Genomic DNA, 57,671 nt, shown 5'->3' on the forward strand with positions numbered 1-57,671 from the left:
GTGCGTCAGTTGCAAAACGTGGTGGAGCAGCTGACGGCACTCTCCACGACGCCGATCATTCCTGTGCGCAATGTCGAAAAGGCGTTGAAAGACAAGTCGGCCCTGCTGCCGGGGTTTCAGGAGGCGCGGGAGCAGTTTGAACGGGAGTATCTGGTGGAGCTGCTGCAGCGGGTGAATGGCAATGTCAGCCAGGCGGCGCGTCTCGCCAAGCGCAACCGTACGGAATTTTACAAGTTGCTCAAACGACACCATCTGGAGCCGGCCCGTTTCAAGCAGGATGCGGCCGGTGATTCGCCCGGATAATTCCGAATTATCCGGCTTAACCCTGCCACTTCACCTTATTGGTCAACCGCTGTGAAATAAGGAACGTAGGGGTAGGCCCCTGTGCCTGCCCGGGGCCAGTGCGATCCCCCAGGGCAACCACAGGGGTTGCTCCTACGAATTTCTCGTTCCCACGCTCCGCGTGGGAATGTCTACTTTCTCTCGCCAAGTACGCCAAGAAAAGCAGTCTTTGCGCTCTTGTCGAGAACAAAATAACCATGCTGAAAAAAATCGACTGCAGGGGCAGGCCCGGTGCCTGTCCAGGTTCGGTGCGATCCCCAAGGGTAACCACAGGGGGGTGACCCTACGAACTTATCCCGGATTGAATATACGAGGGGGTGGCGCGGTGTCCCAGCCGCCCCATTCGGGCGCCGGCCCCAGCTGTTGTCATTTGGCGACAGCGGGAAGGGTGGGAAATCAAGCAGTTGCAAACAGGACTACAAAAGGTTGTTGCCGGGCAGCGACAGGTATGAGGGAAAAGCACTAGTTTCGTTGTCAGGAAGAAGAGTAAATTATTGAAATTTAAAATAATATTTTATTTGGCACCCTCCTTGCTCTAGTCCGGTCAGCTGGCAAGATTCGATCGTCAGCGATATCTTAATGAGCAACTTAATGGAGTTCCCAATGACCAAGAAACTGATAACTGTGCTGTTTGCTTCAATGGCCGCTGCTGCCGTGATTGCCGCTGAAAACAAGGTTGATGTCGTACTGGATACCGACAACAACGGTACCCTGAGCCAGGAAGAGGCCAAGGCCATTCCGGGTCTGAGCGAGCAGTGGGAGCAGTTGGATGTGAACAAGGACGGCCAGCTGGATCCAGCTGAATTCGCCAAATTCGAGGTGGTCACCACCAAGGCACCGGCTAACTGAACAATCCCCTCCAGATCCCCGGGCAGTATTCCCTCCGGTGGTCCGCAGGCGATTGATCCAACCCCGACGGGTAGCTCCCGCCGGGGTTGGGTCGTTATGGGGTATCGGTTTATCGGGTCAGGGAGAGGAACAGCTCCGGCAGTTTGGCCGGCAGTTTTTCCACTCGGTCGATGACGCTGTACTGGTTTGCGAAGATATCGCTGACATAGTCATCGGCCTTGGGGTCGAGGTTGATGCAGTAGGTATAGATGTTCTCCCGGTCCAGTTCCTGCACGGCCTTGCGGGCGTCCTCGATCAGCAGCCGCTCGTCCTGCACGTCGATATCTGACGGTTCTCCGTCGGTCAGGATCAACAGCAGTTTTTTCTCCGCGGTGCGCTTCTCCAGGTAGTGGCCGGCATGGCGCATGGCCGCCCCCATGCGGGTGGAGTAGCCGGCCTCCATGGCCGCCAGTCGCGCCTTCACCTCGTCGTTCCAGTTCTCGCTATAACCTTTGATGTGCTGGTAACGCACCTCATGCCGGGTGTTGGAGGAGAAGCCGGCAATGGCAAAGGTGTCGCCGAGCCGGTCGATCGCCCAGGCCAGCAGAGCCACCGCCTCCTGGCTGAGTTGCAGAATACTCTGCTCGCACCCCTGAGGTACCTGGTGCAGGGACTGGGAGAGATCCAGCAACAGCATCACCGCGATATCGCGGCCGTCATGGCGGTGACTCATGTTGATGCGTGTGTCCGGGGTGGCGCCGCCCTTGAAATCGACCAGGGAGCGGATCGCCACGTCCAGATCCAGCTCGCTGCCCTCCTCCTGATAGCGCACCCGCACATACTGCTGTGGTTTCAACAGATCGAGCATTCGCTCCAGCTGTTTGGCCAGGGCGCTGTGCTTGGTCAGCAGGTCGTCGATCAGCTTGGCATCGCCTGGCGGGTGCAGCGATTCGTAGAGGCTGACCCAATCGGGGCGATAGGTCTGGGTTTGGTAGTCCCACTCGGGGTAGTGGCGCGGCGGCAGGGCGTTGAGCGGCTCCTGCTCGATCTTCTTGCGCTCGACCTCGAACTGCTCCTCCTCGTCCCCCTCCTCGATAAACTTCCACAGATGACGGTTGTCGTCCCGGTACTCCACCACGGTGTTGGTGAAATAGACATTGGGTGCCTGGTCGTTCTGGATCCGGGTGCGGGCGATAAAGCCAATGGCCAGCGGTACGATACCCTGGGTGCTGGTGTCACCGGTCCGCATCAGGTCGCAAAACTGCTCGACCGCTTTAAGAATATCCGGGTTACGGTAGCCGTGTTGTGGATTGAGGATGGCGTAGGAGAGCATCGCCAGCCGGTGGCGGATGCAGGACTCCTTCTCGGGATCGCATTCCCCCTCGATCGGTACCGGATGCAGGGCCAGCCACAGCCGGCGCAGGCCGGGATACTGCTGCATGGCCAGGTACTCCACCCGGGAATCCTCCAGCAGTTCGATGGCGATGCGCTGGAACGGACTGAAGTTGTCGGCAAAGATAAAGTGGCTCCAGCGCCGGTGTGCGGCGATGTGGGCCAACACCGCCCGGTAACGGTCGATGCCGCTGACACCGTTTTCCGTGTCGTCGAATACATCGGGCAGGCGGATGCCGAGCGAGTCGTAATAGGGGATTGGTTTGCGCAGCCCATCGAAGGCGGTGGAGTAGGGGACCAGGTGGTCCTGATCCTGCCACAGGGCGCGCAGGTAGAGATCGAGCTGGCGCTCGTAATCGGCAAACAGGGTGCCGTGGCGTTCCCGTTGCAGCATGGCGCGGCTGTCGGCGGACTGCAGGCTGAAAAAGTCGATCTGCCGTTCGGGGTGGTTGGCGTAGTTGCGGATGCCGTAGTCGGTCCAGTTGCGTATCCCCTCCAGCGATAGCTGGTTGAGCAGGTAGGGCATCTGTTCCAGATACGCCTTGGCGCCGGGGCTGGGAATGGTGGCCTGGCGGCCGTGAATGGAGCCGCTGGTACGCTCCAGCATATCCAGCAGCAGATCGATGTAGCGGATCAGCTGCTCTTCGCTGCCCAGGCGCCGTGCCGCCTCCGGCAATGTCTGCAGAAACGGCAGGATGATGGCGCCATTCGGGGTACGGGAGAGCTTCCAGACGCTCTGGGAGACCAAGCTGAGCACCGATTCGCCCAGACGGGCGGCGACTTGCGGCATCTCTTCCAGGTAGACCAGCACCGGTTCAAAACCGCGGCCGATCATGCAGACCAGTGAGGCGCCCTCCAGGTAGGTCTTGATCCCCGCCTCGCTGAGACTGGCGGCGGCCTCCTCCATGCAGTCGGCAAACAACAGGTCGAGCTGCTGGAAATTGCAGGTGAGCTGCTCCCGATAGGCTTGGAGGGCGGACTCCTCAATACTCACGATGCGCCTCCGGATGGACGGTTCCGATCACGGACAGGATCAGGCAAACAGGGTGTCGATGGCGTGATCCAGGGTGGCCCGGATATCGGCATCGTCGGTGATCGGGCGCACCAGGGCCATGCGGCAGGCGGCGGTCGGTTCGATACCCTGCTTGATCAGTTCGGCACCGTACACCAGCAGGCGGGTGGAGATCCCCTCGTCCAGTCCATGCCCCTTCAGGTTGCGTGCGGTGTGACCGATCTTCACCAGCTTGGCGGCGGTGGCGCTGTCGATACCGGTCTCCTGGCAGATGATCTGGCTTTCCACCGCTTCGGCGGCGTAGTCAAAGTCGAGGGCGGCAAAGCGCTGCTTGGTGGACTGTTTGAGGTCCTTCATCAGGCTCTGATAACCGGGGTTGTAAGAGATGACCAGTTGAAAATCGGGGTGGGCGGCGACCACTTCCCCCTTCTTGTCCAGGGGCAGGGTGCGACGGTGATCGGTCAGCGGGTGGATGACCACGGTGGTGTCCTGGCGCGCCTCGACCACCTCATCCAGATAGCAGATGGCGCCGATGCGTGCCGCCACGGTGAGGGGACCATCCAGCCAACGGGTTCCATCCGCATCCAGCAGGTAGCGGCCCACCAGATCGGAAGCGGTCATATCTTCATTACAGGCCACGGTGATCAACGGTCGTTCCAGCCGCCACGCCATGTGCTCGATAAAACGCGACTTGCCACAACCGGTCGGTCCCTTGATCATCACCGGCATGCGTGCCTGATAGGCGGCTTGGTAAAGGGCCACTTCATCGGCCTGTGGTTGGTAATATGGCTCTTGTTGAATACGGTACTGCTGGCTGTTTTCTGTCATGATGACCCCATCACGCGATGTCCAAGATTACCTGGCAGGGTAGTAGGTATTGGTGCAGAGTAAAAATAGTTTTTGCTGATCAGATTCATATAATAAAACTTATGTATTTTGTTAAACCTATTATTTTTAATGATGAATAACGGGGTTAAATCAAGGTGGCGAATAATGAGAACGATAGGGATGTTAGGCGGGATGAGTTGGGAGTCGACGGTCAGCTATTACCAGGCACTCAATCAGGGTGTGAAGGGAGCATTGGGTGGGCTGCACTCGGCCAAGGTCGTGCTCTACAGCGTCGACTTCCAGGTCATTGAGTCGTTACAGCAAAGCGGCGACTGGGAGACGGCAGGACAAATACTGGCGCAGGCCGCTGCGGCTGTGGAGCGAGCGGGTGCGGAGTGCCTGATTCTCTGTACCAACACCATGCACAAGGTGGCTGAGCGGATCGAACAGGCCGTTTCAATCCCGTTGCTGCATATTGCCGATGCCACCGCCCGGCAACTGGTGGCCGACGGTGTCGGTCGCGTCGGTCTGCTGGGCACCCGCTTTACCATGGAGCAGCCGTTCTACCGTGACCGACTGCAGGCGCGTTATGGGATCGAGGTGCTGGTGCCTGAAAGCGCGGAGCGGGAGCAGGTGCACCGGATCATCTACGATGAACTTTGCCAGGGCCAGATTAAAGCCGCTTCCCGTGAATGCTATCTGCAGATTATCCAAGAGCTGCAGCGTGCCGGTGCCGAGGCGGTGATCCTCGGTTGTACCGAGATTGCCCTGTTGGTTCAGCAGGCGCACACGCCGGTGCCACTCTATGACACCACGGCGATCCATGCCGCCCGTGCGGTGGAGTTTGCGATCGGTGACTGAGCGATGACGACGAGCCGTTTAGTGACAGGTCGACGGTGGCGGATTCTTCTTTGGCTGGGAGTCGGGTGGCTGCTGTTTATCCAACCGTCCGCCGCGGAGATTTACAAATGGGTGGACGCCGAAGGTAAAGTCCATTTTTCCGATGCCAAACCGGACAACAAACGGGCGGAATCCGTTGAGTTGAAGATCAACAGTTACCACGGTGTCGATCCGGAGCCAGCGGCCTCTTCCTTGACCAAGCCGGCCAAGAGAAAGCGGGTGGTCCTTTACAGCACCGATTGGTGCAGCTATTGCAAACAGGCCCGGCGCTATTTTCGCGCCAAAGGCATCGCTTTCAAAGAGTACGACATCGAAAAGTCAGCGTCCGCCAAAAAGGCGTATGACAAGTTGGGTGGCCACGGGGTGCCGCTGATCCTGGTCGGCAGCGCGCGCATGAGCGGGTTTTCCGAGGCTCGCTTCAACAAGCTATACGAGCAGTAGCCCGTTTATCCGCTATCCGGACTTACTCCACCACGCGATAGAGGGTGCGGCAGTAGCGGCAACTGGCCTCGTCACCTATCTGTTTCAGCGGGATGAACACGCGCGGATGCAGGCCGGTGGTTGTATCACCCGCCCGGGGGCAGCAGAGTGGCAACTCCTTTTTTGTCACTTTGACAACGGGTGTCGAGAGCGCATCAATTTGCGGTTCCTGCTGTGTCATTGTATCTCCGTGAGTCGCTGAAGTGCTGACAAGGTCGATGGCGGCAGCGTGCACCGACATCCCGATAACCGCGGGATTCTACCGCAAAAAGCGGCCTGACATGAAGGTCCGGATTTCATGGTGGCTTCGGTTTACCTTGGGTGAATGCCTCTCTATCCACCCTGTTAACAGGTGTTGGCTCGGTCTTAAAAGGGAATTTAGTTGATGCATATCATGAAATAAAATCGCATTACGTGACTTTTGACACGGTGACTCTCCCGTAAACTCGGCACACTACTCCCGCTATTTACCCGTTTGCCCCACTATCACGGATGCCGTGGGCTTTTCCCGCTGTCTGCGATCAGAAGGAGCGGCATTGATCGCTGGCACCCACACCCCTTTCGCCAGCGTAGAGACGGCAGCAGGTCTGTTTTCCAGGCGTTTGTCAGCAGTAAAAACATCACATCCGAGATGACCGGAGGGTGGCCTGTCTCCCGCGGTGCCTGAATCGCAGCGGCATTTTCTCCATGAGGAAATGACCATGAAAGTTTTAACCAGCAATAGTGTCACCGTTCTCGATTCCCGGCATCGTGGAAATGTACTGGTGGCGGGCTCCCACGGCGGTCTCATCGCCGGTGCCTTGGCCGCGCAAGCCGGTGTGCACGCGGTGATATTGAATGATGCCGGTGTGGGATTGGACCGTGCCGGTATCGCCTCTCTCGATCTGTTGGCGTCCATCGGCATGGCCGCAGCCACGGTGAGTCGCCGATCGGCCGCCATAGGACAGGGCGAGCAAGCCCTGGACCAGGGGGTGATCTCCTATGCGAACCGTCACGCTGTCGCCTCCGGGGTACGGCCGGGTGATCCTTGTCGCCTGGCGGCGGAGAAGCTTTGCCGGGCCAAGGCGCCCGACGGAGAGCTGCCGCCTTTTGTAGAACGACGACTGCGACTCGGTGCAGCTGATGCCCGGCCGGCGGTCATCGGCTGTGACTCGGTCTGCCTGGTCCGGCAAGAGGATGCAGGGGCGATTCTGGTTGTCGGTTCTCATGCGGCGATGCATGCCGCAGAGCCCTGGACTGCCTTGGGCACTGCGGCCCGTGCCGCGTTTTTCCATGATGCGGGTTGCCAGGGGGAGGCCGAAGGGATCAGTCGCCTGCCGGTGCTGGATCGTTTTGCTATCCCGGCCGCGGCGGTGGATCACCGCACCGCCCGAATTGGCGATGCGGCGTCACTCTGGGAAAGCGGCAGGCTCTCCTATCTGAACCAGCACGCCCGCCAGGCGGGTTGGTGTGTGGGGATGACAGTGCAGGATGTGGTGGCGTTGATCCAGTTTGGTGAGCGTCTGTCTCAGCCGCTGTTTGCTACGGCAGGGGGGCGGTCATGATCGGTCAAGTCCTGTTAACCGTGCTGCCGGTACTGGTTGTGGTGATGGTGGGCTACCTCTATGCGCACAAGGTCGGTACCGACGTCGACGCTATCAATCGGGTGAATATGGCGATCTTCCTGCCGGCCCTGGTCTTCTCGGCGCTGGCTACCCGACGGTTTGACGCTCAATTGGATGGTTGGCTGATCCTGGCGACGGTAGTCATCGTTGTCGGATCGGGACTGCTGGCGTTGCCGATTGCGCGTTGGCTGGTGGTGGATGCCAAGACCTTTTGCCCGCCGATGATGTTCAGCAACAGCGGCACCCTGGGCTTGCCGCTGGCGCTGTTGGCGTTTGGCGAAGCGGCGTTTTCCAATGCGATGCTGCTGTTCGTGACGACCAATCTGCTGTTCTTTACCCTGGGGGCTTATCTGATCGGCCGGAACGTGCCGTGGCGTCAGATTCTGCTGTCGCCGGTGGTGCTGGCTACCTTCCTCGGCATGGGGTGCGGGATGTTGGCGCTGCCGATGCCCGAGGTGGTGATGGTGCCGGCGAAAATGATGGGTAATGTAGCCCTGCCGTTGATGCTGTTTGCCTTGGGGGTACGTATGACCGCGGTGCGGCGTAGCGATCTGCGGGTCGGCTTTGCCGGCGCTCTGATCTGTCCTCTCTCCGGTCTGGTGGTGGCGGGCCTGCTGATCCCTTGGATACCCCTGTCTGCGGAGTACCATCCGCTTTTACTGCTGTTCGCCGTACTGCCCCCGGCGGTGGTGAACCATCTGTTGGCGGAGACCTACCGACGCGACCCGGAACAGGTGGCGGCGATTGTGGTGGTGGGGCATCTGTTGAGCGTGCTGTTTGTGCCGCTAGGGCTCTCTCTCGGACTGGCGAGTTTCTCCGGTTAACCGCACTCGAAAAGGCGGACGCCTCCGGTTATCGAAGGCGTCCGCTTAGACGGTGCGCTGAACTCAGTGGTGCTTGGTCTTGTTATCCAATAGCCCCATAGCCACCGCCGAGGCAACAAAGGTCAGGTGCAGGACTACGTACCAAAGAAGTTTGTTGTCGTCGATGTTGACCGCGTTCATAAAGACCTTCAGCAGGTGGATGGACGAGATCGCCACAATGGATGCGGCTACCTTGTTTTTTAGACTGCTGGTATCCAGTTTGCCGAGCCAGGAGAGCTTCTCGGTGTTTTCCGAGACGTCCAGTTGTGACACAAAGTTTTCGTAACCGGAAAACATCACCATCACGATCAGACCGCCCACCAGCGCCATATCAATCAGGGATAGCACCACCAGAACCATATCGGTTTCAGTGACTGAGAATAACTGCGGGATCAGGTGGAATACTTCCTGGAAGAATTTGATGCCGAGGGCGGCCAGGGCCAGGCTCAGTCCCAAATAGATAGGTGCCAGCACCCAGCGCATCGCATACATAGCCCGCTCAAGGCTTTTTTCAATCATGGAAAATCCTTCCGAATAATTTAGGTGAATAGAAGTGATTGTGAGACCTAACCCACAGTGGGGGTGGCGGGTGTTTTTTTAAAGGTGGTACCGCATGATTAGCATACTCAACAATCCCAGCCACATGATCAGGGTCAGGGGTATACCGACCCGCAGGAAGTCGCTGAATTTGTATCCGCCGGCGCTGAAGATGAGTAGATTGGTTTGATAACCCATGGGTGTGGCGTAACTCATGTTGGCGCCGAACAGCACGGCCAGGACGAAGGGTTCCGTCGGCAATCCCAGTTTGTTGGCGATACTGATGGCGATCGGGGTGCCGATGACCGCCGCCGCGTTGTTCGAGACTACGTTGGTCAGGATGGCGATCATGAGCATCAATCCGCCGAGTGCGGCGCTGGTCGGCAATCCGGTGGAGACGGCGACATAGAGGCTGGCGATATAGTCCGCGCCACCGGTCTGCATCAAGGCCAGGCCGAGCGCCAAGCTCACTACAACGATCAATATCACCCGGGTGCTGAGCGCGGAGGCGGCGTCTTCCCAGTCCAGGCAGCGGGTCAACAGCATCAGGCCGACGCCGCACAGGGCGCTGGTGGCGATCTGCAGTATGCCGGTGGCGGCGAAGGTGACCACGGTGGCCATGATTAGCAGTGCCAGGCGTGCCCGTTTGGTCTCCGGCAGATAGACCGAGGCATCCAGCACCAGCAGTTTGCCGCTGCTCTTCAGCTCTTTGATACGCTCGGCCGCCCCCTGCATCAACAGCACATCGCCACTCTCCAGGCGGACGTCGCCCATGCCGCTCTTGATAGTTTGATCTCCCGGTGCCTGCGAGCGATGGATCGCCAGGATCACCACATTGTTGTACTCGGCGAAGCGCAATTCTTTAAGGGTACGCCGATACAGAGGCGACCCTTCCGTCACCACCACTTCGGCCAGCAGTTGGCCTTCGGAAGAGAGCGGGTGGGTTTCATCGATGGGGTTTTCGATATCCGTGGCGTTATACAGCGTGGCGCCTAGCAGTTGCTCGTACTCTTTCAACAGTTCCGGTGTGTCGCGTACCAGCAGCCGGTCCCCTTCACGCAGCTCGGCGGTCGGCAGACGGGTGACGTTGAGGCCGACGCCGCGTTGGATTTTGTCCACCTTCATCCGCCGGTCGGTCTTCTCCAGGATTTCGGCCAGGGTTTTGCCATTGGCGAAGCTGTCCTGGTTGATATAGAGCAGGGCGTCGAAGATCCTCGGTGAAGTGTCGGAGAGCAGCGCTTGGCGCGGCGGCAGCAGGTGCGGGGCCAGCAACCACAGATAAACCAATCCGAAGCTGCCGGCGACCAGCACCGGCAAGGCGAAATCGAACATGCCGAAGTTATGCATACCGAGATCGGCCGCGATCCCCACCACCAGCAGATTGGTGGAGGTACCGATGGTGGTGGACATGCCACCGAGCAGCGTGGCCAATCCCATCGGCATCAATATGCCGGAGGCGGATTGCTTGCTGCGGATGGAGACGCCGATCAGTATCGGCAGCAGCATCACCACAATAGGGGTGTTATTCAGGAAGGCGCTGAGAACGGCTGCCGACAGCAGAGTGGCAAGCAGCGACAGCAGTGGCCGGGTGGCCCAGAGCTTCGACAGCAGGGCCGCCAGGGGGCGGAGAGCGCCGGTGGTTTCCAGCCCCTTACCGACAATCATCAGGGCACAGATTGCCACCAGTGCCTCGTTGCCGAAGCCCCTGAAGAAATCCACCGGCTGCAGGGTGACGCCGTCGCGGCTGTAAGGGAAGGCTTCAAAGCCGACGATCAGGGTGACCAGAATCAATAGCGACGATGTTTCCAGCGGCAAGGTGTCGCGGGTGAACAGGTAGAGAGCAATAACGATCAGCAACAGAACGGCGAGGGCGTGTACGTCAGGCAGCGGTGGCAGCATAGGGTCTGGAGTTGTGGTGTTGTCGATAAAAAGGCGCCGATGCGGCTGGCATACAGCTAACAGTATAACGGCATTCGTGCTCACTGCTTATAGCAAGAAAGCCTTAGATGCCTGCGGAATATTTTTATATAGTACAGGGTGCCGGTTTTGTTGCGCCGGTAGTCGCTGAGGGTGATGTGCGATGGAACAGCGGATTTCCGGTTATTGCGCGCTCTGCATATCGCGCTGTGGTTGCATCTCGACGGTGCGTGATGGCGAATTGGTCGCTGTCGAGCCGGATCCCTCCCACCCCACCGGTGCACACCTCTGTATCAAGGGACGCACGGCGCCAGAGTGGGTGAACAGCGCCGACCGGTTGCTGACGCCGCTTAAACGCACCCGTGAAAAGGGAGCGGCCGATCCCGGTTGGCAGCCCATCAGTTGGGACGAGGCGCTCGAAACCGTCGCTGTGCGGCTGCAACAGTTGGCGGCCAGTGATGGACCCGAGAGCGTAGCGTTCTCGGTCACCACGCCCAGTGGCACCGGGATTGCCGACAGCTTCCAGTGGATCAATCGATTGGCCCACGCCTACGGCTCGCCCAATACCGTGTTTGCCACTGAAAACTGTAACTGGCACAAGGATTTCACGCCGATGCAAACCTGGGGGGGCGGCATCGGCATGCCCGACTATGAACAGACCGGCTGTATCCTGCTATGGGGCTTCAACCCCACCACCTCCTGGCTGGCCCAGGCCCATCTGGTAAACAAAGCGAAGCGGCGCGGCGCCAAGCTGGTCGTAATCGATTGCCGCCAGGCGGGGCTGGCCTCAATGGCCGACCAGTGGCTGCGGGTAAAGCCAGGCGCCGACGGTCCTCTGGCCATGTCGTTGGCCCATGTCTTGATCGAGAAAGGGTGGTTTGACCAGGCGTTTATCCGTCATTGGAGTAATGCCCCCTTTCTGCTGCGCGAGGAGACCGGTCAACTGCTGACCATGGCCGATATCAAAGCCGACGGTTCCGATCGGCAGTATCTGGTATGGGATCCGGTGGCGGCTTGTCCGTTGGCGGTGGCCGATGCCCAGGCGGCAGGGCGATCCGATTCGCCGGCTCTGTTTGGCCGTTATCCGGTTAACACACTTCAGGGAGAGGTGACCTGTGTGCCGGTGTTCCAGCGCTATGCGGAGCGGTGCCGGGAATATGCGCCGGGAGTGCAGGAGGCGTTGACCGGGATCGATGCCGAACAGGTATACCAGGTTGCCCGGTTGCTGCATGAGAACGGCCCGGTCAGTTACTTTACCTGGACCGGCACCGCGCAGCAGCCCGATGCGAGCCAGACATCCCGTGCCATCTCCTTGCTCTACGCGCTCACCGGCGACCTGGATGCACCCGGCGGCAATGTGTTTTTTACCAAGCCGGCGCTGGCCAATTTTTTCGGACTGGATCTGCTGGACCCGGCGCAGCGGCAAAAGAGCCTGGGTTTTCGTGAACGGCCGCTGGGCCCGGGCCGAATGGGGTGGATTACCTCCACCGATCTGTACCGTGCGGTGGTTGAGCGGGAGCCCTATCCGGTCAAGGCATTGGTCAGTTTCGGGGGTAATCCGCAGTTGACCAAGCCGCCTACGGTGCACACCGAAGCGGCGCTGAAACAGTTGGATTTTTATGTCCATGCCGATCTGTTTATGAACCCCACGGCCGCCTACGCCGATATTGTTTTACCGGTGGCTTCCCCCTGGGAGCGGAGCGGACTCTACCCCGGATTCCAGGTATCGCAGCAAGCGGAGTCGCGTCTGCAGTTACGTCCGGCCGTGATAGCGCCAAGAGGGGAATCGCGCAGCGATAGCTGGATTGTCTTCCAGTTGGCTGATCGGTTAGGACTTGGGGCGCACTTCTTCGATGGAGATCAGCGGCAAGCGTTGCAACAGTTGCTGGAGCCTTCCGGCGTGGCGCTGGATGCACTGGAATCACAGCCCAGCGGTATCGACTTGGAACTCAAAACCGTCTTCCACAAATACCGGCAGCAGGGATTCGCCACCTCCTGCGGGCGGTTGGAACTCTTTTCCGCGTCCCTGCAGGCCGCGGGATACGATCCCCTACCCGGATTTATGCCGGCCTCGGTTCCGGATGCCGATTTTCCACTGCAACTGACCTCGGCCAAGTGGGTGCAATACTGTCACAGCCAACAGCGCCAAGTGCCATCACTGCGCAAACGCATGCCCGACCCGCTGGTCGAACTGCACCCCGACACCGCCCGTACGCAACAGATTGCGGAAGGCGACTGGGTCATGATTCATACCCGCCAGGGGGCGATTCGGGCACGCGCCAAGTTCAATCGGTCGCTGGCACTTGATGTGGTCTGCGCCCAGTACGGTTGGTGGCAGCCGGATGACGAAGGAACAGGGCGGCACTACAACGGTTTGATCGATGCGGCAGCGATCGATCCGCTGAGCGGCTCTAATAGCTTGCGGAAAAGCCAGTGCCGTATTCAGCGTTTGACGGGTGAAATCCGCTAAAGAGGACTGTTCCAGATTGCGCCAGTCAGGCGATCCACTCCCTCAACTGATGTGGCTGAACGGCTGTTCCAATAAAAACGGCTAATACATGGATAAGCTTCTTTTAGTCAAATGATCAGGAAATTGTATTTTTCTTCGCACAGCGCTTCATCTAAGCTGTGGCCGTTTGTCGTCATAACCTAACCGATCACCGGCCCTAACCTCAGGGTCAAAGTGGACGCAACGATCCACCGCGTGATTCGGCACCGAGGCATGCTGTTCATATTTTTTTAATCTCTTCATTGAGAGAGGGTCTTATGAACGCGATTTTTACCCCGGCAGCCCGGCTGCTCTCCTATGTCAATTACCCGACTAAATTCGCCATACTCGGCTTTTTTGGGGCGCTACCCGTGATACTGCTGAGTATCCTGGTATTGAGCAATATCCAGACGGAAGTCGATGCCTTGAAGCAAGAGCAGAAGGGGGTACGCTTCATCGCGACACTGCGCCAGCTACTGGAATCGTTGCCGCAACACCGCGGTATGACCCATGGCTATTTGCATGGAGCGGTAGACTTTAAGCCGCAAATCGAGCAGCGCCGGATAGATATCAAGCGCAGCTTCGACCGGTTACAGCAGTTGGAAGAGGAGCTGGGTGACGTCTTGCAACTGGGTGACAGGTTACGCGTGTTGCGACAAGCCTGGCAGAGGCTGGTGCAGCCAGGTATTGATTTGCAAGCTGAAGCGTCTTTTACAGAGCATACGGCGCTTATTGCCGGGGTGATCGAAATGATGACCCAAGTGGCGGACAGTACCCACATGAGCAATGACCGCCACCTGGACAGCCGCTATGTGGTGGATCTGTTGATTGGTAGTGTGCCTAACCTGGTGGAATTGCTGGGTCAGGCACGCGGGCAGGGGGCCGGCATAGTCGGTTCCGGGAGCTCCAGCCCCGCAGCGGATGCCGCACTGGCGGTCAAGATCAGTCGTATCCAGTCCGCCGTTACGTCGGTTCGACACGCACTGTCGGTGATACAGCGTGAAAATCCGCCACTGGGAGAACCACTAACACCGCTCATCGCGGCGCTGACATCTCAGCTCGATCGCTTTATTGGCGTACTGCAGGATAAGGTGATCGGCAAATCCGCCATCACGCTGGCCTCCGGTGAACTCTTTAATCAAGGCACGGTCGCTATTAGCGCCGGCTTTAAGTTGTTCGATACCAGCCTGCCTGAGCTGCAGCAACTGATTGATCAGCGTGTAGCCGAATTGCAGGAACAACGCCTGTTGGCGGTGGGCGTGGTAGGCGTGGTGTCATTGTTGATCGGTTGGTTGATCGGCGGTAACTATCTACTGGTCTTGGGCAGTATCCGACGCTTGCAGCATGCCACCGCCAAGATTGCCGAGGGTGATTTGACCGCGCGTCTGGATATCGGTACCAAAGATGAGATGTTGGAGATCGAGCACAGCATCAACCGGATGGCCGAGAGTTTCCAATCCCTGACTCGAAATGTGAAGGAGGCTTCCGCTTCTCTGGTTGTTTCGTCGGAATCCATGAGCGCTGTTGCTGAAGAGACCCACACAGGGGTCAATCGACAACTGGATCAGGTGACTCAGGTGGCAACGGCGGTTAATGAGATGGCTGCTACCGTGCGTGAAATTGCACAAAATGCCGGCCATACAGCGGAATCGACCCAGCATGCGGCGCGTGAAGTGGGCGTGGGCAAGCAGGTGATTTCCGATAGCGTGCAATCGACCAACAACTTGGCGGCGGAGATCGGGCGGGCGGCGGAGGTCATTCGGCACCTGGCGGATGAAGGCACGCGGATTGGTACTGTGCTGGCGGTGATACAGGGTATTGCCGAGCAGACCAATCTACTTGCGTTGAACGCGGCTATTGAGGCGGCGCGTGCCGGTGAGCAAGGTCGAGGGTTCGCGGTGGTGGCGGATGAAGTGCGCACGCTGGCCGCCAGAACTCAGGGTTCCACGCAGGAGATCCAGGGCATTATCGAATCACTTCAGCACGGTACCCGGGAAGCGGTCAGTGTGATGCGGTCCAGCCAATCCCATACTCAGCGCACCGTGGAGTTTGCTGCTTCTGTGCACGACTCATTTGATGCCATCGCCAATAGGATCCAGGCCATTGACGAAATGAGCGCGCAGATTGCCACGGCGGGTGAAGAGCAGTCGGTGGTGACCGAAGAGATCAATCAAACTATCACCCATATCAAGGCAGCCGCTGAGCAAACGGCTCGGGGGTCGGGGGAGATGAGCGGTGCCGCGGGCGAGGTTAGCCGAATGGCGATTCAGTTGCGCGACATTACCGCCTCATCCCGGGTGTCGTGACGGGTCTCTTTGTACGGCATCAGTGCCGTCGCCGCCTAACCCAGTACTCGCATTCCCCTTCTCCTGCAGTAAGTGGTAGTGTGACCTTTCCAGTCTCTGAGTGGCATTGTGCGGGGATGGGACTGGGTGTCGCTGAGTCGTGCAACAGAGGTAGGTGGAAGTGGGTATATTGGCGTGGATTGTTTTGGGTTTGATCGCCGGGGCGCTGGCCAAGTGGATCATGCCGGGGCCGGACAGGGGCGGCTTGATTGCCACCATCCTGTTGGGGATAGCGGGCGCCTTTCTCGGCGGTTGGATCGGTTCCCTGCTGGGATTCAATACGATGGGTGGATTCAAGCCGGGCGGGTTGGTCAGTGCGACGCTGGGTGCGTTGCTGCTGCTCTATCTGTTCCGTACCTTCAAGCGCTGAACGACCGGGTCCGCATAAGACTGTCCAGGGTCGGCGGTTCCCAAACGAACGTCACTGACGGCCGCTACAGACCGGACTGCACCCTGTTACTCTCACCGATAGCGGATTCCGCTATCTGGCACGGTTCAGTCGATGCTGCGAATAGCGTCTGTTTCGCCGGGGAGCGGAGCCGGTACCAGGGATAGTGTCACGCGCTGTTTTTTCGGTTCGTCCGGCATGAGGTAGGGACATTCGTCCATGGGGCGCCAGTCACAGGCTACGCCGGTCACTAATTCATGCGGGCAGCTGTTGCAGATATGTGTGTCCAGTTTCTTCAGCATCGTGAAGTCTCCTTTATCGTTCATAAATAAAAGTAACGCAATATCATGTAATTGCAAGATACTTTTAATATTTAATTTAGATAATGGAGCTAATTTTGTGTGGTGGGTCTCAGCGCGGGACGGTATGGCTATTCAGTATAGAAAATAAATTCCTTTTTGGCGGATGATCCGTTGCCGGGTGGCGTTAGTGACAGGCACCGATACGCTTTCCACTCCAACGGTTGTGCATGGTGAGTGCTTGCCCATGCATGTTCATCACCATGTCCATCGTGCCGTTAACCACATCACCGCTTGAGCTGAAGCTGCCGGTGCCGTTCATTTTGCCGCCGTGGCTATCGCAGGTCATTTTCCAGTTGAGCTGTTTGCCGTTGGACTGCACATCGGAGAGCTGACAGCCGGGTGCGTTTTTCATCAATGCCCGCGGGGATATCTCCTTATTGGTGAGGCACTCGGTCAGGGTCTTGTTGATCGGTTTTGCCATCAGCGGGGTGCTGGCGCTGATCTGGAACTGCCACTGTCCCGGCGTGATGAGGATGCCTGTTGCCTGAACGCCGCTTGCAATGAAAATCATCAGAGTCGCTGTAAGACGGGTCAGGTAACGGGACATGGCATACTCCTTGAGAATGGGTCGGTCTGATGGTCACAGTGTGACAGAGACGGCTGGTGGCGTCGATTTGGATTGGCTATAGCGTCTGTCCGCTATGGGAAGCGCGTGGAGTTAGCGGTATCATCCACCCTCTATGGTTGATTTTTGGTTATTGATGTTACAGGTCTGTTTATGAATCGCTTCTGGAGTTCGGTCGTCCACACACTCACCCCTTATGTCCCCGGTGAGCAGCCCAAGCAGACTGACCTGATCAAGCTGAATACCAATGAAAATCCCTACCCGCCGTCCCCCCGGGCACTGCAGGCGATGGTTGCGGAGGCCGCTGACACGTTACGCCTCTACCCCGATCCCAATGCGGAGCGGCTCAAGCAGGCGATTGCCGATTTTTACCGGGTAATGCCGGCGCAGGTATTCGTCGGTAACGGCTCCGATGAAGTGCTGGCCCACACCTTCATGGCGCTGCTGAAGCACGAACGGCCGCTGCTGTTTCCGGATATCTCCTACAGCTTCTACCCGGTCTATTGCGGGCTCTACGGGATCGATTTCACCCGGGTGCCGCTGACTGACCAGTTTGAGATCGATCCGGCCGATTACCGGATCGCCAACGGCGGCATCATCTTCCCCAATCCGAATGCACCGACCGGTCGGCTGCTGCCCCTGGCGGCGGTCCGGGCGATCCTTGACGCCAATCCCGATTCGGTGGTGGTCGTCGATGAAGCCTATGTGGATTTTGGCGGTGAGTCAGCGATCGGTCTGGTGAATGATTATCCCAATCTGCTGGTGATCCAGACACTCTCCAAATCACGCTCCCTGGCCGGTTTGCGCGTCGGTTTTGCGGTCGGCGATACGTCGTTGATTGAGGCTCTGGAGCGGGTCAAAAACAGCTTCAACTCTTACCCCCTGGACCGTATCGCCCAATGTGGCGCCGTGGCGGCGATTGAAGACAAGGCTTACTTCGAGCGTACCTGTCAGCAGGTAATGGATACCCGTGGCCGATTGACCGAGCGTCTCACCGAACTGGGTTTCCAGGTGCTCCCCTCGGCGGCCAATTTCCTGTTCGTAAGCCATCCTGCCTGGGATGCTGAAAAGCTGGCGGCCCGCTTGCGGGAGCGTTCCATCATTGTGCGACACTTCAGGCAGCCGCGAATCGTCCAGTTTCTGCGCATCAGTATCGGCACCGATGGCGAGATGGATGCACTCTGTCAGGCGCTGTTGGAGATATTGGCCTAACAGCCTACAGCGCGCGGAACACCCTGAATTAACCCTAATTCCTGTGGTGATAAGCACCGGGACGGTGCATGGCTGCACCAGGGTGGTCGTGACGGCTGCTCAATGCTGTGTCTGGGGCGTTGATTTTGCCGCTTTTCATCGCTGGCATACTCCTTGCTGATAGCCCTCCATCAGCAGGAGGTTTGTATTATGTCACTGGTTGTTCGGTTCAATCCTGAATCCCTATCGCTATCCATCCAGGGGGTGCTGTGTCGCCCTGCCCTCGGGAGGCGGCGCTAGATGTCTCTGCAAGTCAGGACGACCTGTCCCTACTGCGGCGTCGGCTGCGGTGTCATCGCCAGCCGGGGCCCTGGCGGCGAGGTGAGCGTGGTGGGCGATCCGCAACACCCGTCGAATTTTGGCCGTCTCTGCTCCAAGGGGAGCGCCCTGGCCGAGACCCTGGTCGAATCGGGTCGCTTGCTGAAGCCGCGGATTAACGGACAGGCGTGTGACTGGGACAGCGCCCTGAACCAGGTGGCCGAGGGGCTGCAGCGGGCGATCCGCGAGCATGGCCGGGATGCGGTGGCATTCTATGTCTCCGGACAGCTGCTGACGGAAGATTACTATGTGGCCAACAAGCTGATGAAGGGCTTTATCGGCTCGGCCAATATCGATACCAACTCCCGGCTCTGCATGTCGTCGGCGGTGGCGGCGCATAAGCGCGCCTTTGGTGCGGATGTCATGCCGTGCAGTTATGAAGACCTGGAACGGGCCAAGTTGATTGTGCTGGCCGGCTCCAATACCGCCTGGTGTCATCCGGTGCTGTACCAGCGCATCATGGCCAGCAAGCAAGAGAATCCGGACCTGCAGATTGTCTCTATTGATCCCCGGACCACGCCCACCACCGAGACTTCGGATCTGCATCTGGCCATCTGTCCCGGCACGGATGCCTTGCTGTTCAACGGCCTGCTGGTCTATCTGGATCAGCAGGGGGAACGCAATAACCTCTTCGTCAAACAGGCGACCCGGGAGAGCGAGGTGGCGCTGGCCGTGGCGGCGGCGGATGCCCCGGATATCCAGCGGGTTGCCGACGGCTGCGGCCTCACGGTCGAATCGGTGGAGCGCTTTTACCGGCTCTTCGCCCGTACCGAGCGGGTGGTGACGGTCTATTCCCAGGGTATCAACCAGTCCAGCAGCGGCGTCGACAAGATCAACGCCATTATCAATTGTCATCTGTTGACCGGCCGTATCGGTCGCCCCGGCATGGGGCCCTTTTCCCTGACCGGACAGCCCAACGCCATGGGAGGACGCGAAGTGGGTGGCTTGGCCAATCAGTTGGCGGCCCATATGGAGTTGGAGTCGGCAGAGGATCGGGAACGGGTCAGGGATTTTTGGGATGCCCCGGAGATCCCCCGCCAGGCCGGTCTGAAGGCGGTGGACCTGTTCAGTGCCATCGAGGCGGGCAAGGTGCGGGTGTTGTGGGTGATGGCCACCAACCCGGCGGTCAGCCTGCCGGATTCGGAACGGGTTCGGCGCGCCATGGAAAAGTGCGACCTGGTCATCGTCTCGGACTGTGTGGCCGCTACCGACACCATGGAGTTTGCGCATATCCAGCTACCCGCCACCACCTGGGGCGAGCGTAGCGGTACCGTCACCAGTTCCGAGCGACGTATTTCACGCCAGCGTGCCTTCCTGGATGCGCCGGGCGAGGCCCGGCCGGACTGGTGGATTATCAGTCAGGTGGCAAGCCGTATGGGTTACGCGCAGCAGTTCAATTACCAGCATCCCCGGGAGATATTTTGTGAGCACGCCGCCCTGTCGGGTCTGGAAAACGGCGGCCGCCGCGCCTTCGATATCAGTCTTTATGCCGAGTTGGGTGAGGCCGCCTACGAGGCGCTGAGCCCGCGTCAATGGCCCCTGACCGGAGGTGAATCGACCGGTACCCCGCGTCTGTTTGGTGAAGGTGAGTTTTTCACCGAAGATGGCCGGGCGCGCTTCGTGCCGGTGACGCCGGCGATGCCGCGTAATCGTCCAGACCAGGAGTATCCGTTGGTATTGAACAGCGGACGGGTCCGGGATCATTGGCACACCATGACCCGGACAGGGTTGTCGCCGCGCCTTGCCAGTCACACTATTGAGCCTTATGCAGAGATCCATCCCGCCGATGCCTCTCGCTACGGTGTGGAAGAGGGGGCGTTGGTCTGTGTTGAAAGCCCCGCCGGCGATGCTACGGTAAGAGCCAGAGTGACGTCCGGCCAACAGCCGGGGAGTCTGTTCCTACCGATGCACTGGAGCGGCCAGTTTGCCGTCACCGGACGGGTAAATGCCCTGCTACCGGGGGTTACCGATCCTTTGTCTGGCCAACCGGAATTCAAACAGGGCAAGGCGCGGATTCGTGAACGGCGCTTTGCCTGGTACGGTTTCCTGTTTTCACGACGCCAATTGCAGCCGGGCGCTGCCGATTACTGGGCCCGATCCCGCGGGGAGGGGTTTTGGCGTTATGAAATGGCCGGTGATTTGACCCCGGAGGATTGGGCGGGTATGGCCCGTTCCTACCTCTGCAGCGAAGGGCGTGAAGTGGGCTGGATGGAGTATTCCGACCGTGCCGCCAACCGTTATCGTGCCGCCCGTTTTGTGGAAAACAAGCTGGAGAGTTGTCTGTTTATCGGTCCGGATCTGCTACTGCCGCCGCGTGACTGGATTGAGGCGCTGTTTGGCAAGGCTTCCCTGGATGCGGCCGAGCGTGCCAGTCTGCTTTCGGGCCGGGCACCGGACAAGAGTGCGGACGTGGGTAAAATCGTCTGCGCCTGTCACGGCGTCGGGGAGAAACGCATTCAAGAGGGGATTCGGGTGCAGGGATTGAACAGTGTGGAATCGATAGCGGATGTGTTGAAGGCCGGCAGTGGTTGTGGTTCCTGTGTGCCGGAGATCCGTGCCATGCTGGCAGCGGGATAGGGCTATGCTTTCCCACGTGGGCTCACGCAGGTTGGTAGGATGCGGTTCGCAAGCTCACCGGCACCCTACAATCTGATCCGCCTCCCGTACAAACAAAAAACCCCGCACCAATGTGCGGGGTTTTCCATTTTACACAGCTATTTGACGGCTTACTTGTGTACGCCCAGACGATCCCGCCAGCCGGGGAAGATCTGATCCGCATCGTGCGGGAACGACTCGAAGGCGCGGGCGAACTCCTTGTGCTCCTTGGCGTACTCGACCGGGTCGGCACCCGCCTTCCAGCACTCGTAGGCCTGGCGCAGGGAGATGGCGCCGGCCGCCGGGCTGTCGATGTGGCCGTAGGAACCGCCGCCGGAGGTGTTGATCACGTTGCCGTGGCCCAGGTTCTCGAAGAAACCGGGCAGGCGCAGGGCGTTCATGCCGCCAGAGATGATCGGGGTGGTGGGCTTCATGCCATACCACTCCTGGTGATAGAACGGGCCGTCGCAGCTGTCGCGCTCGATCATGTAGGCGATGATCTTGTCGTCCCGCGAGCCTTCCATCTTGCCGTAGCCCATGGTACCGACGTGGATACCGGAGGCACCCTGCAGACGGGCCATCTTGGCCAGCACAAAGGCTGTGTAGCCGCGCCTGGAGGAGGGTGAGGTAACCATGCCGTGACCGGCACGGTGGTAATGCAGGTACTGGTTCGGGTACTGACGACGGGCGGTGGTGATCATGCCCGGACCGCCGACAAAGCCGTCCACCAGGAAGGCGACGTGGGAGGCGTTCTCACCGAAGGTCTCCAGGATGTAATCGGCGCGAGCCATCATCTCGTAGTGATCGTCGGCGGTGATGTTGGCGGAGAATAGCTTGGCCTGCCCGGTCTCGTCCTGGGCGCGCTTCATGGCGTCGGCCACCAGTGGCATGACCTTCTTCAGCGGGCAGAAAACCTGGTTGCCTTGGGGCTCGTCGTTCTTGATAAAATCACCACCGAGCCAGAACTGATAGGCGGCCGAGGCGAACGGTTCGGGGCGCAGGCCCAGCTTCGGCTTGATGATGGTGCCGGCGATGTAGCCGCCGTCCTTGACCGGGCGGCCGAGGATGCGCCACAGGTCGCTGATATCCTTGGCCGGACCATCGAACAGTTGCAGCATCTTGGGCGGGATGTAGAAGTCCTGCATCTGGGCGTTCTTCACGTCGCCCATGCCCTGGTTGTTGCCGATACAGAGGGTTAGGAAGGAGACCAGCATGATCCGGCCGTCGGTGACGTTGCGGTCGAACAGTTCGTTCGGGTAGGCGATCTTCATGATCCCCTTGGCTTCGTCGATCTCGTAGACCAGCGCGTCCACACCCTTGGTGAAGTCGTCGGTGGTGGAGACCTCCACGTTGGTGCCGGTGGACGATTCGGCCGCAAAATGGGCTGCGGTAGCAAGATAGCCGTGGCCTGCGGCAGGCTCCATGGTGTAAGCGACCAGGATATGGTTGCCGTCAGCAATCAGCTTGTCTTCGTTCAGACTCAGGTCGGCATAGCGACTGGTTTGGTCAAGGGCCATCTGTTGTTACCTCACTACTCTCTATTATGATTGGCGGGTTTGCATTCAGTGCGATGAGTTGAATCGGCTTCTCCCTCAGGAGTTGAGGTGACTATAGCTATCGATCACTATAAATAAAACTAAAAGTTTTTGATTGTTGTGATAAGGTAGCGCTTATGTATAGGTATGGGGTGATGCGTTATGAATTTCACAATTCGTCAATTGAAGGTGTTCGAGGCCGTAGCCACTCATCTGAGTTTTACCAGAGCTGCTGATGAGTTATATCTTAGTCAGCCTGCGGTTTCTATGCAAATCAAACAGTTAGAAGAGAGCGTGGGATTGCCGCTGTTCGAGAAGTTGGGCAAGAAGATCCATTTGACCGCTGCCGGTCGCGAACTCCATACCTACGGTAAGGCCATTTTCCGTCAACTGGATGAGATGGAAGAGGTGATGGAGGCGCAAAAAGGGCTTAGCCGCGGACGACTCGATATCGCCGTCGCCAGTACCGTCAACTATTTTGCCCCGCGCGCCCTGGGCGCATTTTCCCGACGTTATCCCGGTGTCCGGCTCAGTCTCTCGGTGAATAACCGCAAGGAGTTGATGCGGATGTTGGAACAGAACGAGAAGGACCTGGTGCTGATGGGACAGCCGCCGGATGCCCTCGATCTGGAGTATGAAGAGTTCATGGACAATCCACTGGTGGTCATTGCGCCTCCCAAACATCCCCTGGTGGGCGAAAAACATATCTCGCTACAAAAGCTGGCGGAGGAGACCTTCCTGATGCGCGAGGCCGGCTCGGGGACCCGTTTGGCGCTGGAGCGTTTTTTCCAGGAAAAAGGGCTCGATCTGGTCTGCGGTATGGAGCTCAACGGCGGCGAAGCGATCAAACAGGCGGTCAGAGCCGGGTTGGGCCTGGCAGTGGTGTCGGCCCACACCATTGAGCTGGAACTGGAGACCGGACGGCTGGTGATCCTGGATGTGGAGGATTTCCCGCTGCTGAGAAAATGGTTCATGGTGCATCGTCGTGGCAAGCGCCTGTCACCCTCGGCGCAAGCATTCCATGATTTCCTGCTGGGCGATGGACTGAGCGAGATACAAAAAATTAGGTAGGGACTTGATGCGGCCTGTTGGGCTAAAATGCTCGGTTTCGCTTATTGCGAGAGCATTTTTAACCCGACGAAGGGCGAGCTTCCACCATTATGTGGGTGGGTATTCCCCGGTGGCTATACTTTACAATGGTCGCTGGAGCCGCCAGCGGAACTTACAGGTAAACGCATGTCAGAGCGCCAACAGAGCAGCGAATCAGGATCGTCCGGGACATTCAAACTGCTCAACAGTATTGAATCTCCCAGGGATCTGCGGTTGCTGCCGTCGGAGCGGTTACCCATGTTGGCCGATGAGTTGCGGCGCTTTCTCATCGATACGGTATCCCGTACAGGCGGACATCTGGCGGCCGGACTCGGGGTAGTGGAGCTGACCATTGCCCTGCACTACGTCCTCAATACACCGGAAGACCGGTTACTGTGGGACGTGGGCCACCAAGCCTATCCCCACAAGATCCTCACCGGCCGGCGTGACCGCATGGGAACACTACGCCAGCGTGACGGCATTTCCGGTTTCCCCCGCCGCGAAGAGAGCGAATACGACACCTTCGGTACCGGCCACTCCAGTACCTCTATCGGCGCCGCCCTGGGTATGGCGGCGGCGGCCAAACGGTTGGGCGTTAAACGCGATGTCGTGGCGGTGATCGGCGACGCGGCCATGGGCGCCGGGATGGCGTTCGAGGCGCTGAATCACGCCGGTGCGCTGGATCTGGATCTATTGGTGGTGCTGAACGACAACGACATGTCCATTTCGGATCCGGTCGGGGCCTTCAGAAATCACCTGGCCCGCCTGCTCTCAAGCAAGTTCTATACCCGCGTGCGGGAGGGTGGTAAATCGGCTTTGAGCAGCTTGCCGCACATCTCCGAACTGGTGGGACGCTGGGAAGAGCATATGAAAGGCATGGTGATGCCCGGTACCCTGTTCGAAGAGTTGGGCTTCAACTATATCGGTCCGATCGATGGGCACGACCTGGAGACCCTGACGGCCACCCTGCAAAACATGAAGGCGATGCACGGTCCGCGCCTGCTGCATGTGGTGACCCAAAAGGGAAGGGGCTATAAGCCGGCCGAGGGGGATCCGCTGGTCTACCACGGGGTTACCCCGTTCGATCCGGCTACCGGCAAGATGGATAAGAAGAGCGCTACCGGCCCCAGCTATACCGAAATATTCGGTAACTGGCTGTGTGATGCGGCAGCCTCCGATAAACGGTTGGTGGCGATTACCCCGGCCATGTGTTCCGGTTCCGGCATGGTGCAGTATGCGGAACGTTTTGCCGACCGCTATTACGATGTGGGCATCGCCGAACAGCATGCCGTTACCTTTGCCGCCGGGTTGGCCTGTGACGGAGTGAAACCGGTGGTTGCGATCTACTCCACCTTCCTGCAGCGCGCCTACGATCAACTGATTCACGACGTCGCCTTACAGAACCTGGATGTCACCTTTGCGGTGGACCGGGCCGGCCAAGTGGGCGCTGACGGCGCCACCCATGCAGGCAGTTTTGATTTGAGCTATGCCCGTTGCATTCCCAATATGGTCGTCATGGCACCGTCCGACGAGAACGAGTGCCGCAAGTTGTTGCAGACGGCTTATCAATATCCGGGACCGGCCCTGGTGCGTTATCCGCGAGGGGCGGGTTGCGGGGCGCCGGTCACCGCCGAGTTGGAGACGCTACCGTTGGGTAAGGGTGAAATTCGCCGGCAGGGACAGGGGGTCGCGATCCTGGCGTTTGGCAGCTTGCTGGATACAGCGCTGGAAGTGGCGGAAGCGGTGGATGCCACGGTGGCCAATATGCGTTTTGTAAAACCGCTGGATGAATCGCTGGTACAGCAGTTGGCGAACGGCCACAGTCTGCTGGTTACATTGGAAGAGAATGTGATTCATGGCGGCGCCGGGTCGGCGGTCAATGAGTATCTGGCGGCGATACAGCACAGTGTTCGGGCAATCAATCTCGGGTTGCCGGACCACTTTATCGAGCACGCCTCACCGGCGGAACAGTTGCAGGAAGCGGGTCTCGATCGGGAATCTATCCTGTCGGTCATCAAACAGGCGCAGCAAGCGGCAGGTGACCGCGCCGTTGGTTGATGTTTCCTGCCTGGATCATACAAAAATAAAGCGAGGATGTTTATGAAGCGATTTATCGCCCTGTTTGTCGTGCTGGGTGCGGCGCTGATGACGGCGCCCGGTATTATCGGCTATCAGGTGGAGAGTTATTATCAGGGATTGATGCGGCAATTTGTCAAAGGCGGCGTCGAAGTGGTTTCGCAGGATTATCAGCGACACTGGTTCGGTGCCGAGGGCCATACCGATTTTCTGGTTAAGGTCCCGGTTGGATCGGATCGTAAAAAGATCGAGTCGGTCCGTTTTTCCCTGACCAGCCATATTGTCCACGGTCCGCTAACCGGAGAGGGGCTGAAGTTGGCGGATATCCGTAGTGAAGTTCGGGTGCAAGGCGAAGCGTTACCACCGGACTACGCGGCACTGATCCGGACGCTTGTTGCGATCGACGGACAGGGGGAGACGGAGGTCGATTTCCCCGCCACTGAACTGCCGGCCAGCGGTAATCATCCGGCAGTCAGTTTTGGCGGTGTGAGCGGCAAAGTCCGATTTGATTCTACCTTTGAACAGGTGGACGCGCAGTTTGCTTTGCCGACCCTGCGCTTCGTCCAGGACGGGAAAACTTTGCTGGAGGTCGGGTCGATGCGTCTCGATTCCCACTCCACCAAGGATGTCTCCGGACTGACGCTGGGGGGTGGGCAATTTGCCATCGACCGTATTGCCCTGCAGGATAGCAAAAGGGATACCCGGATTGAGATAGACCAGTTGGGTATTGAGGCAGAGAGTCGTGCCCAAGCGTCGAAAGCGAGTGCTTCGGTTCGCTACCGTCTACAGCAACTGGCACTGAATGACACCGTTTACGGTCCGGCCGATATCCAGATGGGTGTGGCTAACCTGCCGTCCAAAACCTTGCTACAGATTCAGCGGTCTATTGAGGAAATCAATGCCCAGCAACTCTCTGAGGAGAAGAAGGGGATGGCGTTGTTGAGCGTGCTGATGGGCAATGCGCCGGCGTTGATCAAGGGCGATCCGTTGGTGACCATCGATAAGCTGAGCATTCAGACGCCCGACGGCTTGATCGATGGGAAACTGTCGGTGCAGTCGGTGGGGCTGGAGTGGGGTGAGATCGGTAACGCACCGGCCGTGCTACAAAAGCTGTTGGCCGATGCGTCGTTACAGATGCCGAAAAAGTTGTTCCTGTTACTTTTGCGGCAGAAAACAGCGGCCGATCTGCAACGACAGTTTGCCCAGCGCAAGCTGGCCCAGCCGGACAGTGATATGCCGAGTGCAGAACAGTTGGATGAGATGGCCGGTACTCTGGCCGAGCGGCAGCTCGGCTTGTTACTCGAACAGGAGATCCTGGTGGTGGATGGCCAAAATATCGCTACCCAGGCGATACTCAAGGATGGACTATTGAGCGTTAACGGCAAGACCATTCCGTTGCCGACACCGACACAATAGCCGTCTTAGAGGGGACATAAAAAAGCCGCCATTACGGCGGCTTTTTTATTCAACGGTAATGGCTGTCAGGCTTTCCGCTCATCCATCATCTGTTCGATGATGGGGGTCAGGATAATCTCCATAGCCAGTCCCATCTTGCCGCCCGGTACCACGATACAGTTGCGGCGAGACATAAAGGAGTCATGCAGCATGGAGAGCAGGTAGGGGAAGTCGATATTGAACTTCTTCGGGTCACGGAAGCGGATTACCACGAAACTTTCATCGGGACTGGGAATGTCACGAGCAATGAACGGGTTGGAGGTGTCCACCGTTGAGACGCGTTGGAAGTTGATATCGGTGCGCGAGAATTGCGGCGTGATGTAGTGGATGTAGTCCGGCATACGTCGCAGGATTGTGTCGACAATGGCTTCGGCCGAGTATCCGCGTTCCGCGTTGTCACGGTGAATCTTCTGGATCCACTCCAGGTTGACGATGGGTACCACGCCGATCAACAGGTCGACATACTGGGCGACATTGGCGTCATCGGTCACCACACCGCCGTGCAGGCCTTCATAGAACAACAGATCGGTTGCGCTCGGAAGATCTTCCCAGGGAGTGAACTGGCCTGGTTCAAGCTGGGTGCTCAGTCTCTCATTGTGCTCCGCTGCTTCTTCCTCGCTATGCAGGTAGTAACGTTTCTTGCCGTTGCCGTGTTCGCCGTAGGATTTGAACAGGTTCTCCAGCTCATTGAACAGATTGGAGGCGGGACCGAAGTGACTCAGATTTTCGCCACGTTTTGATGCCTCGGCCACGGCTTCGCGCATCGCTGCCCGGTCATACCGGTGGAAACTGTCACCCTCAATGATCGCCGGGGTAACCCCGTCACGATAAAAAATATGTTCAAAGGCACGTTTTACCGTGGAAGTCCCTGCGCCGGATGAGCCGGTGACGGCAACGATCGGATGTTGTTTGGACATGTTAAACCCCTGAGTCTATTAACTTAATACTGCTTAGAGCCCGGTTGGTATAAAACGGTCAGGCTTGGGCGTCAGGTCAGGTTTGATCCCCTCTTTAAAAGGGCGTGCGTGCTAGGAAAGCACGGTTAGATCAAACCTGCCGGCCCCTGGATTGTGAACAATTCTGACAGTGGCGTGGCGCGAGGAGAAGTAACAATATATTTCCTTATCCATAAGTCATTATTATGTTAATGGCTTTTTTTATCAGTCTTGCTATTTGATTCTCCAGTTTTTTCAGTATGCAGCGTTGCCCGGAATACCACAACCTGGGTGGGTCAACCGGCTGTGATAGCCAACTCCCTGGCGGCGTGCTGCAGTGCGGAGAGGCGCCGATCATGTTTGTGTCCCGATTGAAGTCGACCCAGGACGCCCTGTTTTTGCAGCATGTCATAGACCTGGGGACGCCCTCCCACCAGGAATACCTGCCTGCCCGTACTCTGGGCATCGAATATCATGTCGTCCAGGGCGCGGCTCGAGGTGAAGTCGACTTTGGCGACGTCGCTCAGGTCGAGCACCAGGGCACGGTATTGATCGAACTGGGCCAGGCGCCGGGACATCTCTTTGGCAGCGCCGAAGCTCATCGGTCCAGCCAAGTGGTAGAGCAGAATGTCACCACGGGCCGCTTTCATGATCGCCTTCTCTTCGTCTGAGAGCGGGGTCTCGGCTTGATCCGGATCGGTGATGGTATTGATGCTCTTTAGCTGCAGATCCACCATCTCCTTCATGAACAGCAGGCTGGCCATCACCATGCCGGTCGCTACGGCGATCATCAGATCTACAAACACCGTCAGTAACAGGACTGCCAGCATCTTCACAACGCCAGACAGGGGTACTTGATGCAGGCGTTTGAAGTAGTCCCAATCGATGATGTCGGTACCGACCTTGATCAGGATTCCTGCCAGCACCGCATTCGGGATATGGCTGGCCAGACCGCCGGCCCCGAGGACACAGGTCAATAGGATTAGCGAATGCAGGGCACCGGAGATAGGTGTTTTACCTCCTGCCTTAATATTGACCACGGTTCGCATGGTCGCCCCTGCTCCCGGCAAACCTCCAAAAAAGCCGGCGACAGTATTGCCGATGCCTTGGCCAATCAGTTCCCGGTCCGATTTATGGTAGGTACGGGTAATATTGTCTGCCACCAGTGAGGTCAGCAGGGAGTCGATTGCACCGAGGGCGGCCAGCGTCAGGGCGGACTTGATCATGCCGGGAAGCAGCAGTAGGTCGAATGACGGCACCTGCAATACCGGTACCCCGGAGGGGATATCGCCCAATACCGGGACTTGACTGTCCGGAAACAGCAGCATTACACCGGTGGTGCCCAGCACCAGGGCGAGCAGCGGTGCAGGTATCAACTTGTTGAGCTTAGGCAGCAGTGCCGGTACGGCATAGACAATGACCAGGGTTAACAGGCCGATGGTGGCGGCATCAGGGTGGAGGTTGCGCAAAAACTCAGGGATCGCCTGCATGGCCAGGAGTGGGCGGGCCGGGCTGTCGAACCCCACCAATGGACCGATCTGCAGCAGGATGATGATGACGCCGATACCGCTCATGAAACCGGAGATCACCGGGTGTGGCACCAGTTCAATGAACTTGCCCACCCGCAGCATTCCAAACAGGATCTGGAACAGTCCTCCCAGTACTACGACGCCGAAGGCGACGGCGGCGCCATGTGCCGGATTGTCCGGGAACATGCCGGTGTATTGGGTAAATATCATGGCCATGACTACGGTCATTGGGCCGGTTGGCCCGGAGACCTGGGCCGGGGTGCCACCGAACAGGGCCGCAAAAAAACCGACAAAGATGGCGCCGTATATGCCGGCAATGGGCCCGGCTCCCGAGGAGACACCCATTGCCAGTGCCAGGGGCAATGCCACAACCGCAGCCGTCAGGCCGCCATAAATATCACCTTGCAAATTACGCAGATGAAAGCCATTAATCAGAGACATGTAAAGAGCCACAGATGAATTACCAAGAATCCAAGATTAACACATCTCACCCTGGTTGAGAGAGGTGTACGACAACGGAACTTTTCAGGGGTAAAAAATGATCTCTTCAGTCTGACGAACGGGGTAGGGGCGGAATCGTATGGGTGGATTGGGTCGTCGATCGATTTTTTGCGCTCCCGGTGCGGAGTGGCTAGTCGCCGGGTCAGTGATCTTATATGGTATGCACAGGGTGCCGTTAAGCTGGGCTCATACAATAAAGCGGTTGTGGTTTCCGCTATCCTGGTTTGGCTGATGACTTGCGGTTCCGGTACCCGGATAGCCAATAATCAAAATATAGAATCAGAGGTATAACGGTCGATGGAGTCTGCTGTCTCATTGGAGAAGAAAGAAGCGGTGACGCCGGACAGAAAAAAGGCTTTAGCGGCGTTGATTTTTATCCTGCTGGCTATCGGTGTCTCAATCCAGGTTCCAACACTTCAGATCGCCTGGGTCAGTGCGCTCTTGTTACTCACTATCTACCTGTTCGCTTTCGAGGTGGTGGGAGTGGACGTGGCTGCCTTGACGGTGATGGTACTGTTGGGGCTCTCTAGTCTGTTTGCCCCGTTGATGGGCCTGTCCGAAGGTCTGGTCTCCACCGTCCATCTATTTGATGGTTTTTCCAGTAATGCGGTTATTTCGATCATTGCCGTTATGGTTATCGGTGCCGGCCTGGACAAGACCGGCTTGATGAGCAAGGTGGCGGGCATCATTCTCGATGCCGGGGGCAGTACCGAAAAACGCATTATCCCGATTATCTCAGGTACCGTGGCCTTCATCTCCTCGTTTATGCAAAACGTGGGGGCGGCCGCCCTGTTTTTACCGGTCGTCAGCCGTATTTCCGCTCGCTCCGGACTGCCGATGTCGCGGTTGCTGATGCCAATGGGGTTTTGCGCCATTCTCGGCGGTACCGTAACCATGGTCGGTTCTTCGCCGCTGATTTTGCTCAACGATTTGATTCTGACTTCAAACAAAGCGCTGCCGGTCGATCATCAGATGCAGGTCTGGTCACTGTTTTCGGTCACGCCGGTTGGTGTTGCACTGGTGGTTACCGGCATTGTCTATTTTGTCCTGGCGGGGCATTTAGTCCTACCCAGCGGCGGTAGCGAGAGCGGCACGACGGCGACCAACTCGATGGAGTATTTTCAGCGTATCTATGACATCGACTACGCCTTGTTTGAAGCGGTGGTGCCATCTGAGAGCGAACTGGTCGGCAAGATGTTGGACGATGTGGAGACCGATTATCGGATTCGCGTGATCGCCACCAAAGGGTCGAATGGGCGGATTCGTATCGGGCGTGGCGACCTGGGCCGGGATTTTGCCATTGAGGGCGGCATGGTACTGGGTGTGCTCGCTTCGCCAAAATGTCTGGCCGGGTTTGTGGAAAAGTTTGAGCTGCGCTTGCGCAACGGGCTCAAGTCGTTTGCCGAGTCACTGGCTTCGACTAAGGCCGGTATCGCCGAATTGGTTATTCCGCCCGGTTCTCAATTGATCGGCAAGAGTGCCCGGGATGTCTGGTTACGCAAGATCTACGGTGTTGCCATGGTGGCACTGCATCGCAATGGTGAGACACTGCGCGAAGGCGACCATATTCGCGATCTGCCCCTCAAGGCCGGCGATACGCTGGTGGTGCACACTACCTGGGAATCGCTGGCGCGGTTGGAGTCGGATCGTAACTTTGTCGTGGTCACGACAGAATATCCCCATGAAGAGACGCGCCCACAGAAAGTAGGTTGGGCCGGGCTGTTTTTCGCGATTGCCCTTTGTCTGGTTTTGTTTACTGATATTCGGCTCTCCATCGCCTTGCTGACCGGAGCGATCGGTATGGTACTTTCCGGGGTTCTGAAGATCGAGGAAGCGTACTCCGCTGTCTCCTGGAAGACGGTATTTCTGTTAGCCAGTTTGATTCCGCTCGGTCTGGCCGTGGAGACCAGCGGTACGGCAAAGTGGATTGCCGAACAGACAATATCTGTGGTGGGTGAGATGCCGATCTGGGTGATCCAGAGTGCCGTGGCGGCGTTGGCGACCTTCTTCACCCTGGTGATGTCCAATGTGGGCGCAACCGTACTGTTGGTCCCTCTGGCGGTTAATATTGCGATTGGAGTGGATGCCGATCCGGCGGTATTCGCGTTAACGGTGGCGATTGCCACGTCCAACTCTTTCCTTATTCCCACCCATCAAGTCAACGCCTTGATCATGGGTCCGGCCGGTTATCGTGTGGCGGATTTCATGCGTGCCGGCGGTGTCATGACGTTACTGTTTCTGCTGGTGATGATCGTCATGATGAATCTGTTGTATTGAACTTTCCTGGTTACCTTGCTGTATTCGTGCCTCCTCAAATAAGGGCGGCCACAGGGGGGCGCCCCTACAGGTATTCTGTGCCAGATGAAGATACCTGCAGGTGATGTACATTGATGTCTGAAAACGTTCAGAACAGGTGTGCGTTCAACCACAGGTGGACGAAGATGCTGACGAAGTAAGCCATTAGAATGACCGGGGTCCATTTCAGGTGGCTGAAAAAGGTGTACTGCCCGTTGGATTGCCCCATCAGGGCCACACCCGCCGCCGAGCCGATCGCTAGTAGCGAACCGCCGGTGCCGATACTGAAGGTCGCCAATAACCATTCTCCCTGAGACATGTCCGGCATCATCCCCAAGACGCTATACATGGTTGGGATATTCTCCAATACTGCCGATGATAACCCGAGGGTGACATTGGTGGCAGTAGCTCCCCACTGGCTGTACATAATATCGGATGCGCTGGCCAGATAGCCGATGTAGCCGAGCCCTCCGACCGAGAGTGCTACACCATAGATGAATAACAGGGTGTCCCATTCCACCCGCGCTACGCGGACAAAGATATCGAACGGGTTCTTGCTGTCGATGGGGACCGGTGAGGCGAGTTGTTCGGCATCTTCAACACCCTCTTCCTGCGGTTGGTGAGTCTTTTTCAGGTAGTAGCCAAAGATCTGCAGATAGGAGAGGCCGGTGAGCATGCCAATAACGGCGGGTAGGTGTAGCACTCCACGAAAAAAAACCGCCGTGGCGATGGCGCAAAAAAATAACAGGATAATGCGTCTTGCCCCACGCAGCATGCGCGTTGGCGTGCAAGTTGGGTTGATCTGTCCCTTGGGCAACACCAGGTGCATGGCGCAGGCGGGTATCAGGAAGTTGATAAGTGACGGGACGAACAGGTTGAAAAAGTTCCAAAACTCCAGGGAGCCAGAGCTGGTCTGTATATTTTGCTGCCACACCATCAAGGTGGTGATATCGCCAAACGGACTGAAGGCGCCGCCTGCGTTTGCGGCAATGACCACATTGAGGCAACCCAGGCTGATAAAGCGTCGATTATCCGGCTCGATGACCAGGATTAGGGCGCCCACCAGTAGCGCGCTGGCCAAATTATCCAAAAAAGGCGATAGCAGGAAGGTGACGATACCGCTGCTCCAGAATAGCCGGCGATAGGTGAGTCCATGATTGCACAGCCAGCCGCGTAACGCCTTGAAAACACGTCGTTCACCAAGGGCGTTGATGTAGGTCATCACGACCAGCATTAGCAGCATTAGCTCGGTATATTGCAACAGGCTGCGTCTTATCTCTAGTTCCGCCAAATGGCTGGTGCCGTTGTGGGTAGAAAACCAGCCGATCAAGATCCAGATGATGCCAGCGGAGAGCATAACCGGCTTCGATTTGCTGATCTCGGTGTACTCTTCGAGACTGACCAGGATGATCGCCAGGGCAAATATCGCCAAGGCCAGATAGCCGCTCCAGTGGCTTGCCATTTGTAGGGTAACTTGGCCCGACTCCATCGCCAGCGTGCTACTACTAACTGGCAATAAGGCCGTCAGGGTCAGCAATCGGAAGGTCCGTGTGATTCGCATAGTATCGAGAGTCGTCGCCTAAGCAGCCGACATGATAACGGATATTGCTGTGTCGGAACCACCGGCAGTGTCTACTGCCGGTGGCGAAGAGCAGGTATTAGAAAAGGGAGGCGTTGATCCACATATGGGCAAAGATGCTAGCGGCATATCCCAAGGCAATGGCTGGCATCCACTTCAGGTGTCCGAAGAAGGTGTAGAGTCCCCGAGCCTGTCCCATCAGGGCGACTCCGGCGGCCGAACCGATGGAGAGCAGTGACCCACCGACGCCAGCGGTAAGCGTGACCAGGAGCCATTGGCCCATGGACATGTCCGGTTGCATGGTGAGTACCGCGAACATCACCGGGATGTTATCGACGATGGCCGAGAGGATGCCTACGATGACGTTGGCGGTGGTGGGGCCTAGCTGTACATACATCAGTTCCGAGGTGAGCGTGAGATAGCCGATAAAGCCCAAACCGCCCACGCACAGCACCACCCCATAGAAGAACAGCAGGGTGTCCCACTCGGCGCGCGCCACCTTGCTGAATACATCGAAGGCGATGGGGTCGCCCATCTGGCCGTCATGCTCCAGTTCGGTGGCAACTTCGCCATTGCTTATGCCCTGCTCACGGTGGTAGGTCTTCTTCAGGTAGAAGCCGAACAGTTGCAGGTAGGCCAAACCGGTCAACATGCCGATCACCGGCGGCATATGCAGGAAGTTGTGGAAACTGACGGCGGTAATGATGGTCAGCAGGAACAGCACGATAATACGCCGCGCCCCACGCTTCATTGCTACCGCCTGGCCGCCGCCACTGGGCTGCTCACTGGGTACTGCGAAATGCATGATGGCGGCCGGCACCAGCCAATTGACCAGTGAGGGAATGAACAGGGAGAAGAAGCTGCCGAAGGCGACCACGCCCTGGGAGGTATGAATCCCTTTCTGCCATACCATCAGGGTGGTGATATCGCCGAACGGGCTGAAGGCACCGCCGGCATTGGCGGCCACCACAATGTTGATGCAGGCCAGCAGGACGAACTTGCTATTGCTACCGCCCACCGCCAGCACGACGGCACACATTAACAGCGCGGTGGTCAGGTTGTCGGCGACCGGTGAAATGAAGAAGGCCAATACACCGGTGATCCAGAACAGTTGTCGGAAACCGAAACCCTTGGCGACCAACCAGGAGCGCAGTGCCTCGAACACATTGCGTTCATCCATGGCGTTGATATAGGTCATCGCCACCAGCAGGAACAGCATCAGCTCGGCGTATTCCAGCAGATTGTGGCGTACCGCCGTTTCCGCCTCGTGGGTGAAGCCGTGGGCGGCATAATACCAGGCGATGATCGCCCAGATCAGGCCCGCCGCCAGGATCACAGGCTTGGATTTACGCAGATGGGTAAACTCTTCCGCCATCACCAGCAGGTAAGCCACGACAAACAGGGCGATTGAGGTGTAACCCACCCAGTGACCGGTCAGATCAACGCTGTGTTCGCCGGTGGCGGCGGCCAAGGCTGTGCCGGGAAGGGCCACCAGAAGGAAAAGTACGGATTTCAGGGCGTTACTCACAGCATTGCTCCTTAATCAAATGCCTAGCATAGGTTCAGGGATTGGGGCCGAATCGGTTAACGGAAGAGGCCACTCGACGTATCGGAGCGACGTTATACCATTTTAGGCCCGGGGTGTGGAGGCTGAAGCGTGAATATGTTTTGGGAAATCTCAGGGTTTGTCTTGGCGCCGCTATCTGGAAAAGAACAGATCGCCATAATAGGCATGGGCTTGCTGGCCTGAATTATCCGTGTCGGTCATGATAGCAATGACATCGATATAGTGTACCGTCGCACCGAAATAGCGCAGGAAATCGGCTTTGATATCGCGCCGTTCGCTGACCAGCACGTTGGGTTTGTCCATGGGAGATCTTAATGCAATCATCCTCGACTGCCCGCTGAAGGCGTTGGGCCAGGACGAACCGGTTGGCTGGCTACTTGACCAGACATAATTCAGCGCTTTGGTCCGCCACGGCATTAGGCCGCCCTCCAGTATCACATAGACGCGGGCGCTGTAGTCGTCACCGGCCTTGCTTTGTTCATTCATGACTGGCAGCGGCTTTTCAATCTGCCACTGCCAGTTGAGGTAGGGGGTGGCATCCAGGTCTATACGGATCTTTTTATACAGCCCCGATGCCGTGCCGTGGCTGCGTGCGCTGATCAACGGGATACCGTTCAGCGTGACCACCCGGTATTGGGTCTGGCCTTTGAACCGGTGTTCATTCCAGCCTGTCAGACCCTCTTTGGCTATATCGGATAGGTTGATCGGCGCGGCTGGCACCCGGGATGGGAGCGCGCCGATCAATAGCAGCGCGATGCAATAGACGCCTCGTTTCACTGCTCGCCGGCCGGCAGCATTTTACCGGGATTGAGGATGCCTTTCGGGTCGAATTGATGGCGGATGGCGTGCATCAACCGCAGGGTGGCGGGTTCGATCTCCCGGTCGACGAAATCACGCTTTTCCAATCCCACACCGTGTTCTCCCGACAAGGTGCCGCCCAGCTCCAGGACCAGGTCGAAGGTTTCGCTCAAACACTGGTGGGCACGCGCCATCCTCTCCGGATCATCCGGATCGGTGAGCAGATTGACATGGATATTGCCGTTACCGGCGTGACCGAAATTGACGATCTGAATGTGGTGGGTCTGCGACAACTGCTCCAATCCGCTAATCAGGTCGGGAATGCGTGAAACCGGCACTACCACATCCTCATTGATCTTTTTCGGAGCGATATTGCGCAGTGCCGGGGAGAGGGCTTTGCGGGTGCGCCACAGCCGCTCCACCTCTTCTTCGCTGTTTGCGATATCGATGTCGATGACCCCATCGACCCGGGCGGCCTCAATCACTGCCTGCATCGACTCATTGAGCCCGTGGGCCGGACCATCCACCTCAATCATCAGCAGTGCACCGACAGAGGCCGGCAGGTGGAGGTCCGAGTAATTGCGCACCATCTCTATCGAAGCGCCATCCATGAACTCCAGCGCACAAGGGGTGATCGGTTGGGCCATGATGGCGGAAACCGCCCTGGCCGCGGCATGCATGTCCCGATAGGTGGCCTGGAAAGTGGCTTTTGCCTCGGCCAGGGGGGTGAGCTTGAGAACAGCCTCGGTGATGATGGCCAGGGTCCCCTCCGAACCGATCAGCAGTCGCGTCAGGTCGTAACCCACAACACCCTTGGTGGTGTTGACGCCGGTGCGGATCTCTTCGCCGGCGCCGGTCACGGCGCGTAGTCCCAGGGTATTCTCCCGCGGGGTGTTGTATTTGACCGCGCGCGGTCCCGCCGAGTTATAAGCCAGGTTGCCGCCGACCGTGCAGACGGCCGCGCTGGTTGGATCGGGCGGCCAGAAGAAGCCGTTCGGTTTCAATGCCTGTTGCAGCGCTTGATTGGTTAATCCCGGTTGGACTCGGGCGATGCGGTTGGCGGGGTCGATCTCCAGGATCCGGTCCATCCTTTCCAGGGAGAGGACGATCCCGCCATGGTCTGGCACCGTGGCGCCGGTGGTGCCGGTGCCCTTGCCCCGGGCGATCAGCGGGATCCGGTGTTGATAGCAGAGTTTGACGATATCCCGCACCTGTTCATGGGTGGTGGCGAACAGCACCGCTTGCGGCAGGGCGTGGCGACGACTGTTGTCATAGCCGTAAGGCCAGCAATCCCCAGGATCGGTCAGCACCGAATCCGTGCCGACAATCGCGCTCAGCGCTTGGCACAAGTCGGCGCTGAGCGGGGAGGCTATTGCTTTAGAGGTATTCAAAGACCTTGACCACCTTTTTGACACCGCTCAGGTAACGGATTTTCTCCACCACGGCGGCTGCTTCTTCGGGTGTCACCATGCCCATCAGGTAGACAACGCCTTTTTCGGTGATCACTTTCACCCGCGTCGGATCAAACTGCGGCAGCTCGACATTAAATAACTCAATCTTTGCCTTGGAGGTGATCCAGCTATCCTGGCTCTGCTCGGTAAGGGTGGCGTTAGGACCGATCTGTATTTCGTTTACCGTGCGCTTGACCATCGGCGTTGCTGCTGCGATCTGCTCAAATTGGGCACTATAGGCGGCGTTTTCAGCTTGACCGGTAAGCAGTACCAGATGGTTATAACTGGTGGCGCTGAGGCTGCTATGTTCCCGCAGTTCCTTCTGGTGCAGCAGTTCGTTCATGATTTTAATGGTGATGGTTTTGTCATCCAGAACGGTGCCGGCCGAGCGGCGGTCGTGGACCACCGATGCGCCGGTGGCAGCGCCGCCGACGACAGCGGTGGCGCAACCCTGCAGCAGTGGCAGGGCGAGTGTTGAAACGACTATCAGGGTGAATATTCTTTTCATGGGGTTCTCCATTCTTCCTTTAGTTACCAAGGAGTTGTTTATCTATCAGATCACACAGGCAGTGGATGATCAGCAGGTGCGTTTCCAGGATGCGGGCGGTCGAATCGGCCGGTATGCAGATCTCTTCATCCCCTTCCTTTAGCAGGCTTGAGAGGCGGCCGCCATCCCTGCCATTGAGTGCAATTACCAGCATTTTTCTCTCGTGCGCCGCTTCAATGGCGGCGTTGATATTCTCCGAATTGCCACTGGTGGTGATGGCCAGTAACAGATCACCCGGGTGTCCCAGGGTGCGGATCTGTTTGGCGAAGACTTCATCATAATCGTAGTCATTGGCGATGGCGGTCAGCGTCGATGAATCTGTGGTCAGGGCCACGGCCGGTAAACCGGGTCGCTCCCTTTCAAAACGATTCAGCATAACCGATGAAAAGTGTTGGGCATTGCCGGCACTGCCGGCGTTGCCGCAAGTTAATATCTTACCTCCTTCGAGCAGCCTCCCGACAATCAGTTCGGCGCTCCTGGCAACGGGTTCGGCGACCACGGCCAGGGCTTCCATCTGCAGTTGCATACTCTGGTGGAAGGTGGCGTTGATTTGTTCGATCAGGTTCATCTACACAAGTTCCAGTTGAAAGGCATCACTTATCCACTCTATCTGCTCGACCTGCGCACCTGTCAGCGTCACCACGTCGAAACGGCAGGGTGTATCGTGGCGTTTTTCCCGGTTCAGATAGTGGTTGGCGGCGCGAATAATCTTTTTCTGTTTAGTAGTCGTGATGCTCTCGGCGGCTGAGCCAAAACGAGACTGCTTCCGGTAGCGCACCTCCACGAACACCAGTGTATCCCGATGTTGCATGATGATATCGATCTCCCCGGCGCGGCAGAGATAGTTGCGCTGCAGGGTGCGCAATCCCTGCTGTTCCAGGTATTGCTGGGCGCGTGTCTCGGCATCTTCGCCACTTTTCCTTCCTTGGAAAAAACGCCGCATTGTCTACTCGGCCGGCTTGAGCGTCGCCGCTCCCGCTGTCGGGATCACGCCTTTGCCTGATTCAGCCGCTTCGGGTGGCGGCGGTGAGGCAGTCTCAGTGGAGAGACTCTCCATCTCGTCCGTCACGCTGATCATACGGGGTGCATAGCCTATCGCCTTGGGGATACCTTTGTTCATCTCTGCCCACACCAGTTGGCGGTGGATTTGACGGATGTTATCCAGATACAGATTGCCGGTTTTTCCATCGATGGATTCCCGGGTTGAGGATTGCAGTCGTCCAAGGTGGGGCAGCAGGCGGAAGCTGTCGATGCCCATGGCGTAGAGGCGGCGATAGCTGCCTTGGCTATCAGGTAGAATGCGGGCCAGATTATCTCGGGATAGGGGGGTATCGCCTTCATTGGTCAGCAGCCAGGGGATATCGGGGAACTTGATCCCCTCCAGGTCCTGATCGTCATCCGGTGTGGGTGTGCCGTTGTAGATGCTGGAGGTGGCGTAGATCGGGATATCCGCGGCGTGATGGAATTGGAACTGGGGGCGGATCTGTCTCGCCTTGAGGGGATTGGCCGCCAGGAATATGAAGTCCGCATCCTCCCGGCGCCGCGGTTCAAACTCCAGCTTTTGGCCGAGCAGTTTTTGCAGACGGTTCCGGCGGATGCGGCTCTCGTCCAGATTCAGCAGCGCCTGGATAGCCCCGGAGAAGTCATTTTCTTTGGCATCATAGCGCTGCTGTTCACTCAACGTACCGCCCAAACGCTCCCAGCGATTGCGGAAGGCATTGAATACCCGGTCCCCCCAATCGCCCTTCGGGGTGAAAGCGATAGCCCGTGTGTGGCCGTCAAGCCAGGCGCGTTCAGCCGCTTGTCGCGCTTCATCTTCCGGAGCCAGCCCGAATTGGTAGAGTGTGACCGGCGGGGTGGTTTCCGGCGGTACCTGATTGAGGGCGAGTACCGGAATATCCAGTTCTCCGGCCCTGGCGAGTTGAGCCACTCCCTCTTTGTTCAGCGGGCCGATCACCATATCCGCGCCGGCGTCGACGGCCTGACGGTAGAGCGGCCAGGTATCGGCACTGTCGCTGCTGTCGTAAAACCGCAACTGCGGACGGGTTTCAACCGGCTGCTGGTAATAGGCGGCCATAAAACCATTCCGTAGCGCCTTGGCGGCCTTGGCATAGGGGCCCGATTCGGGCAACAGAATGGCCAAGTGATGCGGGCGCTGGTATTGGGCTTCCAGTTTCTGAAAGTAACCGTCCAGCAGTCCGGGAATGGCCGGGTGACTGGGGAAACGTTCTCTCCAGCCCTTCAGCTGCGCTTGAATGCGGTTGCTATCGCCCGTGTGTCCCTTGATGATTCTGGCCAGGGCCATCCAGCCCCCTTGGATACCGGGCGGGTTGGGTTGCAACAGATCGAGGGCTGTATCGGTCAGGGCAGTCAGGGTCTTGATGATCAACAGCTGGTTTTCCAGTCGCTTGTCTATGTCTTCGATCAGCAGATCCAGTTCGCCCAGTTCCCGGGCGCTTTCCAGCAGGTTGCCGGCCAGACGGAAGCCTTCAGCCCGATCACGATGGAAGCGTTGCTGCAGGGGCAGGCTGGTCTCCTCCGGAACGTCCTGGCTCAATAGCGCCATGGCTTCGTCGGGGCGATTTCTGCTCAGGGCCAATTCTGCCACCAACAGGCGTTTCTGGAAGTCCAGCCCGGGCAGCGTCTGCGTGTTGATCCGGTTTAACAGCACAGTGGCACGTTCGTTGTCCTCTGCCTGGAAATAGTTTTCCGCTGCTCTCAACAACAGCGCCTGATCACCGGGCGGCACGGTTTGCTGCGCTATCTGCTCGAGCAACGCCGCGGCAGCGGCATATTCACCGGCTTGCTCAAGGGCGGCGGCCTGCTCAAGTCGGGGATCGGTTTGGGTGTCGGTACCACGGATGCCTGGTCCGGGAACGCAACCGATAACCGTCAACAGAATAAGCAGTGAGAGGAGAAATTTAGTATGTCTTTGTTGCATGGTCGCTTTCAGGCAGGCAGGATTGAGCAAGACAGTATCTTTTTTTGGGGTGTGCCGTGTCAATGGATAAGGGTTGCTTGTATGTCGTCGCCATGCCTATAGGCAATCGTGACGATATAACGGAACGGGCAAAACAGATACTCGCCTCGGTGGATGTCATCGCAGCTGAAGATACCCGTCACAGCCGTCCGCTGTTGCAGTTTCTGGGGATCGATACGCCTTTGCTGGCGCTGCACGAACACAATGAACAGAAACGGATGGGGAGCTTGATCGAGCAACTGACCGCCGGCGGGACCATTGCCCTGATCTCAGATGCCGGTACCCCGCTGATCAGCGATCCCGGCTTCCCTCTGGTACGGGCGTGTCAGCAGGCGGATATACGCGTTGTCCCCATACCGGGCCCCAGCGCGTTGGTCTGCGCCTTGTCGGCGGCGGGTCTGCCAACAGACCGCTTTCTGTTTGAGGGGTTTCCTGCAAGAACCGGGGCGGCCAGGCGTGAACAGTTTACCCGGCTTAAGGATGCGGAAATGACGCTGATCTTTTATGAATCCAGCCATCGAATCAGCGATTGCCTGACCGATATGGCACAGGTATTTGGAGAGGAGCGTCCGGCGGTTGTGGCGCGTGAATTGACCAAGTTGCATGAAACGATTCTTTCATACCCATTGGGCCAGTTAGTCGAGGTTTTATCCAAAGACCCGCACCAGCAGAAGGGTGAGTTTGTGGTGCTGGTCGCCGGTGCGGTGCGCAATGAGGACGCTATCGAGCCTGAGACGCAACGTATATTGAGCCTGTTGCTCGAAGAGTTGCCGACCAAGCAGGCAGCCGTTTTGGCTTCCCGCATTACCGGGGCAAAAAAGAACCGGCTCTATCAAGTGGCGTTGGAATTGGCGGAGAAAGAGTAGCCGCCCTGATCGGGAGGGCGGCCTGAAAATCAGCTACCGCGCTTTGGGTGGATCTCGATCTTTTTGGCGCGTTTTGCCTCGACCTTTGGAATGATCACTTCCAGTACGCCATCCTTGCCACTGGCTTTGATCAGTTCGGGGTCGGTGTTGTCCGGCAGGCTAAAACGCCGGTAAAAACTGCCATAAGAACGTTCAACCCGCTTGAATCCCTCTTTGTTTTCAGTTACCTCGTGATGCTTTTCGCCTTTGATGGTCAACATGCCGTCTTCCATGGTGAGCTCGATCTTGTCCGGCTCGACGCCCGGTATATCGGCGTGTAATACATAGCGGTCGTCTTCTTCCTTGATGTCAATGGCGGGGGTCCAATCGCCACCCACCATACTGGAATCGTCACCTTTGGCGAGCGGGTTGCGGTTGAGTTCATCCTGCCACAGCTTCATCAGCTGCCAGGGGTCGGATGTTAAGCGTGCCATTTCATACCTCCTTTAATTCAGCTATCCCTACTGGAAATATAGGGTGGGTTTTGCCGGAATCAAGGGGAGTATCGAGTGGTTGGCTTGAGATAGGACAAGAAAAAGCGCCTCCCCGGGGGGTGGGGAGGCGCCGGACTTCATCGGGGGAGTTGTTAGCCGGCAAGATTCGCCGAGACATATTCCCAGTTGACAATGCCCCAAATCGATTCCAGATACTTGGGACGGGCATTGCGGTAATCGATGTAGTAGGCGTGTTCCCAGACATCAATCGTTAGCAGCGGGGTTTTTCCGTCGGTCATCGGATTGGCCGCATTGGAGGTGTTGACGATGGCCAGGCTGCCGTCGCTGTTTTTTACCAGCCAGGTCCACCCGGAGCCGAAATTGCCGGCAGCGGAGGCGGAAAACTGCTTCTTGAACTCATCCATGGAACCAAAAGCGCTGTCTATAGCGGCGGACAGTTCGCTGCTGGGTGCGGTGCCGCCGGGGCAGAGGCAGTTCCAGTAAAAAGTGTGGTTCCAGATCTGGGCAGCGTTGTTGAACAGGCCACCGGAGGCTTTGAGCACGATATCCTCTAGGGAAGCACCTTCAAACTCCGTACCCTTTACCAGATTGTTCAGGTTAGTCACATAGGTTTGATGGTGCTTGCCGTAGTGATATTCCAGGGTCTCTTTGGAGAGAACCGGTTCCAGGGCATCCTGGGCGTAAGGCAATGGGGGCAGTTCGTATGTCATGGTGTATCTTCCTTAACATGTAGAGTGAATGAAAATTAAAATTGTAATAACATAGTATTTTACTTGGTATTATAATACCAGTTCTAAATTTTGATTCAATACCCTCTCTTGAGTAAGCCTACCTATAGTGTGTGGATGCCGGCAGGGCAAGGTTATAATGGCTTAGATCAATAACGGTTCGGGTACTTCGTGCCGATGAACAGAAGTGTAAGGCAGGAAACGGTTAATGTGCGGAATATGTGGTGAACTACGTCTCGATGACGGTCGGCCGGATCTGGCTGCAATAGCCAGAATGACGGGTAGACTGGAAAGTCGGGGGCCCGATCATGAGGGTACCTACAGCGATGGGCCGCTCGCCTTCGGGCATCGGCGTCTCGCCATAATCGATCTCTCGGAACGGGCCAATCAGCCCATGGTCGATCAAGAGTTGGGATTGGTGTTGGTGTTCAACGGCACTATCTATAACTACCCATCTCTGCGGGAAACGTTGAAGCAGAAGGGCTATCACTTCTATTCGGACGGAGACAGTGAAGTCATCCTTAAGGCATGGCACGCCTGGGGTGAGCGATGTGTCGATCAGTTGCAGGGGATGTTTGCCTTTGCCATTTGGGACCAAGCCAAAAAGCAGCTGTTCATGGCCAGGGACCGGATGGGCATCAAGCCGTTGTACTACAGCCACAACGAAAACCGGCTCCGCTTTGCCTCCAATATGCAAGCGCTGTTGGCGGCCGGCGATGTCGATACTTCGTTGGACCCCGCTGCCTTGCACCACCAATTTACGCTGCATGCGGTCGTGCCGGCGCCGCGTACCATCTTGCAGGGCGTACGCAAATTGACGCCGGGCCATTCGCGGCTTGTCGATGTGGATGGAAAGGTGACGGAAAGACGCTACTGGCAGCTTACCGCTACCCGTCCGGCCGAGCCGCGTAGCGATGCTGAGTGGCTGGAAGCGATCCATGATTCGCTGCGTCAGGCGGTGCATAAACGTAATCAGATTTCTGATGTGCCAGTGGGGGTTTTACTGTCAGGTGGACTCGATTCCAGTTTACTAGTGGCGCTGCTGGCGGAGGCCGGCGTCTCGGATCTGCGTACTTTTTCGGTCGGTTTTGAAGATCATCCGGATGAAAAAGGCAGCGAGTTCGAATACTCCGACCAGGTGGTGGAACGTTATGCCACGCGTCACCACAAGTACCTGGTTCCCAACGCGGAGGTGTTACAGCGTTTACCGGGGGCGGTGGATGCCATGGCCGAACCGATGTTTGGTCAGGATGCGGTGGCCTTCTACCTGTTGTCCGAACAGGTCTCCAAGCAGATCAAGGTGGTTCAGTCAGGCCAGGGGGCGGATGAAGTGTTTGGTGGATACTTTTGGTATCCACGGATGATGGCGGAACAACAGGGCACGCCGGTAGAGCGTTTTGCCCGGCACTATTTCGACCGCGATCATGAAGAGTATTTGCGTATGGTGGCACCTGCGTTCAGATGTGAGGATTACACCAGCCAGCGTGTGGCCGAATTGCTTGACGAGCCGGGCACGGACAGCTTCATGGATGCGGTACTGCGCATGGATGTGACGACCTTGATTGTGGATGACCCGGTGAAGCGGGTCGACAATATGACCATGGCCTGGGGTTTGGAAGCGAGGGTGCCGTTCCTCGATCAGCAACTGGTGGAATTGGCGGCGCAATGCCCCCCCGAGCTGAAATTGCGGGAGGGTGGCAAGTATCCGCTGAAGGCGATGGCCAGAGGGCTGCTGCCCGATGCGGTGATCGATCGGCCCAAGGGTTATTTTCCGATGCCGGCGCTCAAATATGTCCGGGGTGATTTTCTGCACTTTATGCGGGATATCCTGGAGTCGACCGCCTGCCGCCAGCGCGGTCTCTATTCGCGAGCCTATATCGATTTGCTGCTCTCCGCTCCGGAGATGCACCACACCCGGCTGCTCGGCAGTAAGCTCTGGCATCTCGCTTTGTTGGAATACTGGTTACAGCGTAACGTAGATGGGGTTTGAACCGGGGCTCCTGTTGGGAAACCTAATAATGAAGTAAGGACTTAAGGGGTAACTTTATGTTTTCTATGATTATTACGCTTCATCTGCTCGGTGTGATTGTTTGGGTTGGCGGTATGTTTTTTGCCCATATGGCATTGCGTCCCGCTGCGATTGAGGTACTGGAGCCCCCCCAGCGCCTGCCGCTGATGAAACGTACACTGGATCGCTTTTTTCCCTGGGTCTGGGTATCTATTGGATTGATTCTGGCCAGTGGTTATGGGATTTTGATCGGTATTTTGGGTGCCAACGCCGGTATTCATGTCCATATTATGCACAGCATCGCCCTGATTATGGTGGCCCTGTTCTGCTACATCTATTTTCTTCCCTACCGTCAGATGGGGCAGGCGCTACAGGCCGGGGATCTGCCTCAGGCCGGTGTGCAGCTGATGGCTATCCGCCGGATAATCGGTATCAATCTGATTCTTGGTTTGGTGACAACCATTATTGGTGCAGCCAAGCCCTTTTAGGGATTGAACCAACGGCGTAGAGTGGAATCCAAGCTTGGGTCCGGGCGGCGACCTTGAAATCGTGTATAGGTGGCCCAATATGCGCCCAGAGTCAGTATTAACTTAGAGGTGAATGATGGACGTTTTGGAGCGAATCAAAGAGCAGGTAGAGAATAACCCGATCGTGCTTTACATGAAGGGGACTCCACAGTTTCCTCAGTGTGGCTTCTCTTCCCGCGCAGCTGCGGCACTACAGGACTGCGGCGTAGAATTCGCTTATGTCAACGTACTGTCAGATCCGGAGATTTTTGAGAATCTGCCCCGTTATGCCGATTGGCCGACTTTCCCGCAACTCTATATCAATGGCGAATTGGTAGGTGGATGTGACATCACCCTGGAGCTGCATCAGACCGGCGAGCTACAGAAGATGACCGCCGAGGCGGCCGGCAAATAACCGGTCTCGTTTAGTTAAAGCCGGTACGCAGCAGTGCGTACCGGCTTTTTTGTTCCAGGATAGGGTGGGTGAAATAAAGCAGGAACCGGAGGCGTAACTGTTTCCCGTTCTCCTGTATGGCCGCTGGATGCTAGGATTGCCAGGGGTGTTCAGGCGCTTGTTGCTGCCACTGATTCACTATCCTGCAGAACAGTTCTGCGGTCTTTTCAGTGTCATAGATGGCCGAATGGGCTTCGCTGTTATCCCACTCCAATCCTGCTGCCATTGCGGCTTTGGCGAGAACGGTTTGGCCAAATGCCAGACCCGACAGGGAAACTGTATCAAAGGTGCTGAACGGGTGAAACGGATTGCGTTTTATACCCGCGCGCGCTACGGCCGCGTTGAGAAAACCGAGATCAAAGAACGCGTTGTGACCAACCAGTATCGCGCGGTTGCAGCCGCTTTCTTTCACGGCTTTGCGAATCGGCGTGAAGATTTCATTCAGCGCCTGCTTTTCCGGTAGCGCGTTGCGAAAAGGGTGATTGGGATCGATGCCGTTGAATTCCAGCGCTTTGGGTTCCAGGTTGGCGCCGGGAAAAGGTACGACATGGCGAGCGTGGCAGGGAGTGGTGTGCAGCATCCCGTTTTCATCCATTACCAGGATGACCGCTGCTATCTCAAGTAGTGCGTCGGTTTCGGCATTGAAGCCGGCGGTCTCTACGTCAACCACGACGGGGAGAAATCCACGGAAGCGTTGGGCGATAGCTGGATTGATGGGGTAGTCAGTCATAGCGGCACAGGATAATGGAATCGACCGCGGTTTTCGATCAGAACATCCGCTTCACGTGAAAATTGTCCGCGTATCTTGTCAGGGTGTTATCCGGTTCGAGATACCGTACCCTATGACATGCCATCAACCTGTACGGGCGGTCGCGCACCGGTATAAACAGCCGAGATGGGAAACGGATTTTAGAATTAAGAGTAAGTGTCTATGAGAGGGAGCCGATTACCACAACGACTGGGTCGCCTGTTAATACTCTGTGTATTGGTTGCTGCCTGGACGCTAAACCTGAATGCAGCGGAACTCCCCTTCGCGCAGGGATTGCTGTTCCAGATCGAGCGCGGGGGTGACCCGGTGGGCTATCTGTTTGGCACCATCCATTCGGAGGATAAGCGGGTGCTGGTTTTGCCTGAACCGGTGGAGCAAGCTTTTATCCATTCATCCAGGCTGTATGTCGAAGTGGATATGGCCGCCACCAATCTGCTCTCCTCAATGGCCGGGATGTTGCTTGATGATGGTCGGGTTATTGCCGATATCCTTGAGCCGGAGCTGTATCGGGAGACCGTGGTGGCGGCGGCAAAGTTGGGTCTTCCCGAGGTGGCGCTGCAACACTACAAGCCCTGGGCGCTGGCCATGCTACTGAGTCTGCCTCCGTCTGAAACCGGTCAGTTTCTTGATTTGGTACTGTATCAGCGGGCGCAGTCGCTGAGCATGGAGGTGGCCGGCCTGGAGACGGTGCGGGAGCAGTTGGATCTGTTCGATAGCTTGCCGGAATCGGATCAGGTGACTTTATTGCGAGATGCGCTAAATAATCTGGAGCAACTGCCGACAATCTACCAAGCGTTGCTTGACCACTACCTCAAGCGGGACTTGCAGGGACTGGTTGAGATCAATGAACGGTTAACCGAGGGGAGTGTCGCTGAACTGGCTGAGCGCTTTCAGATCAAGGCGATTGACGAGCGCAATCAGCGCATGGTCAACAGGCTTGAGGCGGCATTGGTAAAAGGCGGCGTTTTTGTGGCAGTGGGTGCCCTACACCTGCCGGGTGAGCAGGGCATGCTCCGTTTGCTGGAGAGGCGCGGCTATCGAATCATCAGAAAATACTGATAATTCAGTTTTATAGGTGTGCCATAAAGTCAAATATGATAAATTTCGCCTCTGTTTGGGGCACGATTTCGCACCACGTTTTAAACGTCAAACATCTAGATCTGTTAAGGATAAGAAAAAATGAAGGGTGAGCGTCTTTTCAAGCGGTTGAGGATCACACTGCTTACGCTAATGGCGGCTGTTTTGTCCGGCTGCGCCACGACGGGTGATTATCAGGATCCGCGTGACCCTATTGAAGGGTTCAACCGCGCGATGTACTCATTTAACGAGGGCCTGGACGACATCCTGATGAAGCCGCTGGCCAAGGGCTATAAGGCGATTACTCCGGCCCCTGTCGATACCGGCATCAGCAACTTCTTTGGCAATCTTGCCGACGTCGGCTCGGCTATCAATAATCTGCTGCAGTTTAAGTTGGAGCGTGCCGCCACGGATGTGGGACGGGTGCTGGTTAACTCCACCATCGGCCTGCTCGGCTTTATCGATGTGGCCAGCAACATGAACATGCAGAAGTATGGTGAAGACTTTGGTCAGACGATGGGTGCCTGGGGTATGGATCCGGGGCCCTATATCGTGTTGCCGTTTTTCGGTCCAAGTAGCGGCCGCGATACCGTGGGCTTGGTGGTCGACTGGTATACCGACCCGGTTCGCTACGTTAAACCCAATCACTGGCGCAATAGTCTGATTGGTCTTCGGGCTATTGATACCCGCGCTGATCTGTTGAGCGCCAGTCGAGTGCTGGAAGAGGCGGCGCTTGATCCCTATGAGTTTCAACGTGACGCCTATCTGCAGAAGCGCCGCAATGACGTATATGATGGGGCGCCACCGCCGGAACCGATGGAATAAAACAGGTAAAACCCACCCCTTCCAGGCGAAGGGGTTTTTTTTGTCCAGGGATGGACTTATGCCGCGGAGCACAGGGATGTGCAGGAGCGGCTTTGTCCAGGAGGGCTGGCACAGGGACCTGCCCCTTCGGGTTGCTGTGGTGGTTATTTCGAGTCCGGCATAGGGGCAACCCCCCGTGGTTGCCCGCTCTCACCCGATATCCGGGAATCGTCTAGGCATCTGGTCCTATCCCTCCGGTTTCTGCGGCGGTTGTTCCCGATCCTATCAGGGCCGGCTTTTGCCTCATATGCAGCAAAGGCCGCGACTCCAGGGGTGGGGTAATATTCCGAAGCAGACGTTGTTGTGCGTGGCTTTAGAGAGCATATTCTCCGGCGCAATGCAGACGGTTCCGCGAATGCAAACCGATAAATAATACAAATAGACATATAAATATCATCCATTATACAAATTAAGTAAATACTAATATTCTGTAATGCAAGAAAGCAACGTAGTATCAAGGCTTTCCCATTGGAGATAGAAACGATTTCAATTTAATGGAGAGATACGATGAACAAATTTGTTAAAGCTGCTGCAATCGCTGCCTTGTTGGCTTCTTCCGCTTCTGCTTCTGCCTGGTGGGGCGGTCCTTGGGGCGGTGGTCCGTGGAACGGTCTGGGCGATGGATTTGGTGACGGATCCGGTGACTTCAATATGAATTTCAGCGGTCGTAGCAACGTCTACGGCAACGGTCGCGGTTACGGTTACAACAACCCGTACTACGGTTATGGCCCCTATGGCTATGGTGCACCTTACGGTTATGCCCCCTATGGCGCACCGTACGGTTATGCCCCTTACGGTTATCCGGTAGCCCCCGTAGCCCCTCAGGCTGCTCCGGCCCCTGCTCCTGCGAAGTAAGTCAGGCTCGGCAGAGTGATAACCCTCCAGGGAAGGGTGAGGTACAAGGACGTACCCGAATTACTGTAAACGGTCCCGGTTTCGCGCGGCCTGGTTGTGTGGGCTACAGCCTCACGACACGCAGCGATGAAGGGGTTGGGTAACAACAACGGAAGGATTTTGATGATGAAAAAGATTGCAACTCTGGTCGCGGCGGCGGCCCTTTCAACAGCGTCCATGACGGTCAGTGCTTGGTGGGGTGGCCCCTGGGACGGTCTGGGTGACGGCTTCGGAAATGGCGTGGGTGACGGTTCATTCAGCATGAACTTCAGTGGAAGCAGTCGTTTTTCAGGCTATGGTGACGGCTATGGTTATAACCAGCCCTACTACGGCTATCCCTACTATGGTGCCTATGCGCCGGTTGCTCCGCTGACCGAAGAGCAGCAAAAGGCGATGCAGCAACAGCAGCAAGCGTTTGCCGAGCAACAAGCGAAAGCCATGCAGGAGGCAGTAGAGGCGCAGCGTAAGTTCGCCGAACAGTTTGCTGCTCAGCCGCAGCCTTTTGCGGCACCTGCCAGCCCGCGTTTTGAACTGCCGGCCGATATTCAGGCGCGCAGGGACGAAATGCAGAAACAGATGGAAGCCCGGCGAGCTGAGGTGATGAAGCGTGTCGAAGCGCAACGCGCCTCCGCCAAAGAGCAACACGACGCCCTGCGTAAAGAGATGGACGCGCGTCAAACCCGTCGCGATATCTGATTGTTGATATACCTTACAGGGGGCAACCCCTGTCATGGCTAAAAAAGCACCTGAGCGAATCGCTGCAGGTGCTTTTTTTTTGTCCAGGGATTTGCGGGAGCGGCTTTGGAAAGGGATGGACTTATGCCGCGGACAACTCCAGGGATGGAGGAGGTAGAGCGAAGCACGCAGCCAGAGCCGAGCACAGGAAGTGTCGCTGCGAGGGCGGCATCATCCGATGCCGCGCGGTGATGTTCCTCTCTTGAGTGCTCGTCTATTACCCATCTACTCCTGATGTTAGGTGCCCGCCGGCTGTTTGGTTGATCGATTTTGTGCGCATCCTGTATATTGTTTTCTACAATATAAAGAATTGAATAAATCAATAGTAATGCCTGATTTAATAGTTTCCTTCGTAACTGTGCCAGGCATTTGATGACGACAGAATCTATGCACAAAGACAGAGAGCGAACGCTATGAAACCGGATGTAGATCCTCAAGAGACCCGGGAGTGGCTTGAGGCCCTGGAGGCCGTCTTGGAAAACGAAGGGGTAGAGCGGGCCCATTTCCTGATAGAGCGGCTGATCGATAAGGCGCGCCGCTCAGGGGCTTATCTTCCTCACAGTGCCAATACGGCCTACGTCAACAGCATACCCTTGACCAAGCAGCAGCGATTCCCGGGCGACGCAGCGATGGAACGGCGGATCCGCTCCTTTATACGCTGGAATGCCATGGCCATGGTGGTGCAGGCCAACCGCCTGAGTCCGGAGTTGGGTGGACACATCTCCAGTTTTGCTTCGGCAGCCACGCTCTATGATGTGGCCTTTAACCATTTCTTCCACGCCCGTAGTGAGTCGCGGGATGGGGATCTGGTCTTTTTCCAAGGACACTCTGCTCCGGGTATCTACGCCCGGGCTTTTCTGGAAGGGCGGTTGAGCGAAGAGGATCTGTATAGTTTTCGCCAGGAATCGGAGGGTGAAGGGCTCTCCTCCTATCCTCACCCCTGGTTAATGCCCGGATTTTGGCAATTTCCCACCGTTTCCATGGGGCTGGGACCGTTGATGGCCATTTATCAGGCGCGTTTTATGCGTTACTTGAGCGACCGGGATATCGTCAATACCGAGCCGCGCAAGGTCTGGGCGTTCATGGGGGATGGTGAGAGTGATGAGCCCGAGTCCCTGGGGGCTATTTCGCTGGCCGGCCGGGAGGGGTTGGATAATCTTATCTTTGTGGTGAACTGCAACCTGCAGCGGCTGGATGGGCCGGTGCGCGGAAACGGAAAGATTATCCAGGAACTGGAGGCGGTATTCCGTGGCGCCGGCTGGAATGTGATCAAGGTGATCTGGGGTGGCTACTGGGATCCGTTACTGGCCAGGGATAAGCAGGGGCTGTTGCAGAAACGGATGGAAGAGGCGGTCGACGGTGATTACCAGGCGTACAAGGCGAAGGGCGGCGCCTACACCCGTGAACACTTCTTCGGAAAATATCCTGAATTGGCCGATATGGTGGCCAATATGACCGATGAGGATATCTGGCGCCTGAATCGGGGTGGCCATGATCCGCACAAGATCTATGCCGCCTATGCGGCGGCGATGGAGCATAAGGGGCAGCCGACCGTGATCTTGGCCAAGACAGTTAAGGGCTACGGCATGGGGATTGCGGGTGAGGGGCAGAATATCACCCACTCGCAAAAGAAGATGGGCGAGGTGGCGCTGAAGGGATTCCGTGACCGGTTCAATATCCCGATCCCGGATGAAAAGATCAATGAAATGCCATTCTATAAGCCAGCGTCCGACAGTCCTGAACTGAAATATATGCAGGAGCGGCGGGAGGCACTGGGCGGCTATCTGCCGGCACGCTTTGCGGATACGCCGAAACTGGATGTTCCGGCGCTGGATTTTTTCAGCGTGATGCTGGAAGACAGCGGTGAACGGGCGATGTCCACCACCATGGCGTTTGTCCGTATCCTGTCAATACTGATACGGGATAAGCAGGTGGGCAAGCGGGTGGTGCCGATCATTCCTGATGAAGCGCGCACCTTCGGTATGGAGGGTATGTTTCGGCAGTTGGGTATCTACTCTTCAGTCGGGCAACTCTACACCCCGGTGGATTCGGACCAGGTGATGTATTACCGCGAGGACAAGCGGGGACAGATTCTGCAAGAGGGGATCAACGAAGCTGGCGCCATGTCTTCCTGGATTGCCGCGGCTACTGCTTATGCCAATCACGGTGTCAGTATGATTCCGTTTTACGCTTATTACTCCATGTTCGGTTTCCAGCGGATCGGCGATCTGGCCTGGGCGGCCGGTGACATGCAGGCGCGTGGTTTTTTGATCGGCGGCACTGCGGGCCGTACCACCCTGGCCGGTGAGGGGTTACAGCATCAGGATGGCCACAGTCATCTGCAGGCGGCGACCATCCCCAATTGTGTCTCCTATGATCCCACCTTCGCCTACGAATTGGCGGTCATCATTCAGGATGGCTTGCGGCGCATGTATCAGGAGCAGGAGAACCTCTTTTATTACATCACCGTGATGAATGAAAACTATCACCAGCCGGCAATGCCGAAGGGGGCGGAGGAAGGTATCGTTAAGGGAATGTATCGGTTCGCCTCGCACGGGCGCAAAAAATGCCGGGTGCAGTTGCTGGGAAGCGGCGCCATCCTGCGTGAAGTGATCGAAGCGGCTGAATTGCTGAAACAGGATTTTGCTATCTCATCGGATATCTGGAGTGTCACCAGTTTTAATGAACTGCGGCGCGAGGGTCTGGCTGTAGAACGCTGGAACATGTTGCATCCGGAGCAGCAGCCGAAAATCAGTTTTGTGGAACAGCAGTTGCGTCAATGCCCCGGTCCGGTGGTGGCGGCCACCGATTACATTCGTAGCTATGCCGACCAGATCCGTCCCTTTGTACCGGCCTCCTATCGTGTATTGGGAACGGATGGCTACGGGAGAAGCGATCAACGCAGTCAGTTGCGGAAGTTCTTTGAGGTCAATCGCTACTACGTGGTGGTGGCTGCCCTCAAGGCACTGGCTGACGAAGGGAGTGTGGAGCGGTCGGCAGTGACCAAGGCGATCAAGAAATATCGGATCGATCCGGAGAAGCCCAACCCGGTAACTGTGTGATGGTTAGGGAGGCGTCGATTTGACAGTACAGGATAAGGCATAAAAAGAGTTGGAGGCCCACTGTGGCGAAAGAAATAGATGAACGGGTGCCGGATATAGGTGACTTTGCCGGTGTGGAGGTGATAGAGGTGTTGGTCTCAGAAGGAGACCGCATTGCCGTAGAGGATTCGCTGGTCACCCTGGAGAGTGATAAGGCCACAATGGAGATACCGGCCGCCCATGCCGGACGGGTTAAGTCAGTCAAGGTCAAGGTGGGGGACACCATTAGTCAGGGTGATCTGCTGCTGATACTTGAGATGGAGGAGGCGAGAGATGAAGCGCCGGTCTCTGACGAGGTGCTGCCGGATGACGGCTCGGCCGCTGCGACGCAGGAAGCCAGGGAGGCTGAACCGGATAGTGATGGTGGTGAATCTCCCGATAGGGCGCAGGTAATTGAACGGATGCCGGGGGATAAGGCGACGCAACCGCCACCGGTGTTGCCTCACCCACTGGACGACCCCCGCGGGGTTGCCCATGCCAGTCCCTCCATCCGCAGTTTTGCCCGGGAGCTGGGTGTGGATCTGAGTCTGATTCGGGGGTCCGGCCGCAAGGGACGTATTACCAAGGAGGACGTCCAGGGATATATCAAACGGGCACTCCAGTCAGGAGAACATGGTCGGGCCTCCCCGTCCGGTGCCTTAAGCCTGCCGACGGTACCGGAGGTCGATTTCACCCGTTTTGGTGAGGTAGAGATAAAACCGCTCAACCGCATCAAGAAGATCAGTGGTGCCCATCTGGCCGCCTGCTGGCTCAATATTCCGCATGTTACCCAATTTGATGAGGCCGATATCACCGGGCTGGACGTGTTTCGGGCCGAACAGAAAGCGTGTGCTGCCGAACAGTCTATTAAATTGACCTTCATGCCGTTTTTGATGAAAGCCTGTGTCGGTGCACTCAAAGCGATGCCGGAGTTCAACAGTTCCCTCAGCCCGGACCGGGAGAGCCTGATCTACAAGCGGTACTTTAATATAGGTGTCGCGGTGGATACGCCGAGCGGTCTGGTGGTTCCGGTGTTGCGGGAAGTGGATGGAAAATCGATCTTCGAACTGGCGGCGGAACTGGGTGAGCTGAGTGACCGTGCCCGGCAGGGGAAGCTGACGCCGACTGACCTGCAAGGTGGTTGTTTCTCGGTCTCCAGTTTGGGCGGTATCGGCGGCACGGCCTTTACTCCTATCGTGAATGCCCCGGAGGTAGCGATACTGGGTGTGTCGCGGTCATTCATGAAACCGGTCTGGAATGGCAAGGAGTTCAAACCCCGTCTGATGCTGCCGCTTTCACTCTCCTATGACCACCGGGTCATCGATGGCGCGCAAGCGGCACGGTTTGCCGCGCTCTTGTCGTCGCTGCTGTCTGATATACGCCGGTTGCTGTTATAGGTGGGTGGACTGAGGGCTGTTTTTCTCCATTTAGGGGTGTTTTATGAAAATTTATAATTTCAATTTATTGGTAGATAGGCTACTCTTTGCATGATTTCGGGGTGAGATCAGAAAATAGTACGATTATCCAACTATTTTTTAATTTATTTTTGGCTTTTTTGTTTTTTTCGGGGTTTTTATAAAAAACAGTCGGGCCAGATCAGCAGCGGATAGCCTGAACATCAATAAATGGGTCTGTTCTTCCGGTTTGGATTAGGAGTGGGCAGTGTAATGAAGGTCTATCCAGAATTATGGAATTTTGCATAGGGTGAAGCAGAAGAGATGAATAACGATTCCGGCTCCAACAGCGCCCAGGGCGCAGTAGACATCCAGGCTGAAGTAGTAGTTCTTGGCGCAGGCCCAGGGGGCTATACCGCCGCCTTCCGTGCCGCCGATCTGGGTAAAAAAGTGGTCATGATCGAGAAGCACGCCAGCCTGGGCGGAGTCTGCCTGAACGTGGGCTGTATCCCTTCCAAGGCGTTGCTGCATTCGGCGGCGATCATCAATGAAGCAGTTGAGATCGAACACATGGGGATCAGCTTCGGCAAGCCGAAGATCGACCTGGACAAGATGCGTGCCGGTAAGGATAAGGTGGTGGGACGCCTGACCCAGGGCCTGGCGGCGCTGGCCAAGCAGCGTAAGGTTGAGGTGGTTAACGGTTGGGGACAATTTGAAAGTCCGAACCGGATCAGCGTCGATACCGATAAAGGTAAGGTGGTTATCGGTTTCGAAAACGCCATTATCGCCTGCGGATCCCGTCCGGTGGCGATCCCCGGCTTCCCCAATGACGACCCCCGTCTGATCAACTCTACCGGCGCCTTGGCGCTGGAGGATATTCCGAAAAAGATGCTGGTGGTGGGTGGCGGTATTATCGGCCTGGAGATGGGTACGGTGTATGCCACCCTCGGAAGTCAGATCGACGTGGTCGAGCTGCAGTCGAGCTTGATTCCCGGCTGCGATACCGACCTGGTCCGGCCGCTGCAGAAGCGCCTCAAGGATCAGTTCAACAGCATCATGCTGGACACCAAGGTTACCGAGATCAAGGCACAAAAGGGTGGTCTCAAAGTCAGCTTCGAAGGTAAGAACGCACCGGATAAGGCAGTGGTTTACGATAAGGTGCTGGTAGCGGTCGGGCGCGTCCCCAACGGCAAGCTGATCGGCGCCGATCTGGCCGGGGTCAAGGTGGATGAACGTGGTTTCATCGCGGTGGACCAGCACATGCGCACCAATGTGCCGAATATCTTCGCCATCGGTGACGTGGTGGGCAATCCCATGCTGGCGCACAAGGCGACCCATGAGGCAAAGGTTGCTGCAGAGATAATAGCTGGCCATCACGCCCTGTTCGATCCACTGACCATCCCGTCAGTGGCCTACACCAATCCGGAAGTGGCGTGGATGGGATTGACCGAAACCCAAGCCAAGGCAGAGGGTATCGCCTATGAAAAGGCCGCTTTCCCCTGGGCCGCCTCGGGACGCGCGTTGGGTATCGGTCGCGAAGAGGGGATGACCAAACTCCTCTTCGACCCTGAAACCAAACGTATCCTCGGTGCCGGTATTGTCGGTGTGAATGCCGGTGAGCTGATCGGTGAGACGGTTCTGGCCCTGGAGATGGGTGCCGATGCCGAAGATATCGGTCTGACCATTCATCCGCATCCGACGCTCAACGAAACCATCTGTTTTGCCGCCGAAATGGCCGAAGGTTCCATTACCGACCTGATGCCGCCGAAAAAGAGATAAACCGGGTTAACCCTCTCGGCGCAGCGTGTTGCGGGATTCACTCACCCGCAATCCTGCGCCGAACCTTATTATGGGAGCGGGATAAGCGATGCGACTCCACTACCGGGAATACGGCCGCTACAGCGAACAGCACCCGACGCTGATCTTTTTGCACGGCCTGCTGGGTTCTTCCTCGAATTGGCACTCGCTGGCGCGTGGGTTGGGCGATCGCTTCCATGTTCTGGTACCTGACCTGCGCAATCATGGGCGTTCCCCGCATGACGATGATGTCAGTTACCCGGCCCTAGCCCGGGATGTGGCGCAACTGATCGATGAACAGGGATTGGAATCGGCCCTGCTAATCGGGCACAGCATGGGCGGCAAGGCCGCCATGTGGCTGGCATTGGAACAACCGCAACAGGTGGTGGGTCTGGTGGTGGTGGATATTGCTCCGATCGTTTATCCGAACCGTTTTGGCGTGATCTATGACGCGCTGCACGCGGTTGATCAGGCGGCGGTTGGCAGTCGCGCCGAAGCGGATGCGATCCTGGCGGGTTATCTTGATGAAGTCGGCCTGCGGCAGTTTCTGCTGCAAAATCTCCACCAAAAGGATGGGCAGTGGGTTTGGCGCATGAATCTGCCGGCCCTGACCCGCGGTATGCCGGAAATAGTGGGGTTTCCACTAGCTAATA

48 protein-coding genes (2 of these 48 cut by a window edge) are annotated in these 57,671 nt (G+C 57.2%); 27 read left to right on the forward strand and 21 right to left on the reverse strand.

Annotation, left to right across the window (positions count from 1 at the left end):
• A protein-coding gene (locus ACQY5R_RS02870; protein ID WP_428604239.1) for a sigma 54-interacting transcriptional regulator crosses the window boundary here: on the forward strand, positions 1 to 303 show its 3' portion. 1,101 nt of this gene lie to the left of the window's left edge; 303 of the gene's 1,404 nt are visible here — the last part of the coding sequence; the start codon falls outside the window, past its left edge; the stop codon is at positions 301 to 303.
• A gap of 642 nt (positions 304 to 945) precedes the next feature.
• Positions 946 to 1,191: a hypothetical protein gene (locus tag ACQY5R_RS02875; RefSeq protein WP_428604241.1), complete on the forward strand. Its 246-nt coding sequence runs from the start codon at positions 946 to 948 to the stop codon at positions 1,189 to 1,191.
• 109 nt (positions 1,192 to 1,300) lie between these two features.
• Here the strand turns inward: ACQY5R_RS02875 and ACQY5R_RS02880 are convergent, their stop codons facing one another.
• Both ACQY5R_RS02880 and ACQY5R_RS02885 read right to left on the reverse strand, forming a co-directional pair.
• On the reverse strand, positions 1,301 to 3,556 hold the full coding sequence (locus ACQY5R_RS02880) for a nitric oxide reductase activation protein NorD (protein WP_428604243.1): 2,256 nt from the start codon (positions 3,554 to 3,556) through the stop codon (positions 1,301 to 1,303).
• A gap of 39 nt (positions 3,557 to 3,595) precedes the next feature.
• Positions 3,596 to 4,402, reverse strand: coding sequence for a CbbQ/NirQ/NorQ/GpvN family protein (locus ACQY5R_RS02885; protein WP_428604245.1), 807 nt, complete (start codon positions 4,400 to 4,402; stop codon positions 3,596 to 3,598).
• A 165-nt stretch (positions 4,403 to 4,567) separates the two neighbouring features.
• On the opposite strand from ACQY5R_RS02885, the gene ACQY5R_RS02890 reads away from it, so the two are divergent.
• Complete coding sequence (locus tag ACQY5R_RS02890; RefSeq protein WP_428604247.1) at positions 4,568 to 5,263, forward strand: aspartate/glutamate racemase family protein; 696 nt, start codon at positions 4,568 to 4,570, stop codon at positions 5,261 to 5,263.
• A gap of 3 nt (positions 5,264 to 5,266) precedes the next feature.
• Positions 5,267 to 5,743, forward strand: coding sequence for a DUF4124 domain-containing protein (locus ACQY5R_RS02895; protein ID WP_428604249.1), 477 nt, complete (start codon positions 5,267 to 5,269; stop codon positions 5,741 to 5,743).
• A gap of 22 nt (positions 5,744 to 5,765) precedes the next feature.
• Here ACQY5R_RS02895 and ACQY5R_RS02900 read toward each other — a convergent pair whose 3' ends face one another.
• Positions 5,766 to 5,963, reverse strand: coding sequence for a zinc-finger domain-containing protein (locus tag ACQY5R_RS02900; RefSeq protein WP_428604252.1), 198 nt, complete (start codon positions 5,961 to 5,963; stop codon positions 5,766 to 5,768).
• A 520-nt stretch (positions 5,964 to 6,483) separates the two neighbouring features.
• Here ACQY5R_RS02900 and ACQY5R_RS02905 point away from each other — a divergent pair.
• Together ACQY5R_RS02905 and ACQY5R_RS02910 are read left to right on the forward strand one after the other, a co-directional pair.
• Positions 6,484 to 7,326 (forward strand): hypothetical protein, encoded by an 843-nt coding sequence (locus ACQY5R_RS02905; protein ID WP_428604254.1) that lies wholly within the window; start codon positions 6,484 to 6,486, stop codon positions 7,324 to 7,326.
• A complete protein-coding gene (locus ACQY5R_RS02910) occupies positions 7,323 to 8,210 on the forward strand; it encodes an AEC family transporter (protein ID WP_428604257.1) in 888 nt (295 codons plus the stop codon). The genes ACQY5R_RS02905 and ACQY5R_RS02910 overlap by 4 nt, the downstream gene beginning before the upstream one ends.
• A gap of 63 nt (positions 8,211 to 8,273) precedes the next feature.
• Here the strand turns inward: ACQY5R_RS02910 and ACQY5R_RS02915 are convergent, their stop codons facing one another.
• Both ACQY5R_RS02915 and ACQY5R_RS02920 read right to left on the reverse strand, forming a co-directional pair.
• Positions 8,274 to 8,768, reverse strand: coding sequence for a TIGR00645 family protein (locus tag ACQY5R_RS02915; RefSeq protein ID WP_428604260.1), 495 nt, complete (start codon positions 8,766 to 8,768; stop codon positions 8,274 to 8,276).
• 78 nt (positions 8,769 to 8,846) lie between these two features.
• Positions 8,847 to 10,685 (reverse strand): SLC13 family permease, encoded by a 1,839-nt coding sequence (locus ACQY5R_RS02920; protein ID WP_428604263.1) that lies wholly within the window; start codon positions 10,683 to 10,685, stop codon positions 8,847 to 8,849.
• Between the two features lie 181 nt (positions 10,686 to 10,866).
• Here ACQY5R_RS02920 and ACQY5R_RS02925 point away from each other — a divergent pair, with 181 nt between their 5' ends.
• The 3 genes from ACQY5R_RS02925 to ACQY5R_RS02935 all read left to right on the forward strand — a co-directional run bounded on the left by ACQY5R_RS02925 (position 10,867) and on the right by ACQY5R_RS02935 (position 15,906).
• Entirely contained in the window at positions 10,867 to 13,173 is a 2,307-nt protein-coding gene (locus ACQY5R_RS02925) for a molybdopterin-containing oxidoreductase family protein (RefSeq protein WP_428604265.1), read from the forward strand.
• Between the two features lie 296 nt (positions 13,174 to 13,469).
• The gene (locus ACQY5R_RS02930; protein WP_428604267.1) at positions 13,470 to 15,497 is read left to right on the forward strand and encodes a methyl-accepting chemotaxis protein; all 2,028 of its coding nucleotides are present in this window, start codon (positions 13,470 to 13,472) and stop codon (positions 15,495 to 15,497) included.
• Positions 15,498 to 15,651: 154 nt separating this feature from the next.
• On the forward strand, positions 15,652 to 15,906 hold the full coding sequence (locus ACQY5R_RS02935; RefSeq protein ID WP_428604270.1) for a GlsB/YeaQ/YmgE family stress response membrane protein: 255 nt from the start codon (positions 15,652 to 15,654) through the stop codon (positions 15,904 to 15,906).
• 125 nt (positions 15,907 to 16,031) lie between these two features.
• Here ACQY5R_RS02935 and ACQY5R_RS02940 read toward each other — a convergent pair whose 3' ends face one another.
• Both ACQY5R_RS02940 and ACQY5R_RS02945 read right to left on the reverse strand, forming a co-directional pair.
• Complete coding sequence (locus tag ACQY5R_RS02940) at positions 16,032 to 16,226, reverse strand: hypothetical protein (protein ID WP_428604272.1); 195 nt, start codon at positions 16,224 to 16,226, stop codon at positions 16,032 to 16,034.
• Between the two features lie 184 nt (positions 16,227 to 16,410).
• Entirely contained in the window at positions 16,411 to 16,833 is a 423-nt protein-coding gene (locus tag ACQY5R_RS02945) for a DUF3617 domain-containing protein (protein WP_428604274.1), read from the reverse strand.
• A gap of 171 nt (positions 16,834 to 17,004) precedes the next feature.
• Between ACQY5R_RS02945 and hisC the strand changes: the two genes are divergently transcribed.
• Both hisC and ACQY5R_RS02955 read left to right on the forward strand, forming a co-directional pair.
• Positions 17,005 to 18,063, forward strand: coding sequence for a histidinol-phosphate transaminase (gene hisC / locus ACQY5R_RS02950; protein WP_428604277.1), 1,059 nt, complete (start codon positions 17,005 to 17,007; stop codon positions 18,061 to 18,063).
• Between the two features lie 279 nt (positions 18,064 to 18,342).
• A complete protein-coding gene (locus tag ACQY5R_RS02955) occupies positions 18,343 to 20,997 on the forward strand; it encodes a molybdopterin-dependent oxidoreductase (protein WP_428604279.1) in 2,655 nt (884 codons plus the stop codon).
• Between the two features lie 149 nt (positions 20,998 to 21,146).
• Here ACQY5R_RS02955 and ACQY5R_RS02960 read toward each other — a convergent pair whose 3' ends face one another.
• Positions 21,147 to 22,532: a ribulose-bisphosphate carboxylase gene (locus ACQY5R_RS02960; RefSeq protein WP_428604282.1), complete on the reverse strand. Its 1,386-nt coding sequence runs from the start codon at positions 22,530 to 22,532 to the stop codon at positions 21,147 to 21,149.
• A 180-nt stretch (positions 22,533 to 22,712) separates the two neighbouring features.
• Here ACQY5R_RS02960 and ACQY5R_RS02965 point away from each other — a divergent pair, with 180 nt between their 5' ends.
• The 3 genes from ACQY5R_RS02965 to ACQY5R_RS02975 all read left to right on the forward strand — a co-directional run bounded on the left by ACQY5R_RS02965 (position 22,713) and on the right by ACQY5R_RS02975 (position 27,131).
• Entirely contained in the window at positions 22,713 to 23,621 is a 909-nt protein-coding gene (locus ACQY5R_RS02965; RefSeq protein ID WP_428604285.1) for a LysR family transcriptional regulator, read from the forward strand.
• Positions 23,622 to 23,786: 165 nt separating this feature from the next.
• Positions 23,787 to 25,697 (forward strand): 1-deoxy-D-xylulose-5-phosphate synthase, encoded by a 1,911-nt coding sequence (dxs, locus tag ACQY5R_RS02970; RefSeq protein ID WP_428604287.1) that lies wholly within the window; start codon positions 23,787 to 23,789, stop codon positions 25,695 to 25,697.
• Positions 25,698 to 25,739: 42 nt separating this feature from the next.
• Positions 25,740 to 27,131 (forward strand): YdgA family protein, encoded by a 1,392-nt coding sequence (locus ACQY5R_RS02975; protein ID WP_428604290.1) that lies wholly within the window; start codon positions 25,740 to 25,742, stop codon positions 27,129 to 27,131.
• A gap of 65 nt (positions 27,132 to 27,196) precedes the next feature.
• Here the strand turns inward: ACQY5R_RS02975 and ACQY5R_RS02980 are convergent, their stop codons facing one another.
• Both ACQY5R_RS02980 and ACQY5R_RS02985 read right to left on the reverse strand, forming a co-directional pair.
• Positions 27,197 to 28,087, reverse strand: coding sequence for a phosphoribulokinase (locus ACQY5R_RS02980; RefSeq protein ID WP_428604292.1), 891 nt, complete (start codon positions 28,085 to 28,087; stop codon positions 27,197 to 27,199).
• Positions 28,088 to 28,401: 314 nt separating this feature from the next.
• Entirely contained in the window at positions 28,402 to 30,075 is a 1,674-nt protein-coding gene (locus tag ACQY5R_RS02985; protein WP_428604295.1) for a SulP family inorganic anion transporter, read from the reverse strand.
• A 357-nt stretch (positions 30,076 to 30,432) separates the two neighbouring features.
• Between ACQY5R_RS02985 and ACQY5R_RS02990 the strand changes: the two genes are divergently transcribed.
• A complete protein-coding gene (locus tag ACQY5R_RS02990) occupies positions 30,433 to 32,412 on the forward strand; it encodes an SLC13 family permease (protein ID WP_428604297.1) in 1,980 nt (659 codons plus the stop codon).
• A gap of 127 nt (positions 32,413 to 32,539) precedes the next feature.
• On the opposite strand, the gene nhaD (ACQY5R_RS02995) is transcribed toward ACQY5R_RS02990, so the two are convergent.
• The 8 genes from nhaD (ACQY5R_RS02995) to ACQY5R_RS03030 form a co-directional block, all read right to left on the reverse strand.
• Positions 32,540 to 33,991, reverse strand: a complete 1,452-nt coding sequence (nhaD, locus tag ACQY5R_RS02995) for a sodium:proton antiporter NhaD (protein WP_428604300.1) — start codon at positions 33,989 to 33,991, stop codon at positions 32,540 to 32,542.
• Between the two features lie 97 nt (positions 33,992 to 34,088).
• Positions 34,089 to 35,537, reverse strand: coding sequence for a sodium:proton antiporter NhaD (gene nhaD / locus ACQY5R_RS03000; RefSeq protein ID WP_428604303.1), 1,449 nt, complete (start codon positions 35,535 to 35,537; stop codon positions 34,089 to 34,091).
• Positions 35,538 to 35,708: 171 nt separating this feature from the next.
• Entirely contained in the window at positions 35,709 to 36,353 is a 645-nt protein-coding gene (locus tag ACQY5R_RS03005; RefSeq protein WP_428604306.1) for a DUF3047 domain-containing protein, read from the reverse strand.
• Entirely contained in the window at positions 36,350 to 37,765 is a 1,416-nt protein-coding gene (locus tag ACQY5R_RS03010) for an FAD-binding oxidoreductase (RefSeq protein WP_428604308.1), read from the reverse strand. Before ACQY5R_RS03010 ends, ACQY5R_RS03005 begins: the two co-directional genes overlap by 4 nt.
• Positions 37,752 to 38,333 (reverse strand): BON domain-containing protein, encoded by a 582-nt coding sequence (locus ACQY5R_RS03015; RefSeq protein ID WP_428604311.1) that lies wholly within the window; start codon positions 38,331 to 38,333, stop codon positions 37,752 to 37,754. Before ACQY5R_RS03015 ends, ACQY5R_RS03010 begins: the two co-directional genes overlap by 14 nt.
• 19 nt (positions 38,334 to 38,352) lie before the next feature.
• Complete coding sequence (locus ACQY5R_RS03020) at positions 38,353 to 38,940, reverse strand: phosphoheptose isomerase (RefSeq protein WP_428604314.1); 588 nt, start codon at positions 38,938 to 38,940, stop codon at positions 38,353 to 38,355.
• A complete protein-coding gene (locus tag ACQY5R_RS03025) occupies positions 38,941 to 39,315 on the reverse strand; it encodes a YraN family protein (RefSeq protein ID WP_428604317.1) in 375 nt (124 codons plus the stop codon). It abuts the gene before it with no gap.
• Positions 39,316 to 39,318: 3 nt separating this feature from the next.
• On the reverse strand, positions 39,319 to 41,313 hold the full coding sequence (locus ACQY5R_RS03030; RefSeq protein WP_428604320.1) for a penicillin-binding protein activator: 1,995 nt from the start codon (positions 41,311 to 41,313) through the stop codon (positions 39,319 to 39,321).
• A 62-nt stretch (positions 41,314 to 41,375) separates the two neighbouring features.
• Between ACQY5R_RS03030 and rsmI the strand changes: the two genes are divergently transcribed.
• Positions 41,376 to 42,218, forward strand: a complete 843-nt coding sequence (gene rsmI, locus ACQY5R_RS03035; protein WP_428604321.1) for a 16S rRNA (cytidine(1402)-2'-O)-methyltransferase — start codon at positions 41,376 to 41,378, stop codon at positions 42,216 to 42,218.
• 29 nt (positions 42,219 to 42,247) lie between these two features.
• Here rsmI and ACQY5R_RS03040 read toward each other — a convergent pair whose 3' ends face one another.
• The gene (locus ACQY5R_RS03040) at positions 42,248 to 42,691 is read right to left on the reverse strand and encodes an Hsp20/alpha crystallin family protein (RefSeq protein WP_428604324.1); all 444 of its coding nucleotides are present in this window, start codon (positions 42,689 to 42,691) and stop codon (positions 42,248 to 42,250) included.
• Between the two features lie 152 nt (positions 42,692 to 42,843).
• Entirely contained in the window at positions 42,844 to 43,422 is a 579-nt protein-coding gene (locus ACQY5R_RS03045) for a superoxide dismutase (protein WP_428604326.1), read from the reverse strand.
• 226 nt (positions 43,423 to 43,648) lie between these two features.
• On the opposite strand from ACQY5R_RS03045, the gene ACQY5R_RS03050 reads away from it, so the two are divergent.
• The 3 genes from ACQY5R_RS03050 (at position 43,649) to grxD (ending at position 46,369) form a co-directional block, all read left to right on the forward strand.
• A complete protein-coding gene (locus ACQY5R_RS03050; RefSeq protein ID WP_428604327.1) occupies positions 43,649 to 45,430 on the forward strand; it encodes an N-acetylglutaminylglutamine amidotransferase in 1,782 nt (593 codons plus the stop codon).
• Positions 45,431 to 45,486: 56 nt separating this feature from the next.
• A complete protein-coding gene (locus tag ACQY5R_RS03055; RefSeq protein ID WP_428604330.1) occupies positions 45,487 to 45,936 on the forward strand; it encodes a CopD family protein in 450 nt (149 codons plus the stop codon).
• Positions 45,937 to 46,051: 115 nt separating this feature from the next.
• Entirely contained in the window at positions 46,052 to 46,369 is a 318-nt protein-coding gene (grxD, locus tag ACQY5R_RS03060; protein WP_428604494.1) for a Grx4 family monothiol glutaredoxin, read from the forward strand.
• A 130-nt stretch (positions 46,370 to 46,499) separates the two neighbouring features.
• On the opposite strand, the gene rnt is transcribed toward grxD, so the two are convergent.
• Positions 46,500 to 47,138 (reverse strand): ribonuclease T, encoded by a 639-nt coding sequence (rnt, locus tag ACQY5R_RS03065; protein ID WP_428604332.1) that lies wholly within the window; start codon positions 47,136 to 47,138, stop codon positions 46,500 to 46,502.
• Between the two features lie 201 nt (positions 47,139 to 47,339).
• Here rnt and ACQY5R_RS03070 point away from each other — a divergent pair, with 201 nt between their 5' ends.
• The 8 genes from ACQY5R_RS03070 to ACQY5R_RS03105 all read left to right on the forward strand — a co-directional run.
• Entirely contained in the window at positions 47,340 to 48,236 is an 897-nt protein-coding gene (locus tag ACQY5R_RS03070) for a TraB/GumN family protein (RefSeq protein WP_428604334.1), read from the forward strand.
• Positions 48,237 to 48,356: 120 nt separating this feature from the next.
• Positions 48,357 to 49,079 (forward strand): MlaA family lipoprotein, encoded by a 723-nt coding sequence (locus ACQY5R_RS03075; protein ID WP_428604337.1) that lies wholly within the window; start codon positions 48,357 to 48,359, stop codon positions 49,077 to 49,079.
• A 546-nt stretch (positions 49,080 to 49,625) separates the two neighbouring features.
• Complete coding sequence (locus ACQY5R_RS03080) at positions 49,626 to 49,973, forward strand: sulfur globule family protein (protein ID WP_428604339.1); 348 nt, start codon at positions 49,626 to 49,628, stop codon at positions 49,971 to 49,973.
• Positions 49,974 to 50,138: 165 nt separating this feature from the next.
• Complete coding sequence (locus ACQY5R_RS03085; RefSeq protein WP_428604342.1) at positions 50,139 to 50,708, forward strand: sulfur globule family protein; 570 nt, start codon at positions 50,139 to 50,141, stop codon at positions 50,706 to 50,708.
• 452 nt (positions 50,709 to 51,160) lie between these two features.
• Entirely contained in the window at positions 51,161 to 53,809 is a 2,649-nt protein-coding gene (gene aceE / locus ACQY5R_RS03090; protein ID WP_428604344.1) for a pyruvate dehydrogenase (acetyl-transferring), homodimeric type, read from the forward strand.
• A 62-nt stretch (positions 53,810 to 53,871) separates the two neighbouring features.
• Positions 53,872 to 55,224 (forward strand): dihydrolipoyllysine-residue acetyltransferase, encoded by a 1,353-nt coding sequence (aceF, locus tag ACQY5R_RS03095; protein ID WP_428604347.1) that lies wholly within the window; start codon positions 53,872 to 53,874, stop codon positions 55,222 to 55,224.
• 321 nt (positions 55,225 to 55,545) lie between these two features.
• On the forward strand, positions 55,546 to 57,000 hold the full coding sequence (lpdA, locus tag ACQY5R_RS03100; protein WP_428604349.1) for a dihydrolipoyl dehydrogenase: 1,455 nt from the start codon (positions 55,546 to 55,548) through the stop codon (positions 56,998 to 57,000).
• Positions 57,001 to 57,088: 88 nt separating this feature from the next.
• Positions 57,089 to 57,671 carry the 5' portion of an alpha/beta fold hydrolase gene (locus tag ACQY5R_RS03105; RefSeq protein WP_428604351.1) on the forward strand. The gene runs 197 nt beyond the window's last position, so 583 of the gene's 780 nt are visible here — the first part of the coding sequence; the start codon lies at positions 57,089 to 57,091; the stop codon falls past the right edge of the window.

Origin of the sequence: Sedimenticola sp., from assembly GCF_050289425.1 — a bacterium.
GTDB lineage: Bacteria > Pseudomonadota > Gammaproteobacteria > Chromatiales > Chromatiaceae > Sedimenticola.

Excerpts from the sequence above, each read along its gene's own strand:
- ACQY5R_RS02875 (WP_428604241.1), top strand. The coding sequence starts at position 946 with ATGACCAAGAAACTGATAACTGTGCTGTTTGCTTCAATGGCCGCTGCT.
- ACQY5R_RS02885 (WP_428604245.1), bottom strand. The coding sequence starts at position 4,402 with ATGACAGAAAACAGCCAGCAGTACCGTATTCAACAAGAGCCATATTAC.
- ACQY5R_RS02890 (WP_428604247.1), top strand. The coding sequence starts at position 4,568 with ATGAGAACGATAGGGATGTTAGGCGGGATGAGTTGGGAGTCGACGGTC.
- ACQY5R_RS02895 (WP_428604249.1), top strand. The coding sequence starts at position 5,267 with ATGACGACGAGCCGTTTAGTGACAGGTCGACGGTGGCGGATTCTTCTT.
- ACQY5R_RS02900 (WP_428604252.1), bottom strand. The coding sequence starts at position 5,963 with ATGACACAGCAGGAACCGCAAATTGATGCGCTCTCGACACCCGTTGTC.
- ACQY5R_RS02905 (WP_428604254.1), top strand. The coding sequence starts at position 6,484 with ATGAAAGTTTTAACCAGCAATAGTGTCACCGTTCTCGATTCCCGGCAT.
- ACQY5R_RS02910 (WP_428604257.1), top strand. The coding sequence starts at position 7,323 with ATGATCGGTCAAGTCCTGTTAACCGTGCTGCCGGTACTGGTTGTGGTG.
- ACQY5R_RS02915 (WP_428604260.1), bottom strand. The coding sequence starts at position 8,768 with ATGATTGAAAAAAGCCTTGAGCGGGCTATGTATGCGATGCGCTGGGTG.
- ACQY5R_RS02920 (WP_428604263.1), bottom strand. The coding sequence starts at position 10,685 with ATGCTGCCACCGCTGCCTGACGTACACGCCCTCGCCGTTCTGTTGCTG.
- ACQY5R_RS02925 (WP_428604265.1), top strand. The coding sequence starts at position 10,867 with ATGGAACAGCGGATTTCCGGTTATTGCGCGCTCTGCATATCGCGCTGT.
- ACQY5R_RS02930 (WP_428604267.1), top strand. The coding sequence starts at position 13,470 with ATGAACGCGATTTTTACCCCGGCAGCCCGGCTGCTCTCCTATGTCAAT.
- ACQY5R_RS02940 (WP_428604272.1), bottom strand. The coding sequence starts at position 16,226 with ATGCTGAAGAAACTGGACACACATATCTGCAACAGCTGCCCGCATGAA.
- ACQY5R_RS02945 (WP_428604274.1), bottom strand. The coding sequence starts at position 16,833 with ATGTCCCGTTACCTGACCCGTCTTACAGCGACTCTGATGATTTTCATT.
- hisC (WP_428604277.1), top strand. The coding sequence starts at position 17,005 with ATGAATCGCTTCTGGAGTTCGGTCGTCCACACACTCACCCCTTATGTC.
- ACQY5R_RS02955 (WP_428604279.1), top strand. The coding sequence starts at position 18,343 with ATGTCTCTGCAAGTCAGGACGACCTGTCCCTACTGCGGCGTCGGCTGC.
- ACQY5R_RS02960 (WP_428604282.1), bottom strand. The coding sequence starts at position 22,532 with ATGGCCCTTGACCAAACCAGTCGCTATGCCGACCTGAGTCTGAACGAA.
- ACQY5R_RS02965 (WP_428604285.1), top strand. The coding sequence starts at position 22,713 with ATGAATTTCACAATTCGTCAATTGAAGGTGTTCGAGGCCGTAGCCACT.
- dxs (WP_428604287.1), top strand. The coding sequence starts at position 23,787 with ATGTCAGAGCGCCAACAGAGCAGCGAATCAGGATCGTCCGGGACATTC.
- ACQY5R_RS02975 (WP_428604290.1), top strand. The coding sequence starts at position 25,740 with ATGAAGCGATTTATCGCCCTGTTTGTCGTGCTGGGTGCGGCGCTGATG.
- ACQY5R_RS02980 (WP_428604292.1), bottom strand. The coding sequence starts at position 28,087 with ATGTCCAAACAACATCCGATCGTTGCCGTCACCGGCTCATCCGGCGCA.
- ACQY5R_RS02985 (WP_428604295.1), bottom strand. The coding sequence starts at position 30,075 with ATGTCTCTGATTAATGGCTTTCATCTGCGTAATTTGCAAGGTGATATT.
- ACQY5R_RS02990 (WP_428604297.1), top strand. The coding sequence starts at position 30,433 with ATGGAGTCTGCTGTCTCATTGGAGAAGAAAGAAGCGGTGACGCCGGAC.
- nhaD (WP_428604300.1), bottom strand. The coding sequence starts at position 33,991 with ATGCGAATCACACGGACCTTCCGATTGCTGACCCTGACGGCCTTATTG.
- ACQY5R_RS03015 (WP_428604311.1), bottom strand. The coding sequence starts at position 38,333 with ATGAAAAGAATATTCACCCTGATAGTCGTTTCAACACTCGCCCTGCCA.
- ACQY5R_RS03020 (WP_428604314.1), bottom strand. The coding sequence starts at position 38,940 with ATGAACCTGATCGAACAAATCAACGCCACCTTCCACCAGAGTATGCAA.
- ACQY5R_RS03025 (WP_428604317.1), bottom strand. The coding sequence starts at position 39,315 with ATGCGGCGTTTTTTCCAAGGAAGGAAAAGTGGCGAAGATGCCGAGACA.
- ACQY5R_RS03030 (WP_428604320.1), bottom strand. The coding sequence starts at position 41,313 with ATGCAACAAAGACATACTAAATTTCTCCTCTCACTGCTTATTCTGTTG.
- rsmI (WP_428604321.1), top strand. The coding sequence starts at position 41,376 with ATGGATAAGGGTTGCTTGTATGTCGTCGCCATGCCTATAGGCAATCGT.
- ACQY5R_RS03040 (WP_428604324.1), bottom strand. The coding sequence starts at position 42,691 with ATGGCACGCTTAACATCCGACCCCTGGCAGCTGATGAAGCTGTGGCAG.
- ACQY5R_RS03045 (WP_428604326.1), bottom strand. The coding sequence starts at position 43,422 with ATGACATACGAACTGCCCCCATTGCCTTACGCCCAGGATGCCCTGGAA.
- ACQY5R_RS03050 (WP_428604327.1), top strand. The coding sequence starts at position 43,649 with ATGTGCGGAATATGTGGTGAACTACGTCTCGATGACGGTCGGCCGGAT.
- ACQY5R_RS03055 (WP_428604330.1), top strand. The coding sequence starts at position 45,487 with ATGTTTTCTATGATTATTACGCTTCATCTGCTCGGTGTGATTGTTTGG.
- grxD (WP_428604494.1), top strand. The coding sequence starts at position 46,052 with ATGGACGTTTTGGAGCGAATCAAAGAGCAGGTAGAGAATAACCCGATC.
- rnt (WP_428604332.1), bottom strand. The coding sequence starts at position 47,138 with ATGACTGACTACCCCATCAATCCAGCTATCGCCCAACGCTTCCGTGGA.
- ACQY5R_RS03070 (WP_428604334.1), top strand. The coding sequence starts at position 47,340 with ATGAGAGGGAGCCGATTACCACAACGACTGGGTCGCCTGTTAATACTC.
- ACQY5R_RS03075 (WP_428604337.1), top strand. The coding sequence starts at position 48,357 with ATGAAGGGTGAGCGTCTTTTCAAGCGGTTGAGGATCACACTGCTTACG.
- ACQY5R_RS03080 (WP_428604339.1), top strand. The coding sequence starts at position 49,626 with ATGAACAAATTTGTTAAAGCTGCTGCAATCGCTGCCTTGTTGGCTTCT.
- ACQY5R_RS03085 (WP_428604342.1), top strand. The coding sequence starts at position 50,139 with ATGAAAAAGATTGCAACTCTGGTCGCGGCGGCGGCCCTTTCAACAGCG.
- aceE (WP_428604344.1), top strand. The coding sequence starts at position 51,161 with ATGAAACCGGATGTAGATCCTCAAGAGACCCGGGAGTGGCTTGAGGCC.
- lpdA (WP_428604349.1), top strand. The coding sequence starts at position 55,546 with ATGAATAACGATTCCGGCTCCAACAGCGCCCAGGGCGCAGTAGACATC.